This window comes from Pseudoxanthobacter soli DSM 19599 (assembly GCF_900148505.1).
GTDB classification, from domain to species: domain Bacteria; phylum Pseudomonadota; class Alphaproteobacteria; order Rhizobiales; family Segnochrobactraceae; genus Pseudoxanthobacter; species Pseudoxanthobacter soli.
This window is the reverse complement of sequence record NZ_FRXO01000002.1, coordinates 684,422-737,595: the sequence shown is the minus strand read 5'-3', so window position 1 is coordinate 737,595 and position 53,174 is coordinate 684,422. Positions and strand designations below refer to the sequence as shown.

The 53,174-nt window shown below is 68.6% G+C and carries 51 protein-coding genes, 2 tRNA genes, 1 rRNA gene and 1 other annotated feature (1 of these 55 cut by a window edge); of the genes, 25 read left to right on the top strand and 29 right to left on the bottom strand.

Translation table 11 applies throughout. The features are described from left to right. Positions 1-31: 31 nt before the first annotated feature. The 5 genes from rrf to BUF17_RS07650 all read left to right on the top strand — a co-directional run bounded on the left by rrf (position 32) and on the right by BUF17_RS07650 (position 2,884). Positions 32-146, top strand: a 5S ribosomal RNA gene (rrf, locus tag BUF17_RS07670). 39 nt (positions 147-185) lie between these two features. Then, positions 186-262, top strand: a tRNA-Met gene (locus tag BUF17_RS07665). 474 nt (positions 263-736) lie between these two features. Beyond that, complete coding sequence (locus BUF17_RS07660; RefSeq protein ID WP_073627077.1) at positions 737-1,087, top strand: DUF1428 domain-containing protein; 351 nt, start codon at positions 737-739, stop codon at positions 1,085-1,087. 349 nt (positions 1,088-1,436) lie between these two features. Next, entirely contained in the window at positions 1,437-2,204 is a 768-nt protein-coding gene (locus BUF17_RS07655) for a VOC family protein (RefSeq protein WP_073627075.1), read from the top strand. 200 nt (positions 2,205-2,404) lie between these two features. After that, entirely contained in the window at positions 2,405-2,884 is a 480-nt protein-coding gene (locus tag BUF17_RS07650; protein WP_073627073.1) for a VOC family protein, read from the top strand. Positions 2,885-2,961: 77 nt separating this feature from the next. Here BUF17_RS07650 and BUF17_RS07645 read toward each other — a convergent pair whose 3' ends face one another. Both BUF17_RS07645 and BUF17_RS07640 read right to left on the bottom strand, forming a co-directional pair. Next, a complete protein-coding gene (locus BUF17_RS07645) occupies positions 2,962-3,744 on the bottom strand; it encodes an SDR family oxidoreductase (RefSeq protein ID WP_073627071.1) in 783 nt (260 codons plus the stop codon). Further along, a complete protein-coding gene (locus tag BUF17_RS07640) occupies positions 3,741-4,061 on the bottom strand; it encodes a nuclear transport factor 2 family protein (RefSeq protein WP_244530801.1) in 321 nt (106 codons plus the stop codon). The genes BUF17_RS07645 and BUF17_RS07640 overlap by 4 nt, the downstream gene beginning before the upstream one ends. Before the next feature lie 204 nt (positions 4,062-4,265). On the opposite strand from BUF17_RS07640, the gene BUF17_RS07635 reads away from it, so the two are divergent. Continuing rightward, on the top strand, positions 4,266-4,574 hold the full coding sequence (locus BUF17_RS07635; RefSeq protein ID WP_084564254.1) for a winged helix-turn-helix transcriptional regulator: 309 nt from the start codon (positions 4,266-4,268) through the stop codon (positions 4,572-4,574). Here BUF17_RS07635 and BUF17_RS07630 read toward each other — a convergent pair. Further along, positions 4,550-5,125, bottom strand: coding sequence for an RBBP9/YdeN family alpha/beta hydrolase (locus BUF17_RS07630; protein WP_073627065.1), 576 nt, complete (start codon positions 5,123-5,125; stop codon positions 4,550-4,552). The genes BUF17_RS07635 and BUF17_RS07630 overlap by 25 nt on opposite strands. 262 nt (positions 5,126-5,387) lie before the next feature. Then, the gene (locus tag BUF17_RS07625) at positions 5,388-6,491 is read right to left on the bottom strand and encodes a lysine-2,3-aminomutase-like protein (RefSeq protein ID WP_084564216.1); all 1,104 of its coding nucleotides are present in this window, start codon (positions 6,489-6,491) and stop codon (positions 5,388-5,390) included. Between the two features lie 447 nt (positions 6,492-6,938). On the opposite strand from BUF17_RS07625, the gene BUF17_RS07620 reads away from it, so the two are divergent. The 3 genes from BUF17_RS07620 (at position 6,939) to BUF17_RS07610 (ending at position 10,199) form a co-directional block, all read left to right on the top strand. Beyond that, positions 6,939-7,520 (top strand): hypothetical protein, encoded by a 582-nt coding sequence (locus BUF17_RS07620; protein WP_073627063.1) that lies wholly within the window; start codon positions 6,939-6,941, stop codon positions 7,518-7,520. Positions 7,521-7,727: 207 nt separating this feature from the next. After that, positions 7,728-8,246, top strand: a complete 519-nt coding sequence (locus BUF17_RS07615) for a YcnI family copper-binding membrane protein (protein WP_073627061.1) — start codon at positions 7,728-7,730, stop codon at positions 8,244-8,246. A 186-nt stretch (positions 8,247-8,432) separates the two neighbouring features. Continuing rightward, positions 8,433-10,199, top strand: a complete 1,767-nt coding sequence (locus BUF17_RS07610) for a copper resistance CopC/CopD family protein (protein WP_244530800.1) — start codon at positions 8,433-8,435, stop codon at positions 10,197-10,199. Between the two features lie 112 nt (positions 10,200-10,311). Here the strand turns inward: BUF17_RS07610 and BUF17_RS07605 are convergent, their stop codons facing one another. Continuing rightward, complete coding sequence (locus BUF17_RS07605; RefSeq protein ID WP_073627059.1) at positions 10,312-10,917, bottom strand: invasion associated locus B family protein; 606 nt, start codon at positions 10,915-10,917, stop codon at positions 10,312-10,314. A 223-nt stretch (positions 10,918-11,140) separates the two neighbouring features. Continuing rightward, positions 11,141-13,840: an aconitate hydratase AcnA gene (gene acnA / locus BUF17_RS07600; RefSeq protein WP_073627318.1), complete on the bottom strand. Its 2,700-nt coding sequence runs from the start codon at positions 13,838-13,840 to the stop codon at positions 11,141-11,143. Between the two features lie 932 nt (positions 13,841-14,772). On the opposite strand from acnA, the gene ccmA reads away from it, so the two are divergent. Next, a complete protein-coding gene (gene ccmA / locus BUF17_RS07595) occupies positions 14,773-15,459 on the top strand; it encodes a heme ABC exporter ATP-binding protein CcmA (RefSeq protein WP_342185834.1) in 687 nt (228 codons plus the stop codon). Positions 15,460-15,479: 20 nt separating this feature from the next. Then, positions 15,480-16,136, top strand: coding sequence for a heme exporter protein CcmB (ccmB, locus tag BUF17_RS07590; RefSeq protein ID WP_073627316.1), 657 nt, complete (start codon positions 15,480-15,482; stop codon positions 16,134-16,136). 6 nt (positions 16,137-16,142) lie between these two features. Here the strand turns inward: ccmB and BUF17_RS07585 are convergent, their stop codons facing one another. Continuing rightward, the gene (locus BUF17_RS07585) at positions 16,143-17,492 is read right to left on the bottom strand and encodes an Nramp family divalent metal transporter (protein WP_073627055.1); all 1,350 of its coding nucleotides are present in this window, start codon (positions 17,490-17,492) and stop codon (positions 16,143-16,145) included. Between the two features lie 507 nt (positions 17,493-17,999). Between BUF17_RS07585 and BUF17_RS07580 the strand changes: the two genes are divergently transcribed. The 4 genes from BUF17_RS07580 to BUF17_RS07565 all read left to right on the top strand — a co-directional run bounded on the left by BUF17_RS07580 (position 18,000) and on the right by BUF17_RS07565 (position 20,887). Continuing rightward, positions 18,000-18,857: a heme ABC transporter permease gene (locus BUF17_RS07580; protein WP_073627053.1), complete on the top strand. Its 858-nt coding sequence runs from the start codon at positions 18,000-18,002 to the stop codon at positions 18,855-18,857. Continuing rightward, positions 18,854-19,042 carry a heme exporter protein CcmD gene (ccmD, locus tag BUF17_RS07575; protein WP_073627051.1) on the top strand — a complete coding sequence of 63 codons (189 nt, stop codon included), beginning with the start codon at positions 18,854-18,856 and terminating at the stop codon, positions 19,040-19,042. Before BUF17_RS07580 ends, ccmD begins: the two co-directional genes overlap by 4 nt. After that, positions 19,039-19,683, top strand: a complete 645-nt coding sequence (locus BUF17_RS07570) for a DsbE family thiol:disulfide interchange protein (protein ID WP_084564212.1) — start codon at positions 19,039-19,041, stop codon at positions 19,681-19,683. The genes ccmD and BUF17_RS07570 overlap by 4 nt, the downstream gene beginning before the upstream one ends. A 256-nt stretch (positions 19,684-19,939) precedes the next feature. Beyond that, positions 19,940-20,887 carry a DUF1223 domain-containing protein gene (locus BUF17_RS07565; RefSeq protein ID WP_175563644.1) on the top strand — a complete coding sequence of 316 codons (948 nt, stop codon included), beginning with the start codon at positions 19,940-19,942 and terminating at the stop codon, positions 20,885-20,887. 104 nt (positions 20,888-20,991) lie between these two features. On the opposite strand, the gene cobD is transcribed toward BUF17_RS07565, so the two are convergent. From cobD to BUF17_RS07545, 4 genes are all read right to left on the bottom strand, one after another. After that, positions 20,992-21,969 carry a threonine-phosphate decarboxylase CobD gene (cobD, locus tag BUF17_RS07560; RefSeq protein ID WP_139282457.1) on the bottom strand — a complete coding sequence of 326 codons (978 nt, stop codon included), beginning with the start codon at positions 21,967-21,969 and terminating at the stop codon, positions 20,992-20,994. 77 nt (positions 21,970-22,046) lie between these two features. Continuing rightward, positions 22,047-22,661, bottom strand: coding sequence for a cob(I)yrinic acid a,c-diamide adenosyltransferase (gene cobO / locus BUF17_RS07555; protein WP_073627048.1), 615 nt, complete (start codon positions 22,659-22,661; stop codon positions 22,047-22,049). A 162-nt stretch (positions 22,662-22,823) separates the two neighbouring features. Further along, positions 22,824-23,453 carry a CAP domain-containing protein gene (locus BUF17_RS07550; RefSeq protein WP_073627046.1) on the bottom strand — a complete coding sequence of 210 codons (630 nt, stop codon included), beginning with the start codon at positions 23,451-23,453 and terminating at the stop codon, positions 22,824-22,826. A 70-nt stretch (positions 23,454-23,523) separates the two neighbouring features. Then, on the bottom strand, positions 23,524-24,045 hold the full coding sequence (locus BUF17_RS07545; protein WP_073627044.1) for a DUF1284 domain-containing protein: 522 nt from the start codon (positions 24,043-24,045) through the stop codon (positions 23,524-23,526). 388 nt (positions 24,046-24,433) lie between these two features. Here BUF17_RS07545 and BUF17_RS07540 point away from each other — a divergent pair, with 388 nt between their 5' ends. Beyond that, entirely contained in the window at positions 24,434-24,844 is a 411-nt protein-coding gene (locus tag BUF17_RS07540) for a hypothetical protein (RefSeq protein WP_073627042.1), read from the top strand. A 125-nt stretch (positions 24,845-24,969) separates the two neighbouring features. On the opposite strand, the gene BUF17_RS07535 is transcribed toward BUF17_RS07540, so the two are convergent. The 3 genes from BUF17_RS07535 to msrA all read right to left on the bottom strand — a co-directional run bounded on the left by BUF17_RS07535 (position 24,970) and on the right by msrA (position 28,029). Then, a complete protein-coding gene (locus BUF17_RS07535; RefSeq protein WP_073627040.1) occupies positions 24,970-26,061 on the bottom strand; it encodes an alkene reductase in 1,092 nt (363 codons plus the stop codon). A gap of 209 nt (positions 26,062-26,270) precedes the next feature. Next, positions 26,271-27,278 carry a CHAD domain-containing protein gene (locus BUF17_RS07530; protein ID WP_073627038.1) on the bottom strand — a complete coding sequence of 336 codons (1,008 nt, stop codon included), beginning with the start codon at positions 27,276-27,278 and terminating at the stop codon, positions 26,271-26,273. Between the two features lie 52 nt (positions 27,279-27,330). Beyond that, entirely contained in the window at positions 27,331-28,029 is a 699-nt protein-coding gene (gene msrA, locus BUF17_RS07525) for a peptide-methionine (S)-S-oxide reductase MsrA (protein ID WP_139282445.1), read from the bottom strand. Positions 28,030-28,507: 478 nt separating this feature from the next. Here msrA and BUF17_RS07520 point away from each other — a divergent pair. From BUF17_RS07520 to BUF17_RS07510, 3 genes are all read left to right on the top strand, one after another. Further along, a tRNA-Met gene (locus BUF17_RS07520) sits at positions 28,508-28,584 on the top strand. Positions 28,585-28,785: 201 nt separating this feature from the next. After that, positions 28,786-28,841 (top strand) — a sequence feature (sul1 is cis-regulatory element that is thought to sense ions involved in sulfur or methionine metabolism; They are found in Alphaproteobacteria). Positions 28,842-28,914: 73 nt separating this feature from the next. Next, positions 28,915-30,396, top strand: a complete 1,482-nt coding sequence (locus BUF17_RS07515; protein ID WP_073627036.1) for a SulP family inorganic anion transporter — start codon at positions 28,915-28,917, stop codon at positions 30,394-30,396. 141 nt (positions 30,397-30,537) lie between these two features. Beyond that, the gene (locus BUF17_RS07510) at positions 30,538-30,774 is read left to right on the top strand and encodes a cysteine rich repeat-containing protein (protein WP_073627034.1); all 237 of its coding nucleotides are present in this window, start codon (positions 30,538-30,540) and stop codon (positions 30,772-30,774) included. Between the two features lie 50 nt (positions 30,775-30,824). Here BUF17_RS07510 and BUF17_RS07505 read toward each other — a convergent pair whose 3' ends face one another. Then, positions 30,825-32,075 (bottom strand): cupin domain-containing protein, encoded by a 1,251-nt coding sequence (locus BUF17_RS07505; RefSeq protein ID WP_073627032.1) that lies wholly within the window; start codon positions 32,073-32,075, stop codon positions 30,825-30,827. Positions 32,076-32,200: 125 nt separating this feature from the next. After that, positions 32,201-32,869: a PAQR family membrane homeostasis protein TrhA gene (gene trhA, locus BUF17_RS07500; RefSeq protein ID WP_084564208.1), complete on the bottom strand. Its 669-nt coding sequence runs from the start codon at positions 32,867-32,869 to the stop codon at positions 32,201-32,203. A 209-nt stretch (positions 32,870-33,078) separates the two neighbouring features. Between trhA and BUF17_RS07495 the strand changes: the two genes are divergently transcribed. Both BUF17_RS07495 and BUF17_RS07490 read left to right on the top strand, forming a co-directional pair. Next, positions 33,079-33,921, top strand: a complete 843-nt coding sequence (locus tag BUF17_RS07495) for an EamA family transporter (RefSeq protein WP_073627030.1) — start codon at positions 33,079-33,081, stop codon at positions 33,919-33,921. A 151-nt stretch (positions 33,922-34,072) separates the two neighbouring features. After that, on the top strand, positions 34,073-34,426 hold the full coding sequence (locus BUF17_RS07490) for an ArsR/SmtB family transcription factor (protein ID WP_073627305.1): 354 nt from the start codon (positions 34,073-34,075) through the stop codon (positions 34,424-34,426). Positions 34,427-34,478: 52 nt separating this feature from the next. Here the strand turns inward: BUF17_RS07490 and BUF17_RS07485 are convergent, their stop codons facing one another. The 8 genes from BUF17_RS07485 to BUF17_RS22865 all read right to left on the bottom strand — a co-directional run bounded on the left by BUF17_RS07485 (position 34,479) and on the right by BUF17_RS22865 (position 43,137). Beyond that, positions 34,479-35,171 carry a response regulator transcription factor gene (locus BUF17_RS07485; RefSeq protein ID WP_073627303.1) on the bottom strand — a complete coding sequence of 231 codons (693 nt, stop codon included), beginning with the start codon at positions 35,169-35,171 and terminating at the stop codon, positions 34,479-34,481. Positions 35,172-35,299: 128 nt separating this feature from the next. Then, positions 35,300-38,053 carry a sensor histidine kinase gene (locus BUF17_RS07480; protein ID WP_084564204.1) on the bottom strand — a complete coding sequence of 918 codons (2,754 nt, stop codon included), beginning with the start codon at positions 38,051-38,053 and terminating at the stop codon, positions 35,300-35,302. A gap of 68 nt (positions 38,054-38,121) precedes the next feature. Further along, positions 38,122-38,727: a K(+)-transporting ATPase subunit C gene (locus BUF17_RS07475; protein ID WP_073627028.1), complete on the bottom strand. Its 606-nt coding sequence runs from the start codon at positions 38,725-38,727 to the stop codon at positions 38,122-38,124. Between the two features lie 13 nt (positions 38,728-38,740). Beyond that, the gene (gene kdpB, locus BUF17_RS07470) at positions 38,741-40,813 is read right to left on the bottom strand and encodes a potassium-transporting ATPase subunit KdpB (RefSeq protein WP_073627026.1); all 2,073 of its coding nucleotides are present in this window, start codon (positions 40,811-40,813) and stop codon (positions 38,741-38,743) included. Beyond that, a complete protein-coding gene (locus BUF17_RS07465; protein WP_073627024.1) occupies positions 40,806-41,144 on the bottom strand; it encodes a hypothetical protein in 339 nt (112 codons plus the stop codon). The genes kdpB and BUF17_RS07465 overlap by 8 nt, the downstream gene beginning before the upstream one ends. A 14-nt stretch (positions 41,145-41,158) precedes the next feature. After that, positions 41,159-42,874 carry a potassium-transporting ATPase subunit KdpA gene (gene kdpA / locus BUF17_RS07460; protein ID WP_073627021.1) on the bottom strand — a complete coding sequence of 572 codons (1,716 nt, stop codon included), beginning with the start codon at positions 42,872-42,874 and terminating at the stop codon, positions 41,159-41,161. A gap of 24 nt (positions 42,875-42,898) precedes the next feature. Further along, positions 42,899-42,988: a K(+)-transporting ATPase subunit F gene (locus BUF17_RS22505; protein WP_073627019.1), complete on the bottom strand. Its 90-nt coding sequence runs from the start codon at positions 42,986-42,988 to the stop codon at positions 42,899-42,901. Between the two features lie 11 nt (positions 42,989-42,999). Next, entirely contained in the window at positions 43,000-43,137 is a 138-nt protein-coding gene (locus tag BUF17_RS22865) for a hypothetical protein (protein ID WP_175563643.1), read from the bottom strand. Between the two features lie 293 nt (positions 43,138-43,430). Here BUF17_RS22865 and BUF17_RS07450 point away from each other — a divergent pair, with 293 nt between their 5' ends. The 4 genes from BUF17_RS07450 (at position 43,431) to BUF17_RS07435 (ending at position 46,816) form a co-directional block, all read left to right on the top strand. Then, positions 43,431-44,138 (top strand): fumarylacetoacetate hydrolase family protein, encoded by a 708-nt coding sequence (locus tag BUF17_RS07450; protein WP_073627016.1) that lies wholly within the window; start codon positions 43,431-43,433, stop codon positions 44,136-44,138. A gap of 189 nt (positions 44,139-44,327) precedes the next feature. After that, the gene (locus BUF17_RS07445; protein WP_175563642.1) at positions 44,328-45,173 is read left to right on the top strand and encodes a DUF3108 domain-containing protein; all 846 of its coding nucleotides are present in this window, start codon (positions 44,328-44,330) and stop codon (positions 45,171-45,173) included. Positions 45,174-45,320: 147 nt separating this feature from the next. Further along, positions 45,321-45,989 (top strand): LysE family translocator, encoded by a 669-nt coding sequence (locus BUF17_RS07440; RefSeq protein WP_244530799.1) that lies wholly within the window; start codon positions 45,321-45,323, stop codon positions 45,987-45,989. Between the two features lie 5 nt (positions 45,990-45,994). Continuing rightward, positions 45,995-46,816: a TrmH family RNA methyltransferase gene (locus BUF17_RS07435; RefSeq protein WP_073627014.1), complete on the top strand. Its 822-nt coding sequence runs from the start codon at positions 45,995-45,997 to the stop codon at positions 46,814-46,816. Between the two features lie 49 nt (positions 46,817-46,865). Here BUF17_RS07435 and BUF17_RS07430 read toward each other — a convergent pair whose 3' ends face one another. From BUF17_RS07430 to BUF17_RS07410, 5 genes are all read right to left on the bottom strand, one after another. After that, positions 46,866-47,432 carry an HXXEE domain-containing protein gene (locus BUF17_RS07430; protein WP_073627012.1) on the bottom strand — a complete coding sequence of 189 codons (567 nt, stop codon included), beginning with the start codon at positions 47,430-47,432 and terminating at the stop codon, positions 46,866-46,868. A 164-nt stretch (positions 47,433-47,596) separates the two neighbouring features. Next, complete coding sequence (locus BUF17_RS07425) at positions 47,597-48,934, bottom strand: ABC transporter ATP-binding protein (protein WP_073627010.1); 1,338 nt, start codon at positions 48,932-48,934, stop codon at positions 47,597-47,599. A 13-nt stretch (positions 48,935-48,947) separates the two neighbouring features. After that, positions 48,948-50,693 (bottom strand): ABC transporter permease, encoded by a 1,746-nt coding sequence (locus BUF17_RS07420; protein ID WP_073627008.1) that lies wholly within the window; start codon positions 50,691-50,693, stop codon positions 48,948-48,950. A 547-nt stretch (positions 50,694-51,240) separates the two neighbouring features. Then, a complete protein-coding gene (gene msrP / locus BUF17_RS07415; RefSeq protein WP_073627006.1) occupies positions 51,241-52,260 on the bottom strand; it encodes a protein-methionine-sulfoxide reductase catalytic subunit MsrP in 1,020 nt (339 codons plus the stop codon). A gap of 216 nt (positions 52,261-52,476) precedes the next feature. Continuing rightward, positions 52,477-53,174 carry the end of an elongation factor G gene (locus tag BUF17_RS07410; RefSeq protein ID WP_084564199.1) on the bottom strand. Its footprint extends 1,525 nt past the window's final position, so only the last 698 of its 2,223 coding nucleotides appear in the window; its start codon lies off the right edge, out of view; its stop codon occupies positions 52,477-52,479.

The following is a 53,174-nucleotide window of genomic DNA, read 5'->3' as shown; positions in this document are numbered from 1 at the left end:
CCAGATCACTTCCGCTCACGTGCTTCGCCGGCCTGGTGGCTATGGCGAGGGACCCCAACCCGATCCCATTCCGAACTCGGCCGTTAAAACCCTCTGCGCCAATGGTACTGCATCTTAAGATGCGGGAGAGTAGGGCGCCGCCAGGCCCGCTAAGCACGTCTTTCCTCTCCACAATCAAACAACACCGCGGGGTGGAGCAGCCCGGTAGCTCGTCAGGCTCATAACCTGAAGGCCGCAGGTTCAAATCCTGCCCCCGCAACCATATCAAAAAGCAAAACACAGCCAGACAAGCCGTGGCGGCTGCCGAAAGGCGGCCTGTTCGCTAATAATAAGAACAAAACAAGTACGCTTAAGCAGCCGGGCGTGACCACAGGCAGCCCGGAACCGGCGGACATCAGCCGCCGAAGAGGCCGATACGGTCGCGCAGCATTCAACTCGCCGGCAGCCATCGAGCACGACGGACGAGACGCGGCAGGCTCGAATCCCCGGCATCAGCCGCACCGGGCGCGATCAAAATCCCGACATCTGATCTCCCTCGCCATCGCGGAGGTTGACATGCGCGATCTGAAACGTTGATATCAACTCAAGAAGTCGCTCCGCCGCCGTCTCGATTGAGTTTCAGGGCGGTGGGCTTGGCGGCGGGATCGAACGGCAAGTCGCGATGGCCAGCCGAGGCGGTTGCTGGAAGAAAAGAGCCGGCTAATGATCGCCGGCCAGCGTCTGGAGGGAGGTGGAAATGTCCTATGTCGACGGGTTCGTCGTCGCCGTGCCGGCCGCCAACAAGGCGGCCTATCGGGCGATGGCGGAGGAAGCCGCCAGGCTCTTCAAGGAGTTCGGCGCCGCTCGTGTCGTCGAATGCTGGGGGGACGACGTTCCCGACGGCAAGATCACCGATTTCCGCGGCGCGGTGAAAGCCGAAGAGGGAGAAGTGATCGTCTTCGCCTGGATCGAGTATCCATCCCGCGAGGTCCGTGATGCCGCCCATGAAAAGATGAAGACGGACGACCGCACCAGGGCGTTCGCGAACATGCCGTTCGATGGCAAGCGCATGATCTTCGGTGGCTTCTCCACCATCCTCGACGCCTAGAGTACCATCCCGTCGGACGGACTCATCCGTTCGACGAGACGTCGCGACCGATCCAAGGCCCGGCGCCTATCCCTGCCGTTCAGGTTGGCGTGACCTGAACGCGAGAGGTTCCGACCTCTCAGCTGCGACGCAGGCGATATCGACGGGACGTGCTCCGGCTAACCAGCTCCGCTGCGCAGCGATGACGAAAGGCCGGTCTGCCGCAGGACGGTGGATGCGCCCCATCCGCCGCGGCGTCGCGGCGACATCTGACGTGCATTTATCCGGGCGGTCCAAGACACACCGAGAATCGCGCCTGTCCCGCGTCCCCCCGGAGACGCCTCGACGGGAGCGACGCGGAGAGGGCTTCATGACGACGCAACATGGCGACTTCATCTGGTACGAGCTGATGACGGCGGATCCGCACGCGGCCGCCGCATTCTACGGCGATGTGGTGGGCTGGCAGTCCCGGCCGTTCGATGCCGGCGTGGCCGGTGGCTATCACATCTTTTCCACCGGTGACGAGGATGCCGGCGGTCTGATGGCGCTGCCCGAGGGGGGCGCCACGCCCGCCTGGATCGGCTATGTCGCGGTCCGGGATGTCGATGCGGCGGCCGCCGCGCTCGTGGCTGATGGCGCGACACTCCTGGTGCCGCCCACGGACATCCCGAATGTCGGCCGCTTCGCCGTCATCGCCGACCCGCAGGGGGCGGTCTTCACCATCATGCGCGGCGCGATGGAACATGACAGTCCGGCGTTCTCGCCTGACAAGGCGGGCCACACCCGTTGGAACGAGCTTTCGACCACCGACCCGGAGGCTGCGTTCGCTTTCTATTCCCGCCATTTCGGTTGGACGAAGGGCGAAGCGATGCCGATGGGCGACCTCGGCGTTTATCAGCTGCTCGATCATGGCGGCCATACCTTCGGGGCACTGATGCGTGCCCAGCCGCAACAGCCCGCACCGGCGTGGACGTTCTATTTCGGCGTCGCCGACATCGATGTTGCCGCAGCGAAGACGACCGCGGGCGGGGGCAGGGTCCTGCATGGACCGGCGGAGGTGCCGGGCGGCGAATTCATCATCGTCGCCGAGGACCCACAGGGCGTGGCCTTCGCCCTGGTCGGGCCGCGTACGACTTGAGGCGGACGAACCGTCCTTCGATGCCGGGCGCGGGCGACGCGCGCCCGGACCATGAAGGCCGGACATCATGCCGGTGACGACACGTCCCCGGGGGCGGGCGGGCCGTGCGGAAGGATCACGACGCAGCGGTGCGAGGTCGCGTGCATCTGCCTCGTCGCCGATCGCGCCGCCGTCGTCGTGACATCCACCCAGGAGGCACCATGACCAAGGTTTGTCAGCATCTCTGGTTCGCGGCCGACATGGACGCCGCGCTACGGCTCTATACCCGCCTCGTTCCGGGGTCTTCGCTCGACTGGACGACGACCCTGCCGGCCGAAAGTCCCGCCGGCCCGGCCGGTAGCGTCAAGATCGCTGGCTTCACCCTTGGCGGCCAGCGGTATCAGGCCATCGAGGCAGGACCGCTCGATCCCTTCAACCACAGCTTCTCGATCATGCTGGAGTGCGAGGACCAGGCCGAACTCGACCGGCTCTGGGAAGCCCTCGCCGAGGGCGGTCAGATCGAGCAATGCGGCTGGCTGCGCGACCGCTGGGGGCTCAGCTGGCAGATCGTGCCGAAAAGGCTCGGCGAGCTGATGGGCGATTCCGACCGCGAAAAGGCTGCGCGGGTGGCTGAGGCGATGCTGACGATGGTGAAATTCGATATCGCCGCTCTGGAGGCGGCCGCGGACGGTCAGAGCTGACCGGTCTCGCGACCGCATGGCCCCACCGCGGCGGCGCCACCCGCCGGACCGCGCGGCGAGCCCTCCGGTGGCCCGTATCAGGCCGTGGGGACGGTGCCGCCGTCGATCAGGTGTTCGCTGCCGGTGATCGCGCCGGCACGGGGCGACGCCAGGAAGGCGATCAGGTCTGCCACCTCGGACGGCTTCGCCGGGCGCCCGAGCGGAATGCCGCCGAGAGACCGCATGATGATGGCCTTGCCGCCCTCGTAGTCGGTGCCGGCCTCCGCGGCGAGGCGTTCGGCGAATGCGACGGCGGCTTCGGTCTCGATCCATCCGGGTGCCACCCGCACGACGCGGACGCCCTTCGGCGAGACCTCCTTGGAAAGGCTCTTGCTGTAGGTTGCGAGCGCGGCCTTGGCTGCGGCATAGGCCGTGGTCGATTCCGGCAGCGGCAGCAAATGCTGGATCGACGTGACATGGACGATGACGCCCGAACCCTGCGCCAGCATCGCTGGAAGCAGCGCCCGATCGAGGCGCACGGCCGGCATCAGGTTGAGATCGAGTTCCGCCTGCCACTCATCGTCGCCGAGTGCCGCGAAGCCACCGGGCGGCGACGTGGAGCCGCCGAGCACGTTGACGAGGATATCGAGCCCGCCGAGCCGCGATAATGTCTCCGCCGCGACAGCCGCGCAGCCTGCGGCGGTGGTGACGTCGGCCGCGATGTAGACCGCTCCGTCGGGCGGATCCTTCGGAAGCGAGCGGGCGGTTGCCACCACCCGTGCGCCGGCGTCCAGGAGCGACTTCACCACGGCAGCGCCGACGCCCTTGGTGCCGCCCGTCACGAGAGCTCGCCGCCCTGCGAGGCCGAGATCGAAGCTCATGCTCCGATCTCCAGCGTGGAGATGCGACCGCCTTCGATCGCGAAGCGGTAGCGCAGCTCGATCGGGCTGCCGGGGAAGTCGCCGGCGACGCGCGCGGTCACGAGGGTGTCGCCACCGGCCTGTTCCGCCGCAAGCGGCTCGCTTCTATAGTTGTATTTCGCCGAAGCCGCGCTCTTCCACGCGGCGATCGCGGCGTGGCCACGGTGAAGGCGGCTTTCGTCTTTGACGACGCCGTCGTCCGTGAAGCACAGGGCTACGGCGGCGCCGTCGCCGCCATCGGCAGCGAAGTAGGCGGCGACAGGAGGTGGCAGGTCCATCGACATTTCGTTTCATCCTTTGCGGCATGTTCTGCGAAAACGTCATCACGTCCATGAAGACGAACGACGCTCCCGAACATGAGCGGAATGTGTTACCCGCCGGAATGAATGACAAGAACGCACGAAAAAGTAAGGAACTGACTTGTGGGTAAGGTGGACTATACGGCCGCGTCTGCCGCCGAGGGTGTCGAGAATGCCTTCACTATGCTGGAAGGGCGCTGGAAGCTCGTCATCCTGTTCCACCTGTTCGGCGGCCGGATCCTGCGCTTTTCCGATCTTGAGCGCGCGATTCCCGGCGTGTCGCAGAAGATGCTCGCCCAGCAGCTTCGCCAGATGGAGAAGGACGGCATCGTGCGGCGCATCGTGCATCCGCAGGTGCCGCCGAAGGTGGAGTATGGCCTGACGGCGTGGGGCCAGTCGCTCTGCCCCGCACTCGACGCTCTGCTGACCTGGATGGAGCAGCGCCCGGAGGAAACGATCAGCCGCCCTCAGGCGCCGAGCCCGGCCTCCTGAGCGGCAGGGCGCGCGGGACGCGAGCGGCGCTCCAGTGCGTCCGCCAGCCGGTAGCCGCGCGGCCAGCGGCCGAAACCGCTCGCCACGTTGATATGACCGGCGCGGCCGAGATCGACGAGATCGGCCCCCCAGGCCCCAGCGAGGAAACGCGCCCTCTCGAAGGCCATGTAGGGGTCGTTCCGGCTGGCGACGACAGTGGTGGGGAACGGCAGCGGCTCGACGGGGAGGGGGGCGAAGCCCCGAATCCGGTCCGGCGCGCAGTTGGGACAATCGACGTCGGCCGGCGCTACCAGAAGCGCGCCCGCGACCGAGAGGTCCGGCCGTCTCCGCGCCAGATGGGCCAGCAGCACCGTTCCGAGACTGTGGGCCACGATGAGCGAGTTTGGATGCGCGTTTACCGCGGCCTCGAGCCGGGAGAGCCAGACGTTCAATGTCGGCGCGGACCAGCTTTCCTGCTCGACAGCGAAGGCGTCCGGATCCTCTTCCAGCCAGATCCGCTGCCAGTGACCCGGACCGGAACCATCGAGACCCTGCACGATGAGGCGTTTCATGCGCGTCCCCGACGAGTGTAGCTGGGCCGGGCGTGGCACGCCGGAGCGCGGGGTGCGATTGGCCTGTCCATGATGTCCTCCCGAAGCGCCCGTGCCCATATGGTGGGCGTGCGCCGCCGCCATTGCCACGGAGCGGCAGGGCCGGTCTCCGATGGCAAGATCCTAGCTTCGGCCGGACCGGCCCGCAAAGCGCAGGGACTCGGAGTTCTGCCAGTGCGCAGAAAGGGAATCCGGAAATCGCCTTCTCGGAGAACCTGTTTGCTCAATCAGCCGTGTCATCCATGGGCGGATAGGAATGAAGCTTGCCTTGCGGGTCCTCCACCCGATGCCGCCCGGCCTCGTCGCATTGCAGATAGGCCGGGCCGACCGGCACCTTGCCGTAGCCGCCGGGGATATCGAGCACATAATGCGGCTGGCAGAGCCCCGACCAGCGGCCGCGCAGACCCCGCATCAGCGCCTGGCCTTCGCCGATGGTGGTGCGGAAGCGGGCGGTTCCCGGCGCCAGATCGCCATGGTGCAGGTAGTAGGGCTTGATGCGTGTCTCGACGAAGGCCCGCATCAGCGCACCCAGCACCTCGACCTCGTCGTTGACGCCCCTGAGCAGCACCGACTGGCTGAGCATCGGGATGCCCGCGTCGATCAGCCGGCCGCAGGCTTCCCGCGCTGCCGGGGTGAGTTCGCGCGCGTGGTTGGCGTGCAGCACCACGTAGGTGGCAAGGCCGGGCGAACGCAGCGCCGTCGCGAGCGCCGGGGTGATGCGCTCCGGCGAGACCACGGGCACGCGGGTGTGGAAACGCACGATCTTCACATGTTCGATGGCGCCGAGTGCAGCGACGAGCTCCGCCAGCCGTCGCGGCGATGCGATCAGCGGATCGCCGCCAGTGACGACGACCTCCCAGATCTCCGACCTGTCACGGATATAGGCGAGCGCGGCGGCGAGAGCCTCGGGACCGAGCCCGGCCCCGGCATCGGGACCGACCATCTCGCGGCGGAAGCAGAACCGGCAATAGACCGGGCAGACATGAACGAACTTCAGGAGCACGCGGTCGGGATAGCGATGCACGAGGCCTTCGACCGGACTGTGCGCGTGGTCGCCGATCGGATCGGCGCGTTCTTCCGGCGTGGTTTCGAGCTCTTCCGCCGCCGGGACGAACTGGCGGGCGATGGGGTCGGCCGGGTCCGCGGGATCGATGAGCGCCACCATGTCGGCGGTCACCGAGACGGCATAGCGGGCGGCGACGGCCTCAAGGCCGGCGAGCCGCTCGGGCACGACGAAGCCGGCTTCGACGAGGCCGGCAATGCTGCGGTGCGTCTCGCGGGCGGCAGGGTGCAGCAGCGGCGGCTGCGGCAGCGGTCGGGAGGCCATGGTGTTCGCTTCGGGCGCCGTCGATCGGATTTCGCAACGAACCGCCCCGGGGGCGCGACCGGGCGGAGGGCGCCGGCAGCGACGGGCGCGGCTCTTCTGTGCGCGAAATGTCCGCGCCGGGCAAGAGCGCGCGGCGCAGGGCAAGGCTGCGTCTTCCATCCCCTGCCATCCCCCGCCTCCTGCCCGTGCCATTCTTGTCGGCGCGTCACATGGCTGTACGTCACATCCCTATGCGCCTCCTGCCGGTTGGGCCCGCGATCCGATGGTGAACGGTGATGCCCACCGGCCGCTCGCGACCCGCGTGCGACGGGAAGTCCGGTTACATCCGGGAACGACCATGATACCAGTTCGCAAGTTCAGGCCCGCTTGTGGGAGACAGGCCGCGTGCCAGCGCCCCTGCCGTTCCTCGCTACCCTGCTCCGGCCGCGCGCCGGAGGGCGATGCGCATTGAGCGTTTGCAAGCGACGTTTCGGCACCCGGTCCGCTCCCGCTGCGCGCGGGCGTGCGCACGGCCGGCGCCGCTGGATCGCCTCCTCGCTGGCCTGGCTGGTCTTTACCCAATCCCTCCTGATCGGGCTCATGCTCGGCGTTCAGGCGGCGCCGCCGGCCTTCGCCGCCTCGCCCGACGACGCGTTTTATATCGGTGCGGTGATCTGTACCCACGACACGGCCGGGGACCTTCTCTCCCCGGCCGAAGCGTGGCCGCTTGCCGGCGCCGATATCCAAGACACCCGCAGCCAAGACACCCATACCCAAGACACCCACGCCTTCGGCCCCCAAACCGCGGAAACGGATCCGGCAGGGTCCACGCTGCCTGCGGCGGATCACCACCGCGGCGGCCTACTCGATTGCTGCCTGCCCGGCTGCGCGATGCTGGCCATCGCCTCCGCCACGCTGCCCACGGTCGATCCGCTGCCGTTCCAGATGCGCGTCGACGACCGGCCGCAGCCGGTCTCGGACGAAGCACCCGTGCCCCTCCCGTCCGTGCGATCTCCGCGCACGACACGCGGACCGCCCGGCACGGCCTGACGAGCGGCGTGCGCCGTTTTCTCCGGCTGCACGCGATTTCCCGTCCTTCCTCCGTCCCATCGTCACGGTGCTGCCGAACCTCGCGCTCGGCCGGCCGGATCGCATCACCGCATCCTTTCCGGACGGTGGGAGCGGAGGCGTTCTTTCCCGCCGGAACGGTCGAGCCGACTGGGCGCGTTCCGGCCTCTGCCCTCGATTGGAACCATCATGTTGAAGTCGTTCACGCTCGCCTGCGGCCTTCTCGCCATGGGCACCGTCGCCGCGAGCGCCCACATCACCCTCGAAGTCGGCGAAGCCTCCGTGCCGGGCGCCTACAAGGCGGTCTTCCGCGTCGGCCATGGCTGCGCGGGTTCGCCCACGACCAAGGTCCGCGTTCAGATCCCGGACGGCGTCATCGCGGTCAAGCCGATGCCGCATGCCGGCTGGACCATCGAGACCGTGAAGGGGCCCTATGGAAAGGCCTATGATTATTATGGCGAAAAGGTCGATTCCGGCGTGAAGGAAGTCGTCTGGCAGGGCGGCAACCTGCCGGATTCCTACTACGACGAGTTCGTGCTGCGCGCCTATCTCACGAGCGACCTGAAGCCGGGCACCACGCTCTATTTCCCGGTCATTCAGGAATGCGAGCAGGGTTCCGAGCGCTGGATCGAAATCCCGGCAGCCGGCAAGGACGCGGACGACTACGAGACGCCGGCCCCGGGGCTGAAGCTCGTGCCGAAGCCCTGACCTGACGCAGGAAGCGGCGGCTCTGCCGGGCTTTTCCTTGCCGGGCCTTGTCTTGCCCGGCTTTGCCGGCGGCCGTCGCGTGAACGGGGCGGACCGGGTTCGATCCCCGGCTCCGCCTCTGACAGGGTTCGGCGGCGCACGCCGCCGGACCGCCGTCATTCCATTGCACAGCGTGGAACCGTGTCCATGAAAACGATGACGAGAGCGGCGGATGCCGCACCTGCACCGCCATCCGCTCCCGCGCGTCGCGGCGCGGCGCCGCAGCCGCTGGCGGGCCGTGCGCTCGCGCGGCTGTTTGCCGCCATAGTGGCGCTCGCGTTCGCCATCGGTCTGCCCGCGGCCGCCTTCGCACATGCCGCACTCGGCAACGCGGTGCCTGCGGACGGCGCCATGCTGGCCGAGGCGCCTGCGACCATGGACCTGACCTTCAGCGAGCCGGTCGCCCCGATCGCTCTTCGGCTGATCGCGCCGGACGGTTCCTCCCGTACCCTCACTGCGGCGTTGCACGACACCGTTCTTTCCGTCGCGCTGCCATCCGGCATGGGGCAGGGAACCTACGCGCTGAGCTGGCGGGTCGTGTCGGAAGACGGACACCCCGTGGGCGGAACGCTCACCTTCTCGATCGGCCACGCCAGCGCCGGTGCGCCGACGGTAACAGCGGCTGTCGTGGACTGGCCGTTGCGCGTCGCAATCTGGGCCGCGCGGTTCGCGCTCTATGCGGGGCTGTTCCTTGGCGTCGGCGGCGCCGTGTTCGCCGCGTGGCTGGTCCCGCGCGGTGGTGCGGCGGTGCGGGATTGCACGGGGGCGGATGTGCCGGCCCGCGGCTTTCTTTCCGCCATGCTGGCGATCGGTGTCGTGGCGATCGTCGCGGCACTCGGGCTGCAGGGAGCCGATCTGCTCGGCGCGCCGGTCGCGGGGCTCGCTCAGCCGGAAATCTGGCAGGCCGGGCTCGGTAGCATCTATGCCAGGACGCTCGCGCTCGCGGCGGCGGCGCTCGTGATCGCGAGCGTCAGCCTTGCCGTCGTCTCGCGTCGCCCGGTTCTCGCCCGGCTTCTGTCGGCGGTCGCGCTCGCCGCGCTGGGCCTGGCGCTCGCGGCAAGCGGCCATGCCTCTACGGCGGCCCCGCAAGTGATCATGCGCGCGGGCGTATTCCTCCACGCCGTCACGATCGCCGTCTGGGTCGGTTCGCTCGTGCCGCTCGCGGTGCTGCTCCACCGGGGCGTGTGGCGGAAACACAAAGCGACCGCGCCAGGGCGAGCGGATGATACCCGGCGCGCAACCGGCGCCCTGCGGCATTTCTCGGACGTCATTCCCTGGTTCGTCGGGGTGCTCGTCCTGAGCGGCGGCACGCTGGCGGTGGTGCAACTCGGCCATCCGAGCGCGTTGTGGACCACGGATTACGGCCGGGTGATGCTGGCGAAATTCGCGCTTCTGTCGGTGCTGTTCGCCTGCGCGCTGCTCAACCGCTTCAGCCTGACGGCGCCGGCCCTGCGTGCGGAGCCGCGGTCTGCGGGCCTGCTGGCGCGTTCCATTGCCGTGGAAACGGCGCTCGTGGTCGCGATCTTCGCCGTTGTCGCCGTGTGGCGCTTCACCCCGCCGCCGCGGGCGATCGATGCGGCGCGCAACGAACCGGCGGCGGTCCACATTCATACGCCGGATGCGATGGCCGACATCACGGTCACGCCCGGCCATGCCGGCCCGGTCACGGCATCGATCGTTGTCATGACCGGTGATTTCGGTCCGCTCGATCCGCAGGAGATCACGCTCGCGCTGTCGAACCACGGCGCAGGTATCGAACCGATCCGTCGGCCGGCCGTGCGTGTCGGCGACGGCACCTGGCGCGTCGATGGCCTGGTGCTGCCCGTGTCCGGACACTGGACGGTGCAGCTGCGGCTTCTGATCTCGGATTTCAAGATGGCGACGCTCGACGGAGAGGTCGACATCAAGCCCTGACGGCGGCGGCCCCCGTCACTTTCTCCGCATGGTCCGTAGGGCCAGACTCTCACCGCGATGTCCTGCCGGCCGGACGAGCCGTCTGGCCGGCAGCGACGTCAATGCGGAGACGTCAGTGCGGATTGGCGGCGGCGTCGAGCGCGCCCGGCAGGCCGGCGAACGAGATCGGGATCGCGATGCGCTGGCGGTTGCCGTCCACGAACTCGATGCGGCCCGGTCCCTTGGCGGCCTTCAGGTCCGTCATCTGGTCCGCGGTCAGCTCCACATCGGCGAAGCAGGCTTCGGTGCAGCGCTTGAACGTTGCCTTGAGGCCGTCGCCGGCATCGTCGCCCTGCTTGGCGTCGGCCGTGAGGAAGAACGTGGCGCCCGCCGGAATGAACACGCCGTTCGGAAGCTGGATGATGAGGCGCCACGGCGCATCCTTCGACAGCCGGCCGAACACGACCTGGGCAAGCAGCCCTTCGCGGCCCTGCACCTGAATGCCCTCGGCGGTCTCGCACACCTTTTCGGCATCGGTCTTGCCCGGGGGAACGGCGCACCGCACCACCCAGTCGCCGTAAGTGGCGGTCGTCGCCGTCGGTCCGGTCGCGGCCGGAGCGGCCTTGGGATCCGCCGGCTTGGTCTGGGCCATCGCGGGCCCCGACACGAGGCCGGCGGCGAGCGCGGCGCCGGCGAGAGCCGACAGTCCCCGGCGGACGAAACGCATGGTCGGGATCATCAGGAAAACCTTCGCTGGGATCGTTTCGACAGACCGCTGGAACCGGCGGCCGTTCCCCCCGGCCATCCTGTCCTGCCGCGTGCGGCTGCCCTGCCCACTCGTGTGTCTCAATCGAGGTCCGTTTGCAAGCCGGCGCCTGGAGCCGACAAAAAGAAACGGGCCGAAACAAAAAACCGCCGGCCCGAAGGCCGGCGGCTGAAGCGTCCGAAGCGGCCGACCGCGATCAGGCGGCGAGCTGGCGCAGCACGTACTGCAGGATGCCGCCGTTGCGGAAGTAGTCGAGCTCGTCGAGGGTATCGATCCGGCAGATCAGCGGCACGACCTTGGTGGTGCCGTCGGCGAACGTGATCTCCGCGTCCATCTTCTGGCGCGGCTTGAGATCGCCCTCGATGCCGTGGATGGTCACCGTCTCGTCGCCCTTGAGGCCAAGGGTCTGCCAGGACGTGCCTTCCTCGAACACCAGCGGCAGGATGCCCATGCCGACCAGGTTGGAGCGGTGGATGCGCTCGAACGACTGGGCGATCACGGCGCGGACGCCGAGCAGGTTGGTGCCCTTCGCGGCCCAGTCGCGGGAGGAGCCGGTGCCGTATTCGCGGCCGGCGAACACCACCAGCGGAACGCCCTCGGCCTTGTAGGCCATGGCCGCGTCGTAGATCGGCATCTCTTCGCCGCCCGGATAGTGCAGCGTGAAGCCGCCTTCCTTGCCGCCCAACATCTGGTTCTTGATGCGGATGTTGGCGAAGGTGCCGCGCATCATCACTTCATGATTGCCGCGACGGGTGCCGTACTGGTTGAAGTCGGCCGGGCGGACCTGATGGTCGCGCAGATAGCGGCCGGCGGGGCTCGCTTCCTTGATCGAACCGGCCGGGGAGATGTGGTCGGTCGTGATGGAATCGAGGAACAGGCCCATGACGCGGGCGCCGACGATGTCCGTCACCGGCTTCGGCTCGTGGGTCATGCCGACGAAATAGGGCGGGTTCTGCACGTAGGTCGAGGCGTCCTGCCAGGCATAGGTCTGGCCTTCGGGCACCGCGATCTTGCGCCAGTTCTCGTCACCGGCGAACACGTCTGCGTACTTCTCCTTGAACATCTTCTTGGTGACGTTCTCGCGGATGAAGGTCGCGATCTCCTTGTTCGACGGCCAGATGTCCTTGAGATAGACCGGCTCGCCGCTCTCGGTGTGGCCGAGCGGGTCGCGGGTCAGGTCGACCTGGAGCGAGCCGGCGATGGCATAGGCGACGACGAGCGGCGGGGAGGCGAGATAGTTCGCCTTCACGTCCGGATTGACGCGACCCTCGAAGTTGCGGTTGCCCGACAGCACCGCGGCGGCGACGAGGTCGGCCTTGTTGATGGTCTCGGAGATTTCCGGCGCCAGCGGGCCGGAATTGCCGATGCAGGTGGTGCAGCCGAAGCCGACGAGGTTGAAGCCGAGCTGGTCGAGGTCGGTCTGCAGACCGGACTTCGACAGATATTCCGCCACCACCTGGCTTCCGGGCGCGAGCGAAGTCTTCACCCACGGCTTGGACTTCAGGCCTTTGGCAAGCGCGTTGCGGGCGAGCAGGCCCGCCGCGATCAGCACGCTCGGGTTGGAGGTGTTGGTGCAGGAGGTGATGGCGGCGATCACCACGTCGCCGTTGCCGAGGTCGAAGTCCTTGCCTTCGACGGGCGCGCGGCGGCCGGCATCGCCCGGCTTCTTGAACTCGCCCTCGAGAGCGGCGAGGAAACCGGCCTTGGCGTCGGCGAGCAGCACGCGGTCCTGCGGGCGCTTCGGTCCGGCGAGCGAAGGCTGCACGGTCGAGATGTCGAGTTCGAGGGTGTCGGTGAACACCGGATCCTCGCTCGACTTGCCACGCCACATGCCCTGGGCCTTGGCATATTCCTCCACGAGCGCCACGCGGCTGTCCTTGCGGCCGGTCTCGTCGAGATAGTCGATGGTCTCGCGGTCGATCGGGAAGAAGCCGCAGGTCGCGCCGTATTCCGGCGCCATGTTGGCGATGGTGGCGCGGTCTGCGAGCGAGAGATGGTCGAGGCCCTCGCCGAAGAACTCGACGAACTTGCCGACCACGCCCTTCTTGCGCAGCATCTGCGTGACCGTCAGGACCAGATCGGTCGCGGTGATGCCTTCCTGCAGCTTGCCGGTCAGCTTGAAGCCAACGACTTCCGGCACGAGCATGGAGATCGGCTGGCCGAGCATCGCTGCCTCGGCCTCGATGCCGCCCACACCCCAGCCAAGGACGCCGAGGCCGTTGACCATGGTGGTGTGGGAATCGGTGCCGACGAGGGTGTCGGGGAAGGCGTAGGTCACTTCCTCGCCGTCCTCTTCAACCTTCTTTGTCCAGACCGCCTGGGCGAGATATTCAAGGTTGACCTGATGGCAGATGCCGGTGCCCGGCGGCACGACGCGGAAATTGTCGAACGCCGACTGGCCCCACTTCAGGAAGCGGTACCGCTCCTGGTTCTGCTCGTATTCACGCTCGACATTGCGGTGCAACGCCTCGGCGTTGCCGAAATAGTCGACGACCACCGAGTGGTCGATCACGAGGTCGACCGGCACCAGCGGGTTGATCTTCTCGGGGTTGCCGCCGAGATTCTTCATCGCGTCGCGCATCGCGGCGAGGTCGACGACCGCCGGCACGCCGGTGAAGTCCTGCATCAGCACGCGCGCGGGGCGATAGGCGATCTCGCGGTCGGAGCGGCGCTCGTTGACCCAGGCCACCACGGCGCGGATGTCATCGGCGGTCACGGTGCGCCCGTCCTCGAACCGCAGCAGGTTCTCGACGAGCACCTTCATCGAGAACGGGAGCCGGGAAATGCCGGGAAGGCCGTTCTTCTCCGCGACCTTCAGGTCGAAATAGACATAGGCTTTCTTGCCGACGCCGAGCGTCTTGCGGCATTTGAAGCTGTCGAGCGATTGACTGGACACGGAGTGCAATCCCCTGTTCGAGACCGGGCCGGGCGCCCGGTATGAGCAAAACGATCCGGGCCGGCGCGTGTTGCGGCCGCCGGCCGCCGGCGCGGTTTCCGTCCAGCCCGCCGGGCCGACCGGAAATCACACCGGATGCGAAAGTCCGACGCCTGCGCCGGCGGAACCGGACAGGCGACTTTGAGCGCCCCGCGCCCGCATGGGCGCCGGAGGGCACTCTGTTTCTGCGATCCCAGCGCATCCCGCGGGCCTCGGGTGAAGCCACCTGAGGCCGGGATGCTCTGGAGGGTGCGTGCCGCACGGGGAAGTGCGCGCATGGATGGCTGCGCGCGGCCGGTCGAGTGCAGGGCGCCGCGGCCGCGCTCGTCGCGCTGGCCGTATTGCGGGCGCGACCTGCCGGCCGTCCTCGCTCTTGGCACACCTATATGGCCACCGCGCCGAAGCGTCGTCGCGGGTTGCAAGACCTATACCAAATCCGTTCAGACTAGACCAGATGCAGTCTGGAAGAGTTCGAGGCCGGCGCGATGAGGCGGAAAGTCGCTGCGGCCGGACGGGGGCGCCGGTTTCCGCGGTTTCGCGGGATTGCGGCGTCGCCGTCATGACCGTGGCGCACGGCCGGGTTGCCAGGAACGCGGTGCCGGTCGAAACTCGCCGGCAGCCGGTCGCGCGCCGGTTCATGCCGCCGCAGCGATCCAAGCCACTGTCCGAGCCGTGACCCGAGCCGTTAGACACCCGATTCCCTTCCGTCCGCCAACACCCGCCGTTCGGCCGAGGCTGGAACCCGCCAGGCCATGGGAAGGCCGCGGCCGCGTTCCGGACGACCTTGAAGCCGTTCCAATCATGGTGCGGTGCGGGAGGGTGCGCGTCAATCGATTGCAACCGCGGATCGGAGGCATTCGCCGCCCGAATCCGCGTGGCGGGGTGACGCAGCCGTGGCGAGTGCTGCTGTCGCGGGCAGCGCCGTCATGAGTGGGTCGGCGGCGCTTCCGGCCGTCTCCGCGCTCGCGGTCCGGGATGTCGGGGTGGTCCGCGGCGGGCGGCGGGTTCTCGACGGGGTGGACTTCCGCCTCGCGGCGGGACAGGCCATGGCGGTCACGGGAGAGAACGGTGCCGGCAAGTCGACATTGCTGCGCGCCATCGCCGGCCTCGTGCCCATCGCCGGTGGCAGGGTGGCGCTCGAGGGCAGCGGGCTCGACGACGGCCCGGCGGCGCGCGCGATGCACTATGTCGGTCACCTCGACGCCCTCAAGCCGGGGCTGACGGTGGCCGAGACGTTGCGGTTCTGGGCGTGCTTCCTCGGGTCGCCGCACGACGGGCGGCATCGTCGGGTCGAAGAGGCGCTCGACAGCCTCGATCTTGCGCCGCTCGCCGACCTGCCGGCGGGGCTGCTTTCCGCCGGCCAGCGCCGGCGGCTCGCTTTCGCCCGTCTGGTGGCGGTGCCGCGCCCGGTCTGGCTGATGGACGAGCCCACCGCCGCGCTCGACGCGGCTTCGGCCGCCCGCCTGGGCGCGCTGATGGCCGGGCATCTTGGTCGCGGGGGCATCGTCGTCGCCGCCACCCACGACAACCTGCCGGGCGTCGATCCCCTCCGGCTCGACCTGCCGGGGGACGCCGCATGACCGGCGGCATCCTCCCCGCCCTGTTCGCGCTCTACCGGCGCGACCTCGTGCTCGGCTTCCGGGTGGGCGGCGGCGCCCTCGTCGGCGTGCTGTTCTATCTCGCCGTGGTGGTGGCGATCCCGTTCGCCATCGGGCCGGACCTTGCGCTGCTGGCCCGGCTCGGTCCGGCGGTGCTCTGGATCGGGGCGTTGCTGGCCACGCTGCTCGGCCTCGACCGGCTGTTCCAAGCGGATCGCGACGACGGATCCCTCGACCTCCTCCTCATGGGCGAGGCGCCGTTGGGCCTCGTCGTGCTGGCGAAGGCGCTGGCGCACTGGACCGCGACTGGCCTACCGCTGGTCGCGGCAGTTCCCGTCCTCGGGCTGTTTCTCAATCTCGGGCCGGAGGCGATCGCGGCGAGCGCGCTCTGCCTTCTCGTCGGCACACCATCGCTCACGCTGATCGGTGCCATCGGCGCGGCACTGACGGCCGGCCTCGGCCGCGGTGGGCTGCTCATTCCGGTGCTGGTGCTGCCGCTCGCGGTTCCCGTGCTGATCTTCGGCATCGCCGCGACCACAGGGGCGTTCGGCGCCGCGGCCTTCTGGCCGCCGTTCCTGTTGCTGGTCGCGATCCTTCTCGTCGCCCTGGTGGCGGCGCCGGTCGCCGCCGCCGCCGCGCTCAGGGCCGGGGAAGGCTGATAGCGTTCAGAGCAGCCCTGCCGCCTCGATGATCAGGCGCACGTTGAGCACGATGATGATGAGAGCGGTGATGGCGGCGAGCGCCGTCATCCACAGCGGGGCGACGAACTCGCCCATCTTGCGCCGGTCCGCGGTGAACATCACCAGCGGGACCACGGCGAACGGCAGTTGCAGGCTCAGTACCACCTGGCTCAGGATGAGGAGATGCGCAGTGCCTTCGTCCCCGTAGATGATTGTCACGACGATGGCCGGCAGAATGGCGATGGCACGGGTAATGAGCCGCCGCAGCCACGGCGCCAGACGGATCGAGAGGAAGCCTTCCATCACGATCTGGCCGGCGAGCGTCGCGGTGACGGTGGAGTTGAGGCCGCAACACAGCAGTGCGATGGCGAACAGCGTGGGCGCGATGGCGGCGCCGAGCAGCGGCTGCAGCAGCGCATGGGCCTGGCCGAGTTCGGTGATGTCGAACTGGCCCCGGTCATGGAAGCTCGCCGCGGAGAGCACCAGGATCGAGGCGTTGACGAAGAACGCCACGCCGAGCGCGATCGAGGAATCCCACGTCGCGAACTTCAGCGACTCGCGCTTCTCGGCGGGCGTGTCTCCGAGCCTGCGAGTCATCAGGATGCCGGAGTGCAGATAGAGATTGTGCGGCATGACCGTCGCGCCGATGATGCCGAGCGCGAGATAGAGCATGCCGGGATTTGTGACGATCTCGGTGGTGGGCGCGAAGCCGCGGATGACGCTGCCCCAGTTCGGATCGGCAAGCCCGATCTGCACGATGAAGCACACCGCGATGACGCCGAGCATGGCGACGACGAACGCCTCGATCCAGCGGAACCCGACCGTCTGGAGGAACAGGATCAGCGCCACGTCGAGCGCGGTCAGCACCACGCCGATTTCAAGGGGAATGCCGAACAGCAGGTTGAGGCCGATCGCGGTGCCGATCACCTCGGCGAGGTCGGTGGCGCAGATCGCGAGCTCTGCGAGCAGCCAGAGCATGTAGCCGACCGGACGCGGAAAGGCATCGCGGCAGGCCTGCGCCAGATCGCGGCCGGTGGCGACTGCGACGCGGGCGCAAAGCGCCTGCAGCAGCATCGCCATCAGGCTCGACATCAGCACGACGACGAGCAGCGTCATGCCGTAGGCGGAGCCGCCGGCAAGCGAGGTCGCCCAGTTGCCGGGGTCCATGTAGCCGACCGCGACGAGATAGCCGGGGCCGGCGAACGCAGCGGCACGCCGCCACACCGACGCGCCGGCCCGGGGCGAGATGCTGCCGTGGACTTCAGGCAGCGAGAGCCCGGAGCGGGCGCGACGCCAGCCGGATTCCGCCGAAAGGGCCGAATTGGGTTCGTTCATCGATGCTCCCCGCGCGACTGGCCGGCGTGCCGACATACGACCGACCGTCGCCCCCTGACTTGAATTACGCATACAATTCCCGATGCCTCCGGCCACGCCGGCACGGAAAGGCATTGCGTTCATCCTGGACCGGCTGAGACCGGTGCACCTGAGGCGCAACGGCCTTTCATGGCCCATCAGCACTTAATGCGACTAATTTGCAAAACTAATGACAGCCTCTGACATTGTCGAGAGTTGCAGAGAAATTTTTGCGACTTATTCCGAATAAACGTATCGCCGAGAGGCTACGTTCCGGCGCGCACCCGGTTTCGCGCGAATTTCCGGCGTGCGCCGGATGGCGCCGCCGCCGGTGCGGACTTCCGCCGCCGGACGATGCAGACCGTTCCCTGTTTCCACCGCTTCCGCTCATGCTCTAGATTGGGTGGGTAACGAGCCTCGGAGCGGGCCGGGGGCGGCCGCGCCGCCATCCCGGACCGCAGCCGGGCGCCGGTTCGCAGAGCAGAAGCCATGCCGTTCGCATCCGCCGTCACGGACCTCGCCAATCCCGCCCGCTTTCTGGCGTTCACCGGGCGCGTGCTGCCGTGGCTCGCCGGCATCACGACGGTGGTGATGGCGGTCGGCCTTTGGGGGGCGCTGTTCGTGGCCCCGCCCGACTACCAGCAGGGCGAGACCGTCCGCATCATGTTCGTCCACGTGCCGTCCGCCTGGCTGGGCATGGCGGCCTATGTCGCGATGGCGGTTTCGGCGCTTGGTACGCTGGTGTGGCGGCATCCCCTCGCCGATGTCGCCGCGCGCGCGGCGGCCCCGCTCGGGGCCGCCTTCACCTTCCTCGCCCTCGTCACGGGGTCGCTGTGGGGAAAGCCGATGTGGGGCACGTGGTGGGTGTGGGACGCCCGCCTCACCTCGATGCTGGTGCTGTTCCTGATGTATCTCGGCCTGATTGCCTTGTGGCACGCCATCGAGGAGCCGGTCCGCGCCGGCCGCACAGCCGCTGTCCTGATCCTCGTCGGGGTCGTCAACATTCCCGTCATCAAGTTCTCGGTCGACTGGTGGAACACCCTGCACCAGCCCGCCAGCGTGTTCCGGATGGGCGGGCCGACGATCGATCCGTCGATCCTCTGGCCGCTTCTGGTGATGGCGCTTGCCTTCACGCTGCTGTTCGCGACGCTGCACCTGATGGCGATGCGCAACGAGATCCTCCGCCGCCGGCTGCGGGCGCTGGCGCTCAGGACCGCCGAGCGGCCAAGACGAGCGGTGATCGGGGACGCGAGCGGTCCGCCGCGCGGCGGCAACGGTCCGGCCCGGAATATCGACCTCGGCAAGACTGTGGATATCAGGAACGCGGAAGAGGGAACGCCCGGATGAGCCTGTTCGGTCCTGAAGGCCTCGGCCCTCATGCCGGCTTCATCGTCGCGGCCTATGCGATCACCGGGCTTGTGGTCGCGGGGCTGATCGTGCGTCTCCGGCTCGAACGCCGGCGGCTCCTCGGTGCGATCGCCACAATCGAGGCGCGCCGGGACCGGCGCGCGCCGCCGGGGGCGGGCCGATGAACGACGCGGCGACGCCGGCCGGCGGCGTTCCTCCCGATGCGGCTCCCGCAACACCCCGGCCGCGCCGGCGCGGCGTGCTGGTGCTGCTGCCGCTTCTCGGCTTCTCCGTCCTTGCCGTCCTGTTCCTGCTGCGGCTCGGCAGCACGGAGGATCCGTCCCTGGTTCCCTCGCCGCTGGTTGGCCGGGCCGCGCCGCCGACGGTGCTGGCGCCGCTTCCGGGGCTCGACCGCGGCGGCGCGGCGGTGCCCGGCTTCGATCCCGCGGCGTTCCGGGGCAAGGTGGCGGTGGTCAATGTCTGGGCCTCCTGGTGCGCGCCCTGCCGGGAGGAACACCCTCAGCTGATGACACTCGGATCAGACCCGCGCATCGTGCTCGCCGGCATCAACTACAAGGACCGGCCGGGCAATGCCCTGCGTTTCCTCGGCGGGTTCGGCAATCCCTTCGCCGCCGTCGGCGTCGACCCCGACGGCCGGGCGGGCATCGAGTGGGGTGTCTACGGCGTGCCCGAAACCTACGTTCTCGGCCGCGATGGCACCGTGCGGTTCAAATATGTCGGGCCACTCGATGTGGCCGCGCTCTCCGGCCCGTTCGCAGACGCCGTCGCCCGGGCGGTCGCCGAGCCCGACCCGCCGTCTCCGTGAATGCGCAATCATCGCCGCGACCTTTGCCGGCCGACGCGGAACCGCCGCCATCCCCCCTTACCTCACGAAGCGGTGCTTGAAGCGCGAGCCGACGTGTCTTGCCTTGCCCACTCGGGCAGGGTCTCCTGAAGTGTCGATTTCTCGAACAGAACAGCGATCCCTGCCGATGCCGCGGTCTTCCTCTTCCCCTGTCGCGACCGGACCCGCCCGCGCCTGCCCGCGCGGGGCGCCTCCGGCGGCGCTCACGGGAGCACAGATGGGAGTGGGTGAGGGCGCGGGGACAAAGCGGAGGGCGCGCCGCGGATCGTTCGCCCTCATCTCTCGTCGCCTGCTCGCGAAGGGGCTGCTCGCGTCGGGGATTCTGGCGGTCGCTGCGACGCTCCAGGTCGCTCCCGCCCGCGCCGGCGGTGGCAACAACGGCAATGTCTCCGAGCCCGCGCGTGCTGTGGTGGAACTCTTCACCAGCCAGGGATGCGCCGCCTGCCCACCGGCCGACCATTCCATCGGCCGCTATGCTGACGACCCGTCGGTGGTCGCGCTCACCTATCCCGTCGACTATTGGGACTATCTCGGCTGGACCGATACGCTGGCATCCCGCGTCAACTCCGCCCGGCAGTTCGCCTACGCCAACGGACGCGGTGATCGCTCGATCTACACGCCTCAGCTGGTGATCGACGGCAACGGCGTGCTGGTCGGCGGAGACGACGTCGCGCTCGGCCGCCGGGTGGCCCAGGCGGTGTCGTCCGATGTGCTGCCGGTCGCAATTTCCATCCGTGCTTCAGACGAGGCGGTGCATATCCATGTCGCCGCCGCCACGCCGGGCACGCCGGTCGCTCCGGCCACTGTATGGCTGGTGTCGATGCTGCCGTCGGTCTCGGTCATGGTGCACGGCGGCGAGAACGACGGACGCGAGCTGTTCTATCGCAACGTGGTGCGCGGCATCCGCGCCATCGGTATGTGGAACGGCTCGGCGATCGAAATCGATCTTCCGGTCTCGGAGATCGACGAAAAGGGTGACCTGCCGGCAGACATGCCCGGCACGGCGACGGAAGGAGACCGGCCCGGCAAGGCGTCGCGATGCGCGGTGTTGCTGCAGGCCGATGTCGACGGCAAGCCCGGCCGCATCATCGGCGCGAGCTGGACCGAGATCGATGCCGCCACCCGTGGAGGCGACATGTCGACCGGCCCGGTCATGGCACGGTAGTCTTCCGCTCCGGTGCCGCGGCGCCGACCGCCGAACGGCCTCAAGCTTTTGAATCTGAAGCGATTTCTTGCCGATCTGATGAGTCCATCAGATCGGAAAGCGCTCTAATCCACGGGACCGAGCGCGAGCGCCGTGCCAAGCCGCTGGTAGCCCGCCTCGTCGCGCGGGAGCCCGAAGCGCAGCAATGCCGGGCGATCCGGGAAGCAGCGGACGAGGATGCCGCACTGGCCGAGGCGCTCGTACCACCTCAGGGCATAGTCCGAGCGGGCGAGGCGGAACAGCGCCGTACCGCCCAGAACCTCAAGCCCCGCGTCTTCGAGCATCCCGTCGAGCCGGACGGCCGCGTAGGCGAGATCCGAACGCATCTGGCGCGCCCACGCGTCGTCGCAGAGCGCGGCCTTGCCGATGGCGAGCGCGGGACCGGATACCGCCCATGGCCCGAGCGCGGCGCGCAAGGCAGCGGCCGTGCCGGGCGAGGCGATGGCGAAGCCGAGGCGGATGCCCGGGAGGCCGTGGAACTTGCCGAACGAGCGCAGCACCACGATGGCGCCGCGGTCGACGTCCGCAGCCACGCTTTCGCTGAGCGTCGCCACGTCCATGAACGCTTCGTCGACGAGGAGCAGCCCGCCGCGCCGGGCGAGCGCGGCGCCGAGATCGATCAGCCGGATGCGCGGCACCAGCCGCCCGTCCGGGTTGTTCGGGTTGACCGCGACGGCGAGATCTGAGCCGTGCAGTTCGGCGAAGCTCGGGACCTCCGTCACCGCGTGGCCGGCGAGTTCGGCCGCCCTGGCGTGCTCGGCATAGGTCGGCGAAAGCACCGTGGCGCGGCCCGGCGGAACGAGTCGGGCGACCGCCGGCAGCAGGATCTGCGTGCCCGGCGCGCAGACGACATGGGCCGGCGAGGGCGCCCCGTAGCGCCGCATCGCCGCCTCTGCGAGTTCGGCAAGGCCGTCCGGCTCGGGCAACCGGGTGAAGCAGGCCGGCGACAGCGCGTTCAGCGGATAGGGCGTCGGATTGATGCCGGTCGAAAGGTCCAGAAACGGCTCGGGCGCGTTGGGAAACCGCCGGCGGGCGGCGCCCATGTCGCCGCCATGCTCCAGCGGCGCCGGTGGAAGACGCGGCCTCAGGGGGCCGTGACGGGACACCGTGACGGCTCCGCTCAGAATTCGATGCCGGGCTGAGCCTTCACCCCGGCGGCGAAATGGTGCTTCACGAGGGCCATCTCGGTCACGAGGTCGGCGGCCTCGATCATCGCGGGCCGGGCGTTGCGCCCCGTCACCACCACGTGCAGGCCCTCGCGGCGCCCGGCAAGCGCGCCGACCACCGTCGCGGTATCGAGATAATCGTAGCGCAGCGCGATGTTGAGTTCGTCGAGGATGACCAGGCCGAACCGCGGATCGGCCATCAGTTCCTCGGCACGCGACCAGGCCCGCTCCGCGGCGGCGACATCGCGCGACAGGTCCTGCGTTTCCCAGGTGAAGCCTTCGCCCATGGTGTGCCAGGAAACCCGGTCGCCGAACGTCTCAAGGGCGGTGCGCTCGCCGGTCTCCCAGGCGCCCTTGATGAACTGCACCACGCCGACCGAACCGCCGCGGCCGAGCGTGCGCAGCGCCAGCCCGAAGGCGGCCGTCGATTTGCCCTTGCCCGGGCCGGTGTGGACGATGAGAAGGCCCTTCTCGCGGGTCTTGGAGGCGACTTCCTCGTCCTGCACGCGCTTGCGGTTCGCCATCTTGGCGCGGTGGCGTTCGGCGGCTGCCGGGTCGATATCGGGCATCGCATGCTCCGGGCGGAAGATCGGACGCAGGTCCGGCGGGGGCGTGTCGCCCGCGCGTGGTGAAATGCTCGAGGTGGCGGCCGACCGGCCCGATCCGGAGCGCGGCCGGATATCCGCGGGCAGCCCTGCGGCGCCGCAACCGGCATCGCGCGGGCGGCGGCGTCAGCCGGCCGGCTTCGCCGGGGCGGCGGCGGTGGTCGCGGAGGCCGGCGATCCGGCCGCGGCCGTCGCTGCGGGCGCTGAAGCCGGCGCTGCAAGGATCAGGCTCCAGAACACCTTGTACTTGCTGTCCGGCGCATAGGCGATGCCGATGCCGATGCGGGTGACTGCCGGGTTGAGCATGTTCTTGTTGTGGGGCGGCGAATCCCGCCAGCCGGAGAACGCCTCCGCCAGCGTGCGGTAGCCGGCCGACACGTTCTCGACGGCCGTCGTGGTGACATAGCCCGCCTTTGCCAGCCTCGCCTTCGTCTGGCGATCCCCGTCGAGCGCGTGGCGAATGTCGTTGCGGCTCGCCATCACCGCGGCCTGCGCTGCGGCGAGCCGATCAAGTTCGGGATCGACGCTTACCGGCCCGAGGCCGTGGTTGGCGCGATAGCCGGAGATCATGGAGGCCGCCATCGCGGCATCGACGGTCGCCCCCGGCACGCCGAGATAATCGTAGAAGCTCGGCTGCGAGCGCGAAGGCGAGGTGTCCGCGCATCCGGAAAGGCCGGCGGCGAGGGCGAGCGCGATGGCCGCCGCTGCCGCGCGCGGGGCCCGGGAGAGGTGTCGAAGGGGAGTGATTCGGGTCATGACGGCGACTGTTTCGACCGCCGCTGTCATGGTCAAGCCAAGGAAGAGTGAAGCCGGTACGATTTGCCGGCTATTCTTCTTCCGGCATCCGGACGGCCACCCCGGCGGCGGAAATGGCAGCCGGTGGGAGGGCTGCCGAACGTGCCGCCGCGGCCTTCCGGGGCGCCGCAAGACGGGTGCCGGCGAACCCGTTCGCCGCGATGGCGGTGCAGAACGCCGACCATTCGCAGTCCTCGCAGGCCGCGCGGATCGTGCCGTCGAAGAAGGCGGCGCGCAGGCGCGCCAGGGTGTCATGGTCGAACGTGATGCGGCCGGGTGGTGCGAGCGGATGTCCGACCCGTTCGGAGACTGCGGCGATGGCCTTCCGGTCGCGCTCTCCCACGTGGCAGAGCGTGCAGTGCGCGTCCCCGGGGCCGAGTTCGTCCACGAGCGCGACGCAGATGTCGTCTGGGCCTTCCACCATTTCCGCTTCCTCGCCGGCGGCGAGTCGGCGGGCGATCCGCTCCATGTTCCGGGTGAAGCCGGGGGTGTAGCCATGGCCGCTGAAGGTGAGGAGGCAGAGGAGGTGATGGCCGCGCAGTCGCACCGTCATGATGGTTGTTCTCCATGATGGGATCGTGCGTGGACGGGGCGTCGCGTGACGCCGTCTCGCGGGAGGCATGGCGAGCCGGCGCGCCTGGGCGGGACCGCGGCGGCAGGCGGCGCTTCATCCCCGTGGGGGCGTGCTCGATGCCGTCCAAGTTTATAGCAAATCAAGAGAAACCCCGAAATGCCCGCCCCATGGCGATTGTTGGCCGTCGCGGCGGCCTGTTTGCCGGAAACACGCGCGCAGCGGCTTGACCGTGTTCCACACAGCCCCCAAGATCGCCGCCGTTTCGGTCGGGGGGCGGGCATCGGCTTCGAAGCCGTGCCGTTGGGCATCCCGGATCAACCGAACGAGCGATCGCATTTCAGCCCCCGCGTTGTCCGAGAGGCCACTCATGAAGTTCCTGCCGAAGAAGGTCGCTGCGACCGTCGCCGCCGTCTTTCTGGGCGGCGCGCTGCTCGCCGCCTGCCAGTCGACCGTGGTGAACAAGGAAGACATGCTTGCCGCAGCCGGCTTCACGCCGCGGCCTGCCAACACGCCGGAGCGCCTGAAGGCGCTGACGAGCCTGCCGGCGCACAAGTTCTCGCAGATCAACAAGAACGGCACGACGACCTACGTCTATCCCGATCCCACGGTCTGCAACTGCCTCTATGTCGGCAACCAGTCCGACTTCCAGTCCTACCAGCAGATGATGTACCAGCAGCATCTCGCCAACGAACAGACGATGGCGGCGATGATCAATCAGGACATCATGTGGGACAACACCTGGGATTGGGGTCCGTGGGGCGGTGTTGGCTGGTGGTGAGCCGCCAGACCCTTCGTCAGGTCGCTTGATAGTCAGTTTGTTTGAGAACGGAAAGGCGCGGGATCGTCCCGCGCCTTTCCTGTTTTCGGTTTTACCTTCGCCGGATTTGCCGGCGGCCCGGCCACTCAGGCGGGATCGAGCGCCGGATAGTCGGTATAGCCCTCCGCGCCGCCGCCATAGAGCGTGTCGCGGTTGATCGGGGCGAACGGCGCGTGCCGGCGCAGGCGTTCCACCACGTCGGGATTGGAAATGAACGGCCGGCCGAACGAGATGAGGTCGGCCCTGCCGCTCGCGATGGTTTCCTCGGCCAGCGCCTGGTCGTAGCCGTTGTTGGCGATGTAGGGCGCGCGGGCGCGGCGGCGGATCTCGGCGAAGTCGAAATCGGGCACGATGTCGCGCGGCCCGCCGGTCGCGCCTTCCACCACGTGAAGGAAGGCGAGCCCGAAGCTGCCGATCACGTCGGCGGCGGCGTTGAAGGTTGCCTGCGGATTGCTGTCGGAGCAGTCGCTCGCCGGCGAGACGGGCGACAGGCGGATGCCGACGCGGCCCGCGCCGATCGCCTCCACGGTCGCCGCGATGACCTCGCGCAGGAAGCGGACGCGGTTCTCCACCGGGCCGCCATAGGCGTCGGGGCGCTTGTTGGTGCCATCCCGCAGGAACTGGTCGATCAGGTAGCCGTTGGCGCCGTGGAGCTCGACGCCGTCGAACCCGGCTTCGATGGCGTTGCGCGCGGCGGCGGCATATTGCGCCACGATGCGCGGGATCTCCGACGCCTCAAGCGCGCGCGGCTCGGAGACGTCGTCGAAGCCGCCCTTGAGATAGGTCTTGGTGTTGGCCCGGATTGCGGAAGGCGCCAGCGGCGCCGCGCCGTTCGGCTGCAGCGAGACGTGGGACACGCGGCCGACATGCCAGAGCTGCGCCACGATCTTGCCGCCGGCGGCGTGGACGGCCGCAGTGATCGGCTTCCAGCCGGCGACCTGCGCCGGGCTGTAGATGCCGGGCGTCGCCTCGTAGCCCTGGCCTTCGGGGCTGATCTGGGTGCCTTCGCTGACGATCAGCCCGGCGCTGGCGCGCTGGCGGTAATAGTCCACCGCCAGAGGCGAGGGTACGTTGCCCTCCACCGCGCGGTTGCGCGTGAGCGGCGCCATGACGATCCGGTTGGCGAGGTGCAGGTCGCCGATCTGTACGGAATCGAACAGGGTGGGCGTTCGGGTCATGTGACGAACCTTGATGATGGGTCCGGCCGGCGCAGAGCGGGAGGAAGGCGCGGCCGGCGGGAAACCGGGAAAGCGGCGCACGCAAGTAAAGCGGGCGCTGTGCTGATGTAGAGCGCCACCCGCGGTTCGCAAGGGTGAGGTTCTGTCACAGCTTCCGAGCGAATACCCACACCCTTAGATGGCAGGAAGCCGGAAAACCGCCGTTGCGGCTATTCCTCCGACACCATCGGCAGCGGCCGCACGATGCTGGCGGCGAGGCCGATTCCGGCGGTCGCCGGCGGTGCCGGGCTTTCTTCCTCCCGGGTGGCGGGCGTGTCGTCGGCGGGCGCGTGCAGGCCGCGGCGGAAGCGCCGCGGACCCTGGCCGAACAAGGCCTCACCGAGGACGAAGGCCTGGGCGCGCAGTTCCTCGCGGCGACGGGTGATCACGCCGATGACGGTCGCCGCTTCGCTGGGCGTTCCCACGATCTCCGGCTCCCCGGCGACGATCTCCTCGACGACGGAGAGGTCGTTGGCGTCTCCCAGGATGTCTCCGAGCCGATCGAGCGCCGTGATCACCGGCTGAGAGGCGGCGGCGAGCCGCTGGGCAGCGAAACCGGTAAGGTGCGCGCGGTGTTTCACCGCCTTGCGCCATTCGTGGAAGGCCTCGGTTTCCGAGGTCTCCATGGCGACGGCCATGGTCTCGCGGCCGGCATCGTATGCGGTGCCGAGAGCCTTACGCAGACGCTTTTCGCCGAGGTCCTTTTTCCCCTTCTCATCGCCGCCCGACTTTGCATCCAGCGTTTCGATGATCTCAAGCGCGCGGCGGACCTCTTCGCTTGCCGGCTCAAGCGGGGAGGACAGGGACCGGGCTTCCGCGGCGCGTGCCTCCAGCACGGCGAGCAGCCGCTCGAGCGGCGCGGCCGCTTCGTCCCCGCCATAGACGATGAGGTCACGCACCGTCTTGACCGCCACGTCGGCGTCCCGGCTTTGCGACAGCAGGCGGGCGGCGTCACGAAGCCTGCGGCGTTCGCGGTCCGCCATGCGCCGTCCGATCGCGGGCGCCAGCGCCGCCACGAGACTGCGGGCCTTCTTCAACCGCCGCCGGGCGATGTGGGTTCGCTCCTCGGCCGTTTCCTTCTCGTCGCGGAGGGCCGCGTCGACCGCCTTCAGTTCGCGCCTGAGAAGCCGGATGAATCCTGCGACCACCGGTTCCCGACGCTTCAACCGCGACGCCATCGTGTCCTCCGCTTCGCTGCCGTGCGCCCGATCCGGCGTGGGAGGCCCCTTGTCAGGCCCCGGCGTTCGCGGTGCCCGGCAGCGGACAGGAGACGCCCGTGCCTTTCAGCCCACAATAGCCGTTCGGATTCTTGGCGAGATATTGCTGGTGATAATCCTCGGCGAAATAGAACGGCCCTGCCGGCGCGACTTCGGTGGTGACGGGACCGAGCCCGCGAGCGGCAAGAGCCTTGCCGTAGGCGGCGACGGCCTGCTCGGCAACCGCCGCCTGCTCAGGCGTGGTCGTATAGATCGCAGAGCGATATTGCGTTCCGATGTCGTTGCCCTGGCGCATGCCCTGGGTCGGGTCGTGGGCCTCGAAGAACGTGGCGAGAATCCGCTCGAACGACACCAGCTTCGGATCGAACGCCACCAGCACCGCCTCGGTGTGGCCGGTGAGGCCGCTGCAGACCTCGTGATAGGTCGGGTTCTGCGTCGTGCCGCCGGCATAGCCGACCGCCGTCACCCACACGCCCGGCAACTGCCAGAACAGCCGCTCGGCCCCCCAGAAGCAGCCGAGCCCGAGATAGACGGTCTCGATCCCGTCCGGGTAGGGGCCGGCTACGGAGCGGCCATTGACGAGGTGAGTTTCGGGCGGGGCGATCGCCTCGTCACGCCCCGGCAGCGCGTCGGCCGCGCGGGGCAGCGAGAGCTTCTTCAGCAGCATGTCGGAGAGAGACGAGACCGAGAAACGGTTGCTGGCGAGAGACATGGTCGCGATCCTCCTGAAATCGAAGTGCGGCGCTCGCACTGCGTCGCGGGTGCTCGGCCGGGCCGCGGCGGAAGCGCGGCCGCTGCCTTCGGCGATCCGTGGCGCTCCGCCATCCCGTGCGGCCGGATGCCGGTTGCGGGCGGGCCGAAGAGCGCCGTCGGCTCGCCAGGGCGCGGTCCGGAACGGGCGATTTCCGCTGCCTAAAGTAGTGTCACCGCGCCCCCGGCGCCAGAGGGGTGGCGACGGCGGGGCTCGGCGCCCGATTCCGCCCGGCGATGCCCGTCGGCCCGGCGGGTGCGGATGCGGTTGCCGCGTTTCACCGCCCGCGGCCCACGAGGCGGACTTCCCGACGTTCCACCGCCGCGAGCGCCGCAAGCCGTTTTCCCGGCTTGACACGGACGAACCGGACTTTCTATATCCCACCGTCGCTTGGCGGCGGGTCGCGACGGTCCTTGACCGGTGACCTGCGCGGGCCGATGGCGGAGTAGCTCAGCTGGTTAGAGCAGCGGAATCATAATCCGCGTGTCGGGGGTTCGAGTCCCTCCTCCGCTACCATCACCCTCGGCGACCATCACATTCCGCTACCATCACAATCGCGTGGTTTGCTCGATCCCGTGATTGAGGCGATTGATGCGGCCTCGTGTTTCCCCGGTCTCGTTTCCTGCTATCGGATGTGACGCCCGCGCCCTTGGTGCACGCCTGTCAGGCGGAACGGTTGCGCCCTGGGTGAATTTGATCTAGGTCAAACCTCATTCGTCTGGACCCGGTGCAAGCCCGGGTGGCTCTTCCGGCCGCCAATCCGCCGGACAACGCACGGTCAGAGCAGTCGTCTTTAACGCCGCATGCGGCGGACGCTCCCCGTTTGCGAAGTTTTCCCCCATTCCCATGACCATTTCCTCCCGCTACGCCCGCGAGTGGCTGTCCAATATCCGTGGCGATGTGCTGGCCGGCATCGTCGTCGCCCTCGCCCTCATCCCCGAAGCCATCGGGTTCTCGGCGATTGCCGGCGTCGATCCCAAGGTCGGTCTGTTCGCCTCCTTCGCCATCGCCTGCGTCTCCGCCATCGTCGGCGGCCGGCCGGGCATGATCTCCGCCGCGACCGCCGCGACCGCGGTCGTGATGGTCAGCCTCGTGCGTGATCACGGCCTGCCATATCTGTTCGCCGCAACCATCCTGATGGGCCTCATCCAGATCGTCGCGGGAGCGCTCCGGATCGGGCGCGTGATGCGGTTCGTCTCGCGCTCCGTCATCATCGGCTTCGTCAATGCGCTCGCCATCCTGATCTTCCTCGCGCAGCTGCCCGAACTGATCGGCGTGCCGCTCCCGACCTATCCGATGATCGCCGCGGGTCTTGCGATCATCTATCTCCTGCCGTTCGTCACCAGGGCGGTTCCCTCGCCTCTCGTCGCGATCGCCGCACTCACCCTGTTCTCGTGGTGGAGCGGAATCGAGCTGCGCACGGTCGGCGATCTCGGCGAACTGCCGTCCAGCCTGCCGATTTTCGCCCTGCCGCAGGTGCCGCTGACGCTGGAGACGCTGCAGATCATCCTGCCCTACTCGCTGACGCTGGCGGCGGTCGGCCTGCTCGAGTCGCTTCTGACCGCGCAGATCGTCGACGACATGACCGACACCCTGAGCAACAAGAGCCAGGAATGCGTTGGCCAGGGTGCGGGCAACATCGCGTCCGCGCTGATCGGCGGCATGGGCGGCTGCGCCATGATCGGGCAGTCCGTCATCAACGTCACCTCCGGCGGGCGCGGGCGGCTGTCGACGTTCGTCGCCGGTGCCTTTCTGCTGGTGCTGATCCTGCTGCTCGACGATTTCGTGCGCATCATTCCCATGGCGGCGCTGGTCGCGGTGATGATCATGGTTTCGATCGGCACGTTCTCGTGGCGCTCGATCCTCGATCTGCGCACCAATCCGCGCTCGTCGTCCGTCGTGATGCTGGCGACCGTGATCACGGTGGTGGCGACCCACAATCTCGCCGTCGGCGTGCTGGTGGGGGTGCTGCTCTCCGGCGTGTTCTTCGCGGGCAAGGTGGCCCGCCTCGTCCACGTGGCGGCGACCGTCGACGCGGCGGGCGAGCGTGTGACCTACACCGTATCCGGCCAGATCTTCTTCGCGTCCGCCGAGGTTTTCCTGCGCGGCCTCGATCTCGACCGGCCGTTTCGGGCGGTGGTGATCGATGTGAGCCGCGCGCATTTCTGGGACATCACGGCGATCGGCGCGCTGGACAAGGCGGTGCTGAAACTGCGCAAGGCCGGCGCGGATGTGGAGGTGCGCGGTCTCAACGAAGCGAGCGCGACCATGGTCGACCGCTTTGCCCGCCACGACAAGGATTTGCCGGAGACGACCGCGCCCCATTGAACCGGCATCGCGTGGCGATGTTTGGGACATGCGCACCGTGCAGCGGGTCCGACCAATATAAGGCATTGGCGCCCGTGATCCGGGCGAACACAGTGCAGGGCGCGTCGACACCATCCGAGACACGAGCAGAGGTTGCGGAAAATGCGTCTTCCCGTCGTTGCGATCACCCTGATGTCTGCGGTGCTTCTGGCCACGCCGTCGCTGGCGCAGCAGCAGAACGATCTGATCAAGTATTGCAAGGCCGACATCGAGCGGCTTTGCCCCGGCGTGCCGCCCGGCGAGGGCCGCCTGATGGCCTGCCTCAAGGCGAATGCCAAGGCCATGAGCGTCGGCTGCGCCCAGGCCCTGCAGAAGATGAAGGCGAACGCCGGGAAATGATTCTCCCGGCGCAAGCCGTCTGAGATAAGACGCTCATCGAAGCCGGCGGGTCACCCCGCCGGCTTTATGCCGAGCTGGCCGCGCGGGAAGCGGGCGAGAACCGCCGGATCGATGTTGAGGTGCTGCGCGACGAGCTCCGGCGGCGTGTGGGTCAGCCAGTCGGACAGGTCGACCTCCTGATATTCCGGCGCCTTGAAGATCACCAGCACCTGGACATCCTCGTCGCCGGTATTCTGGATGTAGTGGCCCTGGCTTTTTGGTGCGACGCCGACGTCGCCGGGGCCGAAATCGAAGGTCTGCGCCCGCGGGCCGGCATTGAAGACCGTCATCCGGCCCCGCCCCTTGATCCAGTACTGCCATTCGTCGGCGTTCGGATGCCAGTGCATCTGCCGCATCGCGCCGGGCTTGATCGTCTCGATGGCGGCGGCGATGGTCTTCGACAGCTTGAAGGTCCGGCTGTCGGCGAGCTGGATCGAGCCCCACTCGTTCTGTTTCACCGGCTTGGTGGCCGTGAGCGAGAACGTGAACGGTTCGGCGGGTGCGCCCGCCGAGGCAACCGCCGCCTGGTCGGCCGCGAGCGGGCCGGGTTCCTTGCCCTGGAAGATCCAGAGATCGTGCAGCGGGATGTTCTTGAACGTATCCGCCGGAACGCCGAAATTCTGGCTCAGGATCTCCGGCGGCGTGTGGGCGATCCAGTCGGTGACGAGCAGGGTGTTGAATTCCGACTGGTAGGCGTCGTCGAACACGATCAGGAATTCGCAGCCCTCCGGGCCGAGGCCCTGGAGCGAATGCGGACAACCCGAGGGGAAGTACCAAAGGTCACCCGCGCCGACATCCTGGACCGTGGCGTGACCGTACTGGTCGAGCGCCGTCACGCGGCAGCGCCCTTTGGTCATCAGGCCCCATTCGGCCGCGAGGTGCCAGTGCAGTTCGCGGATGCCGCCCGGGCCGAGGCGCATGTCGACGGCGGAAACCGCCTTGGAAGCCGGGAAGTCGGCGGCGGTGATCTGGCGGGCCCAGCCGCCGGCCTGAATGCGCCGCGGCATGATGTTGAACGACGACCACATCATCGGCATGTCGCCGACGTCGGTGGGCGGGGGGCTCTGCAGCGTCGGAAGCTGTGCCTCAAGCGCGGAGTTATGCGGGCCTGGATCGGAAAGGGCGGCCGGGTTGGCATTGATTGCGCCCTCCGCCGGCTCGTCCGGATTGCCGAACGAGGCCGCCTCGGCCGCGCCGGCCGCCATGGCGACGCCGCCAACGGCTCCGATCGCGAGCAAGGTACGACGGGACAGATCTTCCATGCTGGTCCTCCCTCTCACGCCCCTGAGGCCGTGGTCCGGCGGACCACGGTACGGCGCTTCGATTGGGGAGGATGCGTGTTGGGCGACGCGACTTCAACGGGCTTCCGCGCCGCAAGGGCCCCGTCTTACAGCGGTCGCAGGACGACCCCGCCCATCACGGCGGCGTAGTGCACCGCCGCTGCCGCGAGCACGAAGGCATGCCACACCGCGTTCTGGAACGGCAGCCGCTCCCAGACGTGGAAGATCACGCCCACCGTGTAAAGCACGCCCCCGACCGCGAGCAGGACCAGCGTCGTCGTCCCGAGCGCCGCCGCGAGCGGGCCGATGGCGACCACGACGGTCCACCCGAGGGCGAGATAGAGCGGGATCGTCAGCGGCTCGAACCAGCGCGGACGGAAGAACTTGGCGATGGCGCCGAACAGCGCGCCGGTCCACACCGTCGCCATCAGCCAGAACGCCCATGCGCCGTCGAGGCCGACGAGGGTGAACGGCGTGTAGCTCCCGGCGATCATCAGGAAGATCGCGGCCTGGTCGAAGCGCGACAGCAGTTCGCGCCGGGGGCTCGACCGCGCCATGTTGTAGATGGCCGAGCAGCACAGCATCGCGATCAGGCCGACCGCATAGACCGAGACGCCGACGATCTCGATGGGCCGGCCGCCGAGTGCGGCCATGACGATCGCGGTGATCGCACCCGCACCGCCCGCCGAGAGGCCGATGATGTGGATGATGTCGTCCGCCATCAGTTCGGCACGGCTCGGCAAACGGCGCATGCGATGCACGATCTGAGCGATCATGGCCCGGTTCCTTTGTTGCGAAGCGGTGAGGACGCGAGTATCCGGATCAATAACGGCGCTGGCATGACCGGCCGGTCATCGAACCGTCCGCTGCACCGCTGACAGCCCGGCCTCCCGGTATCGCCCACCCCGCAAGCACGCCCCTACAAGTCCGCCCCTACAAGCCCGTCACGACAGCCCGCCCCGAAGCCAGCCAGGAGTGTTGCCGCATGCCTGTCAGCGTGATGGTCCTCGTTCTGTGCGGTGCGTTGCTCCACGCCACATGGAACACGCTGGTGAAATCCGGCGCCGACACGGAGATCGCGACCGCGCTGGTCGCGGTCGGCTCCGCGGCCATGGCGGCGCTGGCGCTGCCGTTCGTCGCGCCGCCCGATCCGGCGAGCTGGCCCTTCCTCGCGACCTCCGTGGTCGCCCAGACGCTCTACTTCCTGCTCGTCGCTGCCGCCTATCGGGCAGGCGACATGAGCCTCGCCTATCCGCTGATGCGCGGCACCGCGCCGCTGCTGGTGGCGCTCGCGAGCGGCCCCCTGATCGGCGAGCGGCTCGCGCCCGCCACGTGGGCCGGCGTGGTGCTGATCTGCGCAGGCGTGCTCGGCATGGTCGCGGGTCGTGTCCGATCCTCCGGCAACTCGCGCGCGGCGATCGGCTTCGCCTTCGCGAATGCCGCCATGATCGCGACCTACACCCTGATCGACGGCCATGGCGTGCGGATTTCCGGCAGCCCGGCCGGCTATACCCTGTGGATCTTCATGCTGACGGCCCTGCCGATGGTCGTCTGGGTCGGGCTCCGGCGTGGGCGGGCGCTGGCCCATGCCCTGCGCGCCCAGCCTAAGATCACTTTCATCGGCGGCTTCTGTAATCTCGGCTCCTACGGCGTGGCGCTCTGGGCGATGGCGCACGGCCCGATCGCGGTCGTCTCGGCGCTGCGGGAAACCTCGATCCTGTTCGCCACCGCGATCAGCGCGCTCGTGCTGCACGAGCGGGTCGGGCCGGCGCGCTATGCCGCAACGGGGCTGATCCTCGCCGGCGTGGTGGTGATGCGGCTATTGTGATCGCACCCGATCGGCCGCCGGAGCGGTGTGCAACGGACGAAAATTCTAATCTTCGAAAATCCGCACATTAAAATGCCGGTTTCAGGTCCTATATTCCGCGATTGTGCGTGAATCGTTCGTGAGCTTTTCCATGACCAAAGACGCCGCCGCGATGAGCTTTGCCGCAGAGGCGGCGAGCGAGTTCCTGAAGTCGCTCGCCAACCGGCACCGGCTGCTCATCCTCTGCCGCCTCGTGGAAGGGGAGTGTTCAGTCGGTCAGCTCGCGGATTTCCTCGACCTGCGCGATTCCACCGTTTCCCAGCATCTCGCGCTGTTGCGCAAGGATGGCCTGGTGCGCGGCCGGCGCGACGGCCAGACGATCTGGTATTCGGTCGCGAGCGAGCCGGCGCGGCGGGTGCTGGAGGTGCTCTACGACGTCTACTGCGCCGCGCCGCCGGTGCAGGACCCCACGCCCGAGGCCGGCGGGGCGGCGACACCGGAGACCGCGTCCTCCGGCCCGGCCTGATCTCCCCGGCCCGAAAAGGCCTGCTTCGGCGCAGGGCCGGCTGAGAGACGGCTCAGTCCGGCTCCCTCAGGCGGTAGCCGACGCCGGTCTCCGTCCTCAGATAGACCGGCTGCTCCGGGATCTCCTCGATCTTCTGCCGGATCTGGCGCACATAGACGCGAAGATATTGTACGTCGTAGGCGGCGCCCCAGACCTCGCGCATCAGGTAGGTGTGGGTCAGCACCTTGCCGGCGTGCTGCACCAGAAGCCGCAGGATGTCGTATTCCTTCGGCGAGAGCTTCACCTCCTCACCCTTCACGCGGACGATGCGGCGCACGAGATCGACGGAAAGCTCGCCAGTCCGGAACAGCGGCTTCTCGCCGGCGGCCTGCAGCCGGTGGCGCAGGGCGGCGCGGATACGGGCGACCAGCTCGTTCATGCCGAACGGCTTTGTCACATAGTCGTCCGCGCCGTCATCGAGCGCGCCGACGATGCCGGCTTCGTCGCTGCGGCTCGACAGGATCAAGATCGGGAATGTCGCGGCCTCTTCCCGCCAGCGCTTCAGGAGGTCGTGGCCGGAGATGTCGGGCAGACCGAGATCGAGTAGCACCAGATCGGGCGGCTCGGCCTTCGCGCTTTCGAGCGCACTTCGGCCGTCGGGCGCTTCGACGACGGTATAGCCCTGGGTTCCCAGCCCGACCCGCAGCAGGCGCCGGATCGGCGGCTCGTCGTCCACCACCAGGATGCGGATCGGGTTCGCGGACATCTTGTGCACCTGGCTTCGGGGGCCTTTCCCGGCCGGTCTGTCCGGCCGAGGCGCCCGGGAGTGGGGGCGGGCGATCCTATCGCATCCCGGTCACGCGCGGAAACCGCCGTGGGCTGCACCCGCCGGGATCAGCCTCGCCTTTCCGTGTCGAGCCGGCGGGGTGTGGCGGGCACCGGCAGGCGGATGGTGAACACCGCGCCCTCCCGGTCGCGGCGGTTCGCCGCCGATACCGATCCGCCCATGGCCTCGATGAAGCCCCGGCAGATCGAAAGCCCGAGGCCGGTGCCGGCACGAACACGGTCCGACTTCTCCAGCCGGTAGAACTTGCTGAACACCTGTTCCAGATGCGCGTCGGGGATGCCCGGGCCGCAATCGATCACCTGGAGAACGAGGTCTCGGCCGTCGACCGCACCCTGCACCGCGATCGGCGAGCCTTCCGGCGCGAACTTGGCGGCATTGTCGATCAGGTTGAACAGCGCCTGCTCCATCAGCACGGGGTCCACCTCGACCATCGGCAGCCCCGGCGCGAGCGAGACGTCGATCTTGTGCCCACCCGGCAGTTTCGCCGCGCGTGCCGCCACGGCACCGACGATCTCGCCCGGGTCGTTCAGGGCGAGCCGTGGCACGACGGCGCCGGCTTCGAGCCGCGTCATGTCCAGCAGATTGACGATGAAGCGGTTCAGCCGCTCGGCTTCTTCCTGGATGGTGGAGACGAGTTCCGTGCGCTGGTCGTCCGTCAGCACGGCGGTGAAGTCCGCGAGCGTGCCGGCGGCACCCAGCACCGAGGCGAGCGGGGTTCTCAGATCGTGCGAGATCGAGCTGAGCAGCGCCTGTCGCAATCTATCGGCTTCCGCGGCGCGGCGGGCGGCCTCGATGTCGGCGACGAGGCGGATGCGTTCGATGGCGAGGGCGGCCTGGTCGATCAGCGCTTCGGTGAGCCGGCGCTGCTCTCCGGTCAGCAGCGGTCCCGGCTTGTCGCGATCGAGCCCGACGACGCCGAGGGCGCCGCGGCCGGTGCGAAGCGGCAGGAACAGCCACTTGCCCCCCGGCAGCGTGTCGGAATCGCGTCCGGCCGGGCTGTCGTGCTCGAAGGCCCACTTCGCTGCGGCGATGTCGGCCGGGTCCAGCATGTCCTCCGGCGGGTAGCCGACGCGCACCGAGAAGCCGCTTTCGTCGGAAAGAAGCACCACCACGCGCACCTTGAGCATCGAGGCGATCTGGTAGGCCGTGGCCCACAGCAGGTCGTCCAGGGTTCCGACGGCGGCGAGCTTGCGGGAGAACGAATAGAGCGCCTCGGTGGTGCGGGCGCGGCTTCGCGCGGCGACGGCCTGGGCCCGGGCGCGCCCGGCCAGGTTCGAGACGACGAGGGTCAGCGCGGTGAAGATCGCGAAGGTGAGGATGTTGGTCGGATCCGCGATCGTCAGCGTGTAGAGCGGCGGCAGGAAGAAGAAATTGTAGGCGAGCGAGCCGAGCACGGTCGCGAACAGGGCCGGCATCAGCCCGAAGCGCACCGCGACGGCGATGATCGCGGTCAGGAACATCAGGTCGATGTTCTCGATGCCGACGAGGCTCTGCGACAGCCGGCCGGCCACGAGCGCCGCCGCGATGGCCGCGACGGCCACGACATAGGGAAAGCCCGGCCGCTCGGCGGGCCGGGGGCGGGTCCGTGCCGGTGCCGGTGCCGGTGGCCCGCTGATCGCCTCCCCGGCGATGACGTGCACGCTGATCTGGCCGGCCCCGCGCACCAGTTCATGAACCACCGAGCCGTGCAGGATTTCGAACCATCGCGAGCGGTTCGACTTGCCGATGATGATGTGGGTGACGTTGCGGCTGCGCGCGGCGGCAAGCACGTCGTCGGCGATGCGCCGGTCACCGGCCGGAAGGGTCTCGGCTTCGCCACCGAGGTGCTCGGCGAGGCGCAGGGCATCGGCGATGCGGTCGCGGGCCGCCTCGTCCAGGGCATGGCTGCGGCGGCCTTCCACATAGAGCGCGGTCCACGGCGCCCGGAGGCGGTCGGCGAGGCGCTTGGCATAGCGCACCAGCGCGGCGCTGCGCGGGTCTTCGCTGACGCAGACCATGACGCGTTCGCCTGCGGCCCACGGCCCGTCGATGGCATGGGCCTGCATGTGGGTCAGGAGCTGGTCGTCGACGCGCTCGGCGGTACGGCGCAGGGCGAGCTCGCGCAGGGCCGTCAGGTTGCCGACGGTAAAGAAGTTCGCAACCGCCCGCTCGGCCGTGCCGGGCATGTAGATCTTGCCCTCGTTGAGCCGGCCGATCAGATCGCCGGGCGCCAGGTCGACCACCTCGATGTCATCCGCGGCCTCCAGCACGTGGTCGGGCACGGTTTCATGCACGCGCACCCGGGTGATCTGCGCCACCACGTCGTTCAGGCTCTCGACGTGCTGGATGTTGAGCGTGGTGTAGACGTCGATGCCGGCTGCGAGCAGGTCCTCCACATCCATGTAGCGCTTTGGATGCCGGCTGCCGGGGCCGTTGGTGTGGGCAAGCTCGTCGACCAAGGCGAGCGCCGGCCGTCGGGCAAGGAGGGCGTCGAGGTCCATCTCCTCGAGGACGCGGCCCTTGTAGGCCTCGCGGCGGCGCGGAACGATCTCGAGCCCTTCCACGAGGCGGGCGGTCTCGGTGCGGCCGTGGGTCTCCACCACGCCGATCACGACGTCCACACCGGCGGCGAGCCGGGCACGGCCGGATTGCAGCATCTCGTAGGTCTTGCCGACGCCGGGCGCGGCACCGAGGAAGATCTTCAGCCGCCCGCGTCCTTCCTTGTGCGCGGCCGCAAGCAGCGCCTCGGGCGAAGGGCGGCCGCGCTCCGCCCGGTCGGGGGAGCGTTCCGGATGGCGGTCCTGTCCGTGGTCCTGCGGCATCTGCGGCGGCTCGGGTTCGTTCGCGCGGGACGGAGGCCTGATTTCGCCTCCGCCCGCAGCCTTTCATTTCAGTTCGCGGCGGTGCCGTCGAGGGCGAGATTGAGCGCGAGCACATTGACGTGCGGCTCTCCGATCAGGCCAAACAGCCGCCCCTCTGTGTGGGCGGCGACGAGCGCCGCCACCTGTTGCGCCGGCAGGCCGCGCGCGGCGGCGACCCGCGGCGCCTGGAACATCGCGGCCTCGGGCGAGATGTCCGGATCGAGGCCGCTCGCCGTGGTGGTGACGAGGTCGATCGGCACCGGCACGTTGGGGTTCTCGGCCTTCAGCGCCGCCGCGTCGGTGCGGACGCGGTCGATCAGCGCCGGGTTGGTGGGGCCGAGATTGGAGCCCATCGAGTTCGCGGCATTGTAGGGCTGCGGCACCGATTTCGAAGGATCGGCCGGATCCGGTCCCGTGGTCGCCGACGGCCGGCCGTGGAAATAGCGCGGCGAGGTGAAGTTCTGTCCGATCAGGGCGGATCCGACCACGACGCCGTTTCGTTCGATCAGGCTGCCATTGGCCTGGCGGGGGAAGATCGCCTGCGCGAGCCCGGTCATCGCCAGCGGATAGAGCAGCCCGGTGATGATCGTGAGCGCCACGAGCATCGTCAGGGCGGGACGGAGGGACTTCATCATGGGTCCGGTTCCTTCAGGCGAGGCCGAGGGCGGTGACGATCATGTCGATCAGCTTGATGCCGACGAACGGAACGATCACGCCGCCGAGGCCATAGATCAGGAGGTTGCGGCGCAGGAGTTCGGCCGCGCCGACTGCGCTGTAGCGCACGCCCTTCAGGGCAAGCGGGATCAGCGCGACGATGACGAGGGCATTGAAGATGATCGCCGACAGGATCGCGCTCTGGGGGGTGGCGAGCCGCATCACGTTGAGAACGCCGAGATCGGGATAGAACGCCAAGAACATCGCCGGGATGATGGCGAAATACTTGGCGATGTCGTTGGCGATGGAGAACGTGGTGAGGGCGCCGCGCGTCATCAGCAGCTGCTTGCCGATGGCGACGATCTCAATGAGCTTGGTCGGGTCGGAATCGAGGTCCACCATATTGCCGGCCTCGCGGGCGGCAACGGTGCCGGTGTTCATGGCGACGCCGACATCGGCCTGCGCGAGGGCGGGCGCGTCGTTGGTGCCGTCGCCGCACATCGCCACGAGCTTGCCCTTGGCCTGCTCGGCACGGATGAGCGCGAGCTTGTTCTCCGGCGTGGCCTCGGCGAGGAAGTCGTCGACGCCGGCCTCCGCCGCGATCGCCGCGGCGGTCATGGGGTTGTCACCCGTGATCATCACGGTGCGGATGCCCATGCGGCGCAGTTCGGCGAAGCGCTCGCGGATGCCACCCTTCACAATATCCTTCAGTTCCACCACGCCGAGCAGCCGCCCGTCCTGGGCCACCGCAAGCGGCGTGCCGCCTGCCTTGGCGATGGTCGCGGCGATGGCCGAGACTTCCGCCGCCTGTTCGGTGCCGGCCGGCAGCCGGCCGGGCTCCGCCGCCGCGACATGCTTCAGCACGGCGTCGACGGCGCCCTTGCGGATCGAGGTGCCGTCGAAATCGACGCCGCTCATGCGGGTCTGCGCGGTGAACGGCACGAAGCTCATGGCGTGGCTCGCCACCTCGCGGCCACGCAGGCCGAACTTCTCCTTGGCGAGCACCACGATGGAGCGGCCTTCCGGCGTCTCGTCGGCAAGCGAGGCGAGCTGCGCGGCCTCGGCGAGCGCCTCGGGCGCGATGCCGCGCACCGGGTGGAACGCGGTTGCCTGGCGATTGCCGAGGGTGATGGTGCCGGTCTTGTCGAGAAGCAGCGTGTCGACGTCGCCCGCCGCCTCCACCGCGCGGCCGGACATGGCGAGCACGTTGAAGCGCACCAGCCGGTCCATGCCGGCGATGCCGATGGCCGACAGCAGCGCGCCGATGGTGGTCGGGATCAGCGTCACGAACAGCGCGACCAGCACGAGCACGGAGATCGAGCCGCCGGCATAGGCCGCGAAGCTCGGGATCGACGCCGTGGCGAACACGAAGATCAGCGTCATGCCCGCGAGCAGGATGTTGAGCGCGATCTCGTTCGGCGTCTTCTGCCGCTCCGCCCCCTCGACCAGCGCGATCATGCGGTCGAGGAAGGTGGAGCCGGCGGCGGCGGTGATGCGGATGCGCAGCCGGTCGGACAGCACCTGCGTGCCGCCGGTCACCGCCGAGCGGTCGCCGCCGGATTCGCGGATCACCGGGGCGGATTCGCCCGTGATCGCGGCTTCGTTCACCGAGGCGACGCCTTCGATCACCTCGCCGTCGGAGGGAATGATGTCGCCGGCATCGACGATCACGACGTCGCCCACCTTGAGGCTGGTGCCGGGCACCAGCTCGAAGCGGCCGGGATCGGCATCGGCCGAGGGCAGCAGCTTCGCCTGGGTCTCGCTGCGGGTGCGGCGCAGGGCATCCGCCTGCGCCTTGCCGCGCCCCTCGGCCACCGCCTCCGCGAAGTTGGCGAACAGCACCGTGAACCAGAGCCAGAGATTGATCTGGAACGAGAACCCGAGGTCGCCGCGCCCGGCTACGATATCGCGGACGAACAGAACGGTGGTGAGCAGGGACACCACGGCGACGACGAAGATCACAGGGTTCTTCGCCAGCACCCGCGGGTCGAGCTTGGCGAACGAGGCGCCGATCGCCGGCACCAGGATGCGGGGATCGAACAGGGAGGCGGTGCGGATCTCACTCATGAGAGACGTCCATGGTGGTTTGCGGGCCGGGATGGCCCATTCCGGTCGAGTCGGCCGTGGCAAGAACGGCGCCCTCCGGGCGGTTGAGCCTGGCGGCTGCGTGCCGGACGCCGCCCGGGATATCGGGCAGCAGGTTGAGCGCGACGGCGATGGCGCCGGTGAACAGCACGAGCACCAGCGTCAGGCGCGCCATCATGATGGCGAGGGGTAGCGGCGGCAGGTCGGTGGGCGACAGCCGCCGGCCGCCCGGGCGGGCCCGCCCGCCGCCCGCATGACGGGCGGTGGCGAGGGCGAGGCGCTCGAAGCGCGGAAGCCTTGCGTCGGTTCGCATCGTCGGGGCCCTCATCATCCTGGGAAGCCGAAGGTGCGGCCCGCCAGCATGGCGAGATGCTCGACGATCGGTCCGACGGCGAGCGCCGGGAAGAAGGTGAGGCCGCCGACGATCACCACCGCCCCGGTCAAGAGGCCGACGAACAGCGGCCCGTCGGTCGGGAAGGTGCCGCTGGAGGCCGGGATGCGCTTCTTGGCCACGAGGGAGCCGGCGATGGCGAGCGTCGGCACGATCATCAGGAACCGTCCCGCCAGCATCGCGATGGCGAGCGTGACATTGTACCAGGGCGTGTTGCCGGTGAGCCCACCGAAGGCCGAGCCGTTGTTGGCCGCCGCCGACGTATAGGCGTAGAGGATCTCCGAGAAGCCGTGCGGTCCCGCGTTGGCGATCGAGGAGACTGGCCCCGCCATCACCACCGCGATGGCGGTGAAGGTCAGCATGGCGAGCGGCAGGCAGAGAATGGCGAGCATGGCCATCTTGACCTCCTTCGCCTCGATCTTCTTGCCGAGATATTCCGGCGTCCGGCCGACCATCAGACCGGAGATGAAGATCGCGATGATCACGAACAGAAGGATGCCGTAGAGCCCCGCACCAACGCCGCCGACGATGACCTCGCCGAGTTCCATGTTGATGAGCGGGATCATGCCGCCGAGCGGCATCAGGCTGTCGTGCATGGCGTTGACCGCGCCGCAGGAAGCGGCCGTCGTCACCACCGCGAACAGCGCCGACAGCGCAACGCCGAAGCGCACCTCCTTGCCTTCCATGTTGCCGCCGTCGATGCCGAGCGCATGGATGAGCGGATTGCCGGCGGCCTCAGCCCAGTAGCAGACGGCGACGCCCGCGATGAACAGGATGCCCATCGCCGCGAGGATCGCCCAGCCCTGGCGCTCGGAGCCGACCATGCGGCCGAACACGTTGGTGAGGCCGGCGCCGATCAGGAAGATCGAAACCATCTGCACGAGGTTCGACAGCGCGGTCGGATTCTCGAACGGGTGGGCGGCGTTGGTGTTGAAGAAGCCGCCGCCGTTGGTGCCGAGCATCTTGATGGCCACCTGGGATGCCACCGGACCGATGGCGATGACCTGCTTCGCCCCCTCAAGCGTCGTCGCTTCCACAGAGGGGCCAAGCGTCTGGGGAATGCCCTGCCACACCAGGAACAGGGTGTAGACGACGCAGATCGGCAGCAGGATGTAGAGCGTCGCGCGGACGAGATCGGTCCAGAAGTTGCCGATCGCCCCGGCCGAGGCACGGGCGAGGCCGCGCACCAGCGCAACCGCCAGCACGATGCCGGTCGCGGCCGACAGGAAGTTCTGCACCCCGAGACCGGCCATCTGGGTCAGGTAGGACATGGTGGTCTCGCCACCATAGTTCTGCCAGTTGGTGTTGGTGACGAAGCTCGCCGCGGTGTTGAAGGCGAGTTCCGGCGGCACGGCCGCCATGCCCATGGGATTGAGCGGCAGTGCCCCTTGCACCCGCTGCAAGCCATAGAGCGCGAGCAGCCCGAGGCCGTTGAACACCAGCATGGCGACGACGTAGCCTGTCCAGTGCTGTTCCTCCCGGGCATCGACGCCCGCGAGGCGATAGAGCCCGCGCTCGACGGGGGCGAGCGCGGGTGAGAGAAGCGTGCGGCGTCCTTCGAACACGGCGGTCATATAGCCGCCGATGGGTCGCGTGAGCGCGACGACGAGGACGCAGAACAAGGCGATCTGCAGCCAGCCGTTCAGTGTCATGAGATCACTCGGAAGGGTTCGCTCTCAGAACCGCTCGGGGCGGACGAGGGCGTAGGTCAGATAGACGAGCAGGAACAGCGTCACCGCTGCGCCGAGGCCGTAGTCGAGAAGCATCTGTGCCTCCCTCAAAGCCGGTCGCAGACGGCGACGTAGCCGATGGCGAGCGCGAACGAGGCGATCGAAAGCGCGATCATCGCGAAGTCGAGCATGGAATGGCGTCCTATGGCGTGCTGCCGGGGGCAGCGCTGCAACCGGCGGATCATCCGCCGTTCGCCATAGGGTTTCGATCCGGATCTCCGGCCGGCCGTATAGGAATCTCATAGGAATCGGCGGGCGGTCCGGACCCGGCGTCCGATGCGGGCGAGCCTTCCGGCCGATCGGAAAGCGCGCCGGATTCAAGCGCTTGTGCGCGTCCTCGCCGATCACGTCTATGCCGCCCGAGCGGAATAGGGATCGACGGACCCGCGCACCTCGAAATCGGTGGACGTAACGCGCTGCGGGGTGCCAAATGGGTTTGTCCCCCCTCCATTTTCCTGTTGCCCGAAGAGTTGCCCCGATGCCTGCCGCGACCGAACTGTCCTCTCCCTTCGTCATTCCGGCACCGGCGGTGCCGACCCTCGAGGTCGAGGGCGGGGGGCTGTTCCCGGTCCGGCGGATCTATTGCGTGGGGCGCAACTATGCTGCCCACACCCGCGAGATGGGGCATGACCCTGAGCGCGAGGAGCCGTTCTTCTTCTCCAAGCCCGCCGACGCGGTGGTCGCGAACGGAGGCGACGTTCCCTATCCGCCGCGGACGAGCGACTATCACTATGAGGTCGAACTGGTCGCGGCGCTGAAGGACGGTGGACGCGACATTCCGGTCACCGAGGCGCTCGACAAGGTGTTCGGCTATGCCGTCGGCCTCGACATGACGCGGCGCGACCTGCAGGCGATCGCCAAGAAGGCCGGCCGGCCGTGGGATCTCGCCAAGGGCTTCGATCACTCCGCGCCGTGCGGCCCGATCACGCCCGCGGCGACGTTCGGCATCCCCGACAAGGGCGAGATCCGCCTCACCGTCGATTGCGGCACGCGGCAGAAGGGCGATCTCTCCGATATGATCTGGAGCGTGGCCGAGACCATCTCCTATCTGTCCGGCTTCGTGGAACTGCAGGCCGGCGATCTGATCTTCACCGGCACGCCGGACGGCGTCGGGCCGGTCGTCCCGGGCAACCGGCTCGTCGGCCATATCGACGGCCTTGCCGACCTGGTGGTCTGGGTGATCTGACCCCCGACGGGGCGCGTTAACCTCGCGCTTACGCTGTTTGTCGGATAGTCTTCCGGCCGGGCCCGTTGCTTCGGTCGCTCGCCCGTGTCCCGCTGCCGTGCGCTTGTCAGCCTGTGCGATGCCTGAATCGCGGGAGGCATCGCCCGGCCGAACGAGCCGGGCGGGGATGCGATTGCCGGAGGTTCGATGATGCGCCGTTCCGACGACCGACCGTCCCGTTTTTCGCCGTTCGCCGCGGCGGCGGGCTTCGTCGCGCTGACGCTCGCCGCGCCCGGCGGCGCATCAGCGGAGAGCCTGCGTGTCGGCGGCGTCTACGCCGTGACCTTCTCCGGTGTTCCCATCGGTCGCGCGACATTCTCGCTCGTCGCTGACGGCGGCGCCTACTCGGTCAAGATCGCCATGAAGCCGGCCGCCGTCGGCAAGGTCGTGGCCGCAGGCGTGTTCAAGGCCGAGGCCGCGGGCTGGCTGCACGACGGCAGCGTCTATCCGGCGCGCTTCCTGCTCGATTCCGTCGACACGGACATGGAAAACCGTGTCTCGATGCGCCTCGCCGACGGGGCGGTGAAATATTCCGAGGCCGAGCCGGGCCTCGGCCGCATGGAAGAGCGCGTTCCCATTACCGACAGCGTGATGGCCGGCGGCATTCTCGATCCGGTGAGTTCCGCCGTCGCCTTCGTCGCCGATCCCGGCAGCAAGGATGTGTGCGCGCGCAAGCTGCCGATCTTCGACGGCTGGACCCGCTACGACATCAAGCTCAGCTACGAGGGCACCCAGCCGGTGGACCTGCCGACCTACAGCGGCACGGCGGTGGTCTGCGCCGCGCGGTGGGTGCCGGTCGCCGGCCACATTCCCGACAAGCCGTCCGTCGTCTACATGAAGAACAACCGGAGCATTTCGATCAGCTACGTCCCGGTGGGACGCTCGGGTCTGATGGTGCCCTATTCGATCTCGATGAAGACGCTCTACGGCACGCTCAATGTCGAGGCCGAGGACCTGAAGATGACCGGCCCGCTGACAGCCAGCGCGGGCCAGTAACCGGGCCTTGTCTTCCCGCCGCCGATGGGCGTATTCCGGATCGGGCCTGACCGGCTGGCGATCTGACCTCAGCGACGTTCCGGCGAAGCCTTGCGAACATGAGATCCGGCGCCGCTCGTCGCGGACTCGCCGGGTGAGGGGGCAGTGATGGCGATTGCGACAGCCGGCCTGACGATTGCCGGACTCGATCCGATGATTGCCGCGAGCGCGGCGCTCGCGGGCTTCGCCTACGGCATCACGCCGGGGCCGGGGGTTCTCGCGGTGTTCGGCATCGGCGCCGACCGGGGGCGCAGCGCCGGAGCGCGCTTTCTCGGCGGTCACATCGCCGGGGACATCCTCTGGTACACGCTGGCGCTGGTCTCGATCATCGGCGCCTCGTCCATCGGCGACCTCGTGTTCCAGGTCCTCGGACTCCTCAGCGGCGCCTACCTGATCTGGCTCGGGCTGTCCGCCATCCGGCACGCGAGCCGCACCGGCGAGGCCGCGCCCGAGGCCGGAGGGCTCGCCGTCCGCCGCCCGCTGATGCACGGCATCGTGTTCGGCATCACCAATCCCAAGGCCTATCCGGTCGCCGCCGCGATGTTCACGGCGCTGTTGGCGGGCAAGGCCGCGAGCCTGCACTGGTCGTCGCTGCCGGCGCTGGTCGTGATGGCCGGCCTCGGCTCGCTCGCGGCCTACGCCGTGCTGGTGTTCGCGGTCGGCCTGCCGTTCAGCCGGCGGTTCTATCGCCGGCACGAACCGTGGATCGTGCGCATCTGCGGCGCGATCTTCATCGCGTTCGGCGTGAAATCGATCGCCGACAGCCTGCGGCGTTGAACGATATGCGGACGATCCGTCCTCCGGGGCGGGAGGTGATCCCGGTTGCGGAGGCCGACGATCCGCGCGTCGCCGATTATCGCGACGTGCGCGAACGCGATCTCGTGGGCCGCGACGGTCGCTTCGTGATCGAGGGCGAGGTGGTTCTCGACGTCGCGCTCTCCCGCAGCCGGTTCGCGCTCTCCTCGGTGCTGATCGCCGCCGACCGGGTACCCCGCCTCGGCGCGCTGATCGATCGGGTGCCGCCCGATGTGCCGGTCTACGGCGCCGCCCCGGCGGTGATGGACGCCATCGTCGGGTTTCCGATCCATCGCGGCATCCTCGCCATCGGTCTGAAAGGCGCCGCGCCGGATGCCGCCGCCGCGCTTGCCGCGCTGCCGCTCCGGGCGCTGGTTGTCGGGCTCGTCGGGCTTGCGAACCACGACAATGTCGGCGGCATCTTCCGCAACGCCGCCGCGTTCGGTGCCGGCCTCGTGCTCGTCGACCGCGGCTGCTGCGATCCGCTCTACCGCAAGGCGATCCGCGTCTCGGCTGGCGGCGTGCTGGCGGTGCCGTTTGCGCCCGTTCCGAATGGCGGCGCGATGATCGATCTTCTCGATGAGGCCGGTTTCGAGGTGATCGCCCTCTCTCCCCGCGGCGACGAAACGCTGGCGCGCCTCACGCCGCCGCCCCGCGCCGCGCTGCTGCTCGGGGCCGAGGGGCCGGGGCTGCCGGCGGAAATGCTCGCGCGCACCCGTACCGTCCGCATCCCGATGCAGGCCTTCGATTCCCTCAACGTCGCAACCACCAGCGGGATCGCGCTGCATCACCTCGTGCACGGCGGCTGACCCTGAGGCGGTGTTCCGATCGGCCTGTCCGGGGACGGGAGATGCGGCGCTATGCGTGAGCGTGCAGCCTGCGCCGGACGTGGGCGACGATCCCGGCGTGGATGGCGATCGCGACCGCGAGGCCGATGACATGCATCGCAAGCGTGCCGCCGCCGCCGCGCTGGGTCGCGATCAGCGCGAACACGCCGGCCGGCAGGAACAGCACGATGCCGGTGATGAGGCCCGGATTGTAGCGCCGCATCTTGATCGCCTGTCCGATGTGGGCGAGCGCGTTGACCAGCACGAGATAGACCGCGATCAGCGTGAAGCCGGGGTGGACCGCGTAGGCCAGGATGAGCGAGACGGCGATGGTGCCCCACACGCCGGGGATGTTGACCAGGAACACGTAGCCCCGCGACAGCACCTCGACGCCGTGACCGATGGTCTCGTTCGCGAACCGGCGGAACCGGTCGCCGTCGTGTTCCTCGTACTGGTGCAGCATGTAGACCGGCAGCAGCAGATAGGCCGCGGCGAGCGATTCCGGCCAGCCGGCCGTCAGGACGGGGCCGAGCACGAGCAGCAGCACCCCCGCCAGGAACCCGCCATAGACCCAGTTGCCGATGAGCCTGTCCAGCATGTCGTATCTCCCCCCGTTCAGGGGAGATCATAGACCATATTCCATCCGGACCGAAGCGGTCCGGACGGCAGGGATGGTGCCCAAGGTCTTGAAACGGGGCGGAATTTTCCGCCGGCCGGACACCTTCGTCCCCCCGGCGGGCAGTGCGGAACGTGGCGGATGGATCAGCCCGGATCGTCCAGGCTGAACTCCTCGGTCTCGTCGTCGTAGGCATAGAGCTCGGCGTAGCGGCCCCAGGCCACCGCCGCCTTCAGCGAGCGCTCCGAATAGGTCTCGGACATGTGGTCGTCGAGCTCGTGCAGGAAGCGCGACGACGGCGCGCGGTGGCTCGGCCGCTCGTCCAGCACCTTCTTGATGAGCGCGGCGAGTGGAACGCGCGTCGCGAGGCGCTCGCGGAACAGGCGCTTGCGGCCGTCATTGTCGGACTCGACGAAATGGCGCCCGGAATCCGTGATCTTGACGTCGCCGTCCGCCATGTCGGCGAGGCCCAGCATCTGCAGCACCTCGATCATCGGGAACAGTTCGTCGGCCTCGAGCTGCAGATCGTCGGCGAGGTGCGGCAGATCGGCGTGGCCGTTATAGGGGGCAGCCGCGATCTCCTCCAGCAGGCCCGCCAGCATGTTGGTGGAAACCGGCGGCAGCGGCGTCGCGATGCTGGCGTGATGTGCCTCGTGATGCGCACCGGACAGGCGGCGGGCTTCCTCCTCGCCGGCGCGGTTGGTCATCCGGGCATAGATGTCGTCCACCATCTGGCGGAAGGCCGGGTCGAGCCGGTCGCGCGGATGGGGGAAGTCGACCTTGATCTCCGCGGCGACCCGTCCGGGATTGACCGAGAAGATCAGGATGCGGTCGCACATCAGCACCGCTTCCTCGATGTTGTGGGTCACCATCAGGATGGAGCCGATCGGCAGCTTGCCCTCGCCCCACAGCTCGATGATGTCGGTCCGGAGCGTTTCCGCCGTCAGCACGTCGAGTGCGGAGAACGGCTCGTCCATCAGCATCAGCTTCGGATGGATGACGAGGGCGCGGGCGAAGCCGACGCGCTGGCGCATGCCGCCCGACAGTTCCTTGGGATAGGCGGATTCGAAGCCGTCGAGGCCGATGAGATCGATCGCCTCCAGCGCGCGCTTGCGCCGTTCGGCGGCGGGGATGCCCTGCGCCTCCAGGCCGATCTCCACGTTCTCCAGCACCGTCAGCCAAGGGAACAGCGCGAAGCTCTGGAACACCATCGACAGCCCCTCGCAGGGGCCGGTCACCGGCTCGCCGCACCATTCCACCTTGCCGGTGGTCGGCGGCACGAGGCCGGAGACGATGCGCAGCAGCGTGGACTTGCCGGAGCCGGAGCGGCCGAGCAGGCCGACGATCTCGCCCTTGGCGATCTTCAGGGCGACATTGTCGAGCACGACGTGCTCGCCCTTCTCGCCCTTGCGGAACGCCTGGCGCACGCCTTCGATATCGACGAGAAGGCCGGAGGAGGGAAGTTTGCCGGGCTTGTCGAGCATGGATGCGCGCTCCTCAGTTGAGACGCAGGCGGCGCGAGGCATAGCTGAACAGCGGATGCCACAGGAGCCGGTTGAACAGGATGACGAACAGCGACATCACCGCGATGCCGAGCACGATGCGGGGATAGTCGCCCGCGGTGGTGGCGTTCGCGATATAGGCGCCGAGGCCGTGGGCGGAGAGCTTGTCGTCGCCCCAGCTCGCCACCTCGGCGACGATCGAGGCGTTCCACGAACCGCCGGAGGCCGTCAGCGCGCCCGTGACATAATACGGGAACACGCCCGGCAGGATCACCTTCCGCCACCAGTTCCAGCCGCGGATGTGGAAGCTCGACGCCGCCTCCTTGAGGTCGGTCGGGAAGGCGCTCGCGCCCGCGATCACGTTGAACAGGATGTACCACTGGGTGCCGAGCACCATCAGCGGGCTCAGCCAGATATCCGGGTTGAGGTGGAAGTGCACGATCACGACCACGAAGAACGGGAAGGCGATGTTGGCAGGGAAGGCGGCGAGGAACTGCGCCACCGGCTGCACTGCCTCGGCGACCTTCGGGCGCAGGCCGATCCACACCCCGATCGGCACCCAGATCAGCGTGGCGAGCGCGATCAGCACCACGACGCGGATGAAGGTGAGGACGCCGAGGCCGAGCGTCGTCAGCACCTCGTGGAGGCCGAGTTCCGAGCGGATATAGACGACGATCTCGTAGGCGATATAGAGCGTGCCTGCCGCCACCGCGACGATCCAGAGTCTGTCGACCCACGGATGCGACCAGACCCGGCCGACGGCATCGGTGCGTATCGAGCGCTTGGGTAGCGGCGGCAGCAGCCGCAGGCTCGCGGCCCAGCGCAACGCGGCCGCCGGCGGCTCCAGCATCTTCTGGAACACGGCCGTGCGCTTGATGGCATCGAGCAGCCAGGAGCGCGGCACCTGTCCGCTCGCCGACTGTTCGAAGCGGAACTTCTCGCCCCACGCCACCAGCGGGCGGAACAGCACCTGGTCGTAGATCAGGATGATCACGAGCATCGCCAGCACCGCGTAGCCGATCGCCGGCAGGTTGCTCTGGTCGATGGCGAGCGCCACGTAGGAGCCGATGCCCGGCAGCGTGTAGGTCGTGTTGCCGACCGAGATCGCCTCGGACGCGACCACGAAGAACCACCCGCCCGACATCGACATCATCGTGTTCCAGACGAGGCCCGGCATCGAGAACGGCACCTCGAGCCGCCAGAACCGCTGCCAGGGCGACAGGCGGAACGAGCGCGAGGCCTCCACCAGATCGGTCGGAAGCGTCTTCAGCGACTGGTAGAAGCTGAAGGTCATGTTCCAGGCCTGGCTGGTGAAGATCGCGAAAACCGCCGCGAGTTCCACGCCCAGCACCTGGCCCGGGAACATGTTCATGAAGCCGACCACGGTGAAGGACAGGAAGCCCAGCACCGGCACCGACTGCAGGATGTCGAGGAACGGGATCAGCACCATCTCGGCGCGCCGGCTCTTGGCGGCGATGGTGGCGTAGATGAAGGTGAACACCAGCGAGGCGACGATGGCGAGCAGCATCCGCAGCGTGGTGCGCAGCGCATATTCCGGCAGCATCGCCGGGTCGAGCGAGATCTGGGTCTGCTCCATCTGGGTCAGCGGCACCAGCGTCTGCTCGGCGCCGCGCGACAGAAGGATCAGCGTGCCGAACACCAGGACGAAGGCGAACAAATCCCAAAGGTTCGGGACATAGCGCATGCCGCGCGGGCGCAGGACTGGGAATTGCAGGGCCATGGGCGAACTCTAGCGCGAGATCGGAAAAGGCGGGATCGGCGAGAAGGCGGGCGGCAGGGCGCGGCCCGGTGCGTCAGGCGACGGGCGGGTCCGCTTCAGCGGCCTCCGACGGAACGCCGCGGCCACGGCGCGCACGCCTTTCGGGCTGCGGCGCTCCGAAGCCCTTCCCGAAGGCTGCGCGCGAGATCGGTCTCGACGTCGTCATCGTGCCCCCCAAAACAACGCCCACGCCGGCAACCTCGGCCCACGTCCCCCTCGCGCGCCGCGTCGCCCTCGTGCTGCCGGCCGAACCGCGCGGCCGGTGGTTCCTGCCGGGCGAGCCTGCCCGGCCTCGATCAGGAGCCTTCTTCCCGCCGGACCCGGTCCGGCCGGTACGGCCGTGCCGCGGCGCAAAAAAGCGCTCGCGGCCCATCCGTTCGAACCGTTCGGATACCGGTGCAAAAGAGCTCAGGCCGACTTTATGACGGCCGGCTCATGACGTTATGACGACAAAGGAGCGGAGGCTACTGCGGCAAACGCGGCGTGCGGCGACGGCCGTCACAAAGCATCACATGAACAGCCGCTCGGAACCGAGATCCTTGTAGAGACCCGCCACTTCAGGCCCGTAGCCGTTGTAGATCTGGGTCGCGACGCGCTCGCCGGTGCCGATCACCTCCTCGGTCGCCTGGCTCCAGCGCGGGTGCGGCACCGCCGGGTTGACGTTGGCCCAGAAGCCGTATTCCGAGGATTGCAGGCTCTCCCAGAAGGTCTCAGGCCGCTTGTCGGTGAAGGTCAGGCGCACGATCGACTTCACCGACTTGAAGCCGTACTTCCACGGCACGGCGAGGCGCAGCGGCGCACCGAACTGCTTCAGGAGCGGCTTGCCGTAGACGCCGGTGACCATGAAGGCGAGGTCGTTGGTGGCCTCGGCCATGGTCAGCCCCTCCACATAGGGCCACGGATAGAAAGGTGCCTTCTGTCCCGGCGCCATGGCGGTGTCGAGGAAGGTTTCCATGCGCACGTAGGTCGCGCCCGAAAGCGGCTTGGCGTATTCGACGAGCTTGGAAAGCGGGAAGCCCGTCCATGGCACCGCCATCGACCACGCCTCGACACAGCGGTGGCGGTAAAGCCGCTCCTCCAGCGGCATCGCGCGGATCAGGTCGTCGATGCCGACGGTGCGCGGCGTTTCCACCATGCCCGCGATCTCGACGGTCCAGGGCCGTGTGCGCAGCGAGCCGACGTCACGGTAGATGCCCTTCGATGTGCCGAATTCGTAGAAGTTGTTGTAGGTCGACGAAACCGGCTCGGGCGTCACCGCGCGATCGAGCGTGAAGGCGGGGTTGCGCTTGGCGGGATAGAGGTCGGCGGTCGGATCGGGGGCCTCGGGTGCCGCAGGCTTGGCGCTGTCGTCGCCGCCGAACAGATTGCCGAACAGGCTCGCCGCGTCGGCCTGGGTGGCGCCGAGCGCGGTGGTGGCGGCGGCAATGGCGGCAGCACCCTTCAGGAAGCGGCGGCGGCCGAAGAACACGGCCTCGGGGGTCGCCTCGGATTCCGGGATCTCCCACCGGCGTGGACGCTTGATCAGCATTGGATGGCTCCCTCGTTCCGCTTCGCATGTCCGACCACATCCGCGCCGGTTCGGATCGGGGCGATCCGGGCGGGATAGGGTCTTACGGTCCGTGCTCACGCCGGCCGGGGCGCCCAACGAGCGGGCGAGCGGGCGGCGCGGCACGGTCCACCTCTGCGTTATTACGCTTCGCGGACCTGCTTTATTCCGGTGCGATTGCGGCGAAACGCGGTTTTTTTACGCGGCATCCCGCCGGCGGCGTTCGGCGATCTCGGCGGCAAGCCGCGGCTCCACTTCCGCGAGGTGGTGGAACGCGGAGCGGAAGACGCCGACGCCGGCGCTCGCCGAGCGGACGTCGAGGATCAGATCCTGAACGCCGGCCTCCGGGATCAGCGCATGCACCGTGTCCCACCCGGGCCAGCTCGCCCTGGGCTCGCAGGCCGTGATGTGGCCGCGCCGGGTGGCGGCGATGGCGGCGATCCGGGCGGTCGCCTCCGTCGGCACGTCGAACACCACCGACAGCACCGGCTCCAGCAGCACGGTTCCGGCCCGCGCCAGCGCCTCGCGCACCGCAAGGTGCGCGGCGGCACGGAACGCCTGCTCGGAAGAATCGACCGCGTGGTGGGCGCCGTCCATCAGCACCGCCTGGAGATCGACCACGGGAAAGCCCATCGGTCCCTCGCCGAGGGTTTCGGCGATCCCGGCCTCGACTGCGCCGAAATAGGTTTTCGGCACGGTGCCGCCGATCACCTGCTGGGAAAACCGGAAACCCTCGCCGCGCCCGCCGGGGGAGAATGCGACCGTTATGTCGGCGAACTGGCCGTGGCCGCCGGACTGCTTCTTGTGGCGGCTGTGGACGGTCACGGGAGCGGCGATGACCTCGCGGTAGGCGACGCGGGGCGCCCGGCGCAGCACGTCGAGGCCGAAGCGGCCGG

Coding starts and splice junctions, on each gene's coding strand:
- BUF17_RS07585 (WP_073627055.1), bottom strand. CDS start 17,492: ATGAACGAACCCAATTCGGCCCTTTCGGCGGAATCCGGCTGGCGTCGC.
- msrA (WP_139282445.1), bottom strand. CDS start 28,029: ATGTCTCTCGCCAGCAACCGTTTCTCGGTCTCGTCTCTCTCCGACATG.
- kdpB (WP_073627026.1), bottom strand. CDS start 40,813: ATGAGTGAGATCCGCACCGCCTCCCTGTTCGATCCCCGCATCCTGGTG.
- BUF17_RS07465 (WP_073627024.1), bottom strand. CDS start 41,144: ATGCGAACCGACGCAAGGCTTCCGCGCTTCGAGCGCCTCGCCCTCGCC.
- BUF17_RS07435 (WP_073627014.1), top strand. CDS start 45,995: ATGCGGACGATCCGTCCTCCGGGGCGGGAGGTGATCCCGGTTGCGGAG.
- BUF17_RS07495 (WP_073627030.1), top strand. CDS start 33,079: ATGCCTGTCAGCGTGATGGTCCTCGTTCTGTGCGGTGCGTTGCTCCAC.
- cobO (WP_073627048.1), bottom strand. CDS start 22,661: ATGCCCGATATCGACCCGGCAGCCGCCGAACGCCACCGCGCCAAGATG.
- BUF17_RS07485 (WP_073627303.1), bottom strand. CDS start 35,171: ATGTCCGCGAACCCGATCCGCATCCTGGTGGTGGACGACGAGCCGCCG.
- BUF17_RS07660 (WP_073627077.1), top strand. CDS start 737: ATGTCCTATGTCGACGGGTTCGTCGTCGCCGTGCCGGCCGCCAACAAG.
- BUF17_RS07490 (WP_073627305.1), top strand. CDS start 34,073: ATGAGCTTTGCCGCAGAGGCGGCGAGCGAGTTCCTGAAGTCGCTCGCC.
- BUF17_RS22505 (WP_073627019.1), bottom strand. CDS start 42,988: ATGCTTCTCGACTACGGCCTCGGCGCAGCGGTGACGCTGTTCCTGCTC.
- BUF17_RS07445 (WP_175563642.1), top strand. CDS start 44,328: ATGCGCCGTTCCGACGACCGACCGTCCCGTTTTTCGCCGTTCGCCGCG.
- BUF17_RS07610 (WP_244530800.1), top strand. CDS start 8,433: ATGAAAACGATGACGAGAGCGGCGGATGCCGCACCTGCACCGCCATCC.
- BUF17_RS07565 (WP_175563644.1), top strand. CDS start 19,940: ATGGGAGTGGGTGAGGGCGCGGGGACAAAGCGGAGGGCGCGCCGCGGA.
- BUF17_RS07550 (WP_073627046.1), bottom strand. CDS start 23,453: ATGACCCGAATCACTCCCCTTCGACACCTCTCCCGGGCCCCGCGCGCG.
- BUF17_RS07515 (WP_073627036.1), top strand. CDS start 28,915: ATGACCATTTCCTCCCGCTACGCCCGCGAGTGGCTGTCCAATATCCGT.
- BUF17_RS07640 (WP_244530801.1), bottom strand. CDS start 4,061: ATGGACCTGCCACCTCCTGTCGCCGCCTACTTCGCTGCCGATGGCGGC.
- BUF17_RS07545 (WP_073627044.1), bottom strand. CDS start 24,045: ATGACGGTGCGACTGCGCGGCCATCACCTCCTCTGCCTCCTCACCTTC.
- BUF17_RS07570 (WP_084564212.1), top strand. CDS start 19,039: ATGAACGACGCGGCGACGCCGGCCGGCGGCGTTCCTCCCGATGCGGCT.
- BUF17_RS07440 (WP_244530799.1), top strand. CDS start 45,321: ATGGCGATTGCGACAGCCGGCCTGACGATTGCCGGACTCGATCCGATG.
- BUF17_RS07425 (WP_073627010.1), bottom strand. CDS start 48,934: ATGCTCGACAAGCCCGGCAAACTTCCCTCCTCCGGCCTTCTCGTCGAT.
- BUF17_RS07535 (WP_073627040.1), bottom strand. CDS start 26,061: ATGACCCGAACGCCCACCCTGTTCGATTCCGTACAGATCGGCGACCTG.
- kdpA (WP_073627021.1), bottom strand. CDS start 42,874: ATGACACTGAACGGCTGGCTGCAGATCGCCTTGTTCTGCGTCCTCGTC.
- BUF17_RS07480 (WP_084564204.1), bottom strand. CDS start 38,053: ATGCCGCAGGACCACGGACAGGACCGCCATCCGGAACGCTCCCCCGAC.
- BUF17_RS07430 (WP_073627012.1), bottom strand. CDS start 47,432: ATGCTGGACAGGCTCATCGGCAACTGGGTCTATGGCGGGTTCCTGGCG.
- BUF17_RS07420 (WP_073627008.1), bottom strand. CDS start 50,693: ATGGCCCTGCAATTCCCAGTCCTGCGCCCGCGCGGCATGCGCTATGTC.
- BUF17_RS07475 (WP_073627028.1), bottom strand. CDS start 38,727: ATGATGAAGTCCCTCCGTCCCGCCCTGACGATGCTCGTGGCGCTCACG.
- trhA (WP_084564208.1), bottom strand. CDS start 32,869: ATGATCGCTCAGATCGTGCATCGCATGCGCCGTTTGCCGAGCCGTGCC.
- ccmD (WP_073627051.1), top strand. CDS start 18,854: ATGAGCCTGTTCGGTCCTGAAGGCCTCGGCCCTCATGCCGGCTTCATC.
- BUF17_RS07530 (WP_073627038.1), bottom strand. CDS start 27,278: ATGGCGTCGCGGTTGAAGCGTCGGGAACCGGTGGTCGCAGGATTCATC.
- BUF17_RS07635 (WP_084564254.1), top strand. CDS start 4,266: ATGCTGGAAGGGCGCTGGAAGCTCGTCATCCTGTTCCACCTGTTCGGC.
- BUF17_RS07630 (WP_073627065.1), bottom strand. CDS start 5,125: ATGAAACGCCTCATCGTGCAGGGTCTCGATGGTTCCGGTCCGGGTCAC.
- BUF17_RS07510 (WP_073627034.1), top strand. CDS start 30,538: ATGCGTCTTCCCGTCGTTGCGATCACCCTGATGTCTGCGGTGCTTCTG.
- BUF17_RS07450 (WP_073627016.1), top strand. CDS start 43,431: ATGCCTGCCGCGACCGAACTGTCCTCTCCCTTCGTCATTCCGGCACCG.
- BUF17_RS07615 (WP_073627061.1), top strand. CDS start 7,728: ATGTTGAAGTCGTTCACGCTCGCCTGCGGCCTTCTCGCCATGGGCACC.
- BUF17_RS07650 (WP_073627073.1), top strand. CDS start 2,405: ATGACCAAGGTTTGTCAGCATCTCTGGTTCGCGGCCGACATGGACGCC.
- BUF17_RS07580 (WP_073627053.1), top strand. CDS start 18,000: ATGCCGTTCGCATCCGCCGTCACGGACCTCGCCAATCCCGCCCGCTTT.
- BUF17_RS07605 (WP_073627059.1), bottom strand. CDS start 10,917: ATGATCCCGACCATGCGTTTCGTCCGCCGGGGACTGTCGGCTCTCGCC.
- BUF17_RS22865 (WP_175563643.1), bottom strand. CDS start 43,137: ATGATCCGCCGGTTGCAGCGCTGCCCCCGGCAGCACGCCATAGGACGC.
- BUF17_RS07505 (WP_073627032.1), bottom strand. CDS start 32,075: ATGGAAGATCTGTCCCGTCGTACCTTGCTCGCGATCGGAGCCGTTGGC.
- BUF17_RS07655 (WP_073627075.1), top strand. CDS start 1,437: ATGACGACGCAACATGGCGACTTCATCTGGTACGAGCTGATGACGGCG.
- BUF17_RS07645 (WP_073627071.1), bottom strand. CDS start 3,744: ATGAGCTTCGATCTCGGCCTCGCAGGGCGGCGAGCTCTCGTGACGGGC.
- BUF17_RS07625 (WP_084564216.1), bottom strand. CDS start 6,491: ATGGCCTCCCGACCGCTGCCGCAGCCGCCGCTGCTGCACCCTGCCGCC.
- msrP (WP_073627006.1), bottom strand. CDS start 52,260: ATGCTGATCAAGCGTCCACGCCGGTGGGAGATCCCGGAATCCGAGGCG.
- cobD (WP_139282457.1), bottom strand. CDS start 21,969: ATGGGCGCCGCCCGCCGGCGGTTTCCCAACGCGCCCGAGCCGTTTCTG.
- BUF17_RS07540 (WP_073627042.1), top strand. CDS start 24,434: ATGAAGTTCCTGCCGAAGAAGGTCGCTGCGACCGTCGCCGCCGTCTTT.